Source organism: Micromonospora sp. CPCC 205539, from assembly GCF_036906815.1.
Lineage (GTDB): Bacteria > Actinomycetota > Actinomycetes > Mycobacteriales > Micromonosporaceae > Micromonospora.
This window is the reverse complement of sequence record NZ_JBAKHW010000004.1, coordinates 339,316-396,736: the sequence shown is the minus strand read 5'-3', so window position 1 is coordinate 396,736 and position 57,421 is coordinate 339,316. Positions and strand designations below refer to the sequence as shown.

50 protein-coding genes and 1 pseudogene (2 of these 51 running past the window's edge) are annotated in these 57,421 nt (G+C 71.0%); 29 read left to right on the top strand and 22 right to left on the bottom strand.

All coding sequences use genetic code 11. The features are described from left to right. Positions 1–237, top strand: partial view of a metallophosphoesterase gene (locus V6V47_RS06180; protein WP_334626998.1) — the 3' portion only. Its footprint begins 1,008 nt before the window's first position; 237 of the gene's 1,245 nt are visible here — the last part of the coding sequence; the start codon falls outside the window, past its left edge; its stop codon occupies positions 235–237. A 61-nt stretch (positions 238–298) separates the two neighbouring features. Then, positions 299–3,487: a UvrD-helicase domain-containing protein gene (locus tag V6V47_RS06175; protein ID WP_334626997.1), complete on the top strand. Its 3,189-nt coding sequence runs from the start codon at positions 299–301 to the stop codon at positions 3,485–3,487. A gap of 39 nt (positions 3,488–3,526) precedes the next feature. Here the strand turns inward: V6V47_RS06175 and V6V47_RS06170 are convergent, their stop codons facing one another. Both V6V47_RS06170 and V6V47_RS06165 read right to left on the bottom strand, forming a co-directional pair. Next, positions 3,527–4,180 carry a prepilin peptidase gene (locus V6V47_RS06170; protein ID WP_334626995.1) on the bottom strand — a complete coding sequence of 218 codons (654 nt, stop codon included), beginning with the start codon at positions 4,178–4,180 and terminating at the stop codon, positions 3,527–3,529. 10 nt (positions 4,181–4,190) lie between these two features. After that, positions 4,191–5,195, bottom strand: a complete 1,005-nt coding sequence (locus V6V47_RS06165) for an EamA family transporter (protein WP_334626994.1) — start codon at positions 5,193–5,195, stop codon at positions 4,191–4,193. A gap of 370 nt (positions 5,196–5,565) precedes the next feature. Here V6V47_RS06165 and V6V47_RS06160 point away from each other — a divergent pair. The 3 genes and pseudogenes from V6V47_RS06160 to V6V47_RS06150 all read left to right on the top strand — a co-directional run. Continuing rightward, positions 5,566–6,051: pseudogene (locus V6V47_RS06160) on the top strand (LppU/SCO3897 family protein); the annotation flags it as partial. Between the two features lie 503 nt (positions 6,052–6,554). Further along, positions 6,555–6,971 carry an LppU/SCO3897 family protein gene (locus V6V47_RS06155; RefSeq protein ID WP_334627080.1) on the top strand — a complete coding sequence of 139 codons (417 nt, stop codon included), beginning with the start codon at positions 6,555–6,557 and terminating at the stop codon, positions 6,969–6,971. A gap of 141 nt (positions 6,972–7,112) precedes the next feature. Further along, positions 7,113–8,354, top strand: coding sequence for an ATP-binding protein (locus V6V47_RS06150; RefSeq protein ID WP_334626992.1), 1,242 nt, complete (start codon positions 7,113–7,115; stop codon positions 8,352–8,354). A 33-nt stretch (positions 8,355–8,387) separates the two neighbouring features. On the opposite strand, the gene V6V47_RS06145 is transcribed toward V6V47_RS06150, so the two are convergent. Further along, positions 8,388–8,936 carry a GNAT family N-acetyltransferase gene (locus V6V47_RS06145; protein WP_334626991.1) on the bottom strand — a complete coding sequence of 183 codons (549 nt, stop codon included), beginning with the start codon at positions 8,934–8,936 and terminating at the stop codon, positions 8,388–8,390. Between the two features lie 134 nt (positions 8,937–9,070). Here V6V47_RS06145 and V6V47_RS06140 point away from each other — a divergent pair, with 134 nt between their 5' ends. Both V6V47_RS06140 and V6V47_RS06135 read left to right on the top strand, forming a co-directional pair. Further along, complete coding sequence (locus V6V47_RS06140) at positions 9,071–9,616, top strand: DoxX family protein (RefSeq protein WP_334626989.1); 546 nt, start codon at positions 9,071–9,073, stop codon at positions 9,614–9,616. 215 nt (positions 9,617–9,831) lie between these two features. Further along, positions 9,832–11,277: a glycosyltransferase 87 family protein gene (locus V6V47_RS06135; RefSeq protein WP_334626988.1), complete on the top strand. Its 1,446-nt coding sequence runs from the start codon at positions 9,832–9,834 to the stop codon at positions 11,275–11,277. Positions 11,278–11,282: 5 nt separating this feature from the next. Here the strand turns inward: V6V47_RS06135 and V6V47_RS06130 are convergent, their stop codons facing one another. Genes V6V47_RS06130 through moaC form a run of 4 tightly spaced genes read right to left on the bottom strand, consistent with a single transcriptional unit; the run spans position 11,283 to position 13,975 of the window. After that, complete coding sequence (locus V6V47_RS06130) at positions 11,283–11,711, bottom strand: molybdenum cofactor biosynthesis protein MoaE (protein WP_334626987.1); 429 nt, start codon at positions 11,709–11,711, stop codon at positions 11,283–11,285. Then, on the bottom strand, positions 11,708–12,964 hold the full coding sequence (locus tag V6V47_RS06125) for a molybdopterin molybdotransferase MoeA (protein ID WP_334626986.1): 1,257 nt from the start codon (positions 12,962–12,964) through the stop codon (positions 11,708–11,710). Before V6V47_RS06125 ends, V6V47_RS06130 begins: the two co-directional genes overlap by 4 nt. 52 nt (positions 12,965–13,016) lie before the next feature. Then, entirely contained in the window at positions 13,017–13,487 is a 471-nt protein-coding gene (locus V6V47_RS06120) for a MogA/MoaB family molybdenum cofactor biosynthesis protein (RefSeq protein WP_334626985.1), read from the bottom strand. Then, positions 13,484–13,975, bottom strand: coding sequence for a cyclic pyranopterin monophosphate synthase MoaC (moaC, locus tag V6V47_RS06115; RefSeq protein ID WP_334626984.1), 492 nt, complete (start codon positions 13,973–13,975; stop codon positions 13,484–13,486). The genes V6V47_RS06120 and moaC overlap by 4 nt, the downstream gene beginning before the upstream one ends. Before the next feature lie 852 nt (positions 13,976–14,827). On the opposite strand from moaC, the gene V6V47_RS06110 reads away from it, so the two are divergent. The 5 genes from V6V47_RS06110 (at position 14,828) to V6V47_RS06090 (ending at position 20,570) form a co-directional block, all read left to right on the top strand. Then, positions 14,828–17,356 carry a putative bifunctional diguanylate cyclase/phosphodiesterase gene (locus tag V6V47_RS06110; RefSeq protein ID WP_334626983.1) on the top strand — a complete coding sequence of 843 codons (2,529 nt, stop codon included), beginning with the start codon at positions 14,828–14,830 and terminating at the stop codon, positions 17,354–17,356. Between the two features lie 36 nt (positions 17,357–17,392). Continuing rightward, entirely contained in the window at positions 17,393–18,715 is a 1,323-nt protein-coding gene (locus V6V47_RS06105; RefSeq protein ID WP_334626982.1) for a glycosyltransferase family 87 protein, read from the top strand. Between the two features lie 41 nt (positions 18,716–18,756). Continuing rightward, on the top strand, positions 18,757–19,389 hold the full coding sequence (locus V6V47_RS06100) for a phosphoribosyltransferase (RefSeq protein WP_334626981.1): 633 nt from the start codon (positions 18,757–18,759) through the stop codon (positions 19,387–19,389). Between the two features lie 22 nt (positions 19,390–19,411). Continuing rightward, the gene (locus V6V47_RS06095; protein WP_334626979.1) at positions 19,412–19,777 is read left to right on the top strand and encodes a TFIIB-type zinc ribbon-containing protein; all 366 of its coding nucleotides are present in this window, start codon (positions 19,412–19,414) and stop codon (positions 19,775–19,777) included. 115 nt (positions 19,778–19,892) lie between these two features. Beyond that, positions 19,893–20,570 carry a maleylpyruvate isomerase N-terminal domain-containing protein gene (locus tag V6V47_RS06090; RefSeq protein ID WP_334626978.1) on the top strand — a complete coding sequence of 226 codons (678 nt, stop codon included), beginning with the start codon at positions 19,893–19,895 and terminating at the stop codon, positions 20,568–20,570. A gap of 24 nt (positions 20,571–20,594) precedes the next feature. Here V6V47_RS06090 and dnaB read toward each other — a convergent pair whose 3' ends face one another. Further along, positions 20,595–21,995: a replicative DNA helicase gene (gene dnaB / locus V6V47_RS06085; protein ID WP_334626977.1), complete on the bottom strand. Its 1,401-nt coding sequence runs from the start codon at positions 21,993–21,995 to the stop codon at positions 20,595–20,597. A 397-nt stretch (positions 21,996–22,392) separates the two neighbouring features. Between dnaB and V6V47_RS06080 the strand changes: the two genes are divergently transcribed. Next, entirely contained in the window at positions 22,393–23,937 is a 1,545-nt protein-coding gene (locus tag V6V47_RS06080) for a hypothetical protein (RefSeq protein WP_334626975.1), read from the top strand. 75 nt (positions 23,938–24,012) lie between these two features. Here V6V47_RS06080 and rplI read toward each other — a convergent pair whose 3' ends face one another. The 4 genes from rplI to rpsF all read right to left on the bottom strand — a co-directional run bounded on the left by rplI (position 24,013) and on the right by rpsF (position 25,667). After that, a complete protein-coding gene (gene rplI, locus V6V47_RS06075) occupies positions 24,013–24,459 on the bottom strand; it encodes a 50S ribosomal protein L9 (RefSeq protein WP_334626973.1) in 447 nt (148 codons plus the stop codon). Positions 24,460–24,473: 14 nt separating this feature from the next. After that, complete coding sequence (rpsR, locus tag V6V47_RS06070) at positions 24,474–24,755, bottom strand: 30S ribosomal protein S18 (protein WP_051723758.1); 282 nt, start codon at positions 24,753–24,755, stop codon at positions 24,474–24,476. Next, positions 24,755–25,294 (bottom strand): single-stranded DNA-binding protein, encoded by a 540-nt coding sequence (locus V6V47_RS06065; RefSeq protein ID WP_334626971.1) that lies wholly within the window; start codon positions 25,292–25,294, stop codon positions 24,755–24,757. The genes rpsR and V6V47_RS06065 overlap by 1 nt, the downstream gene beginning before the upstream one ends. 82 nt (positions 25,295–25,376) lie before the next feature. Next, a complete protein-coding gene (rpsF, locus tag V6V47_RS06060; RefSeq protein ID WP_117668160.1) occupies positions 25,377–25,667 on the bottom strand; it encodes a 30S ribosomal protein S6 in 291 nt (96 codons plus the stop codon). A gap of 638 nt (positions 25,668–26,305) precedes the next feature. On the opposite strand from rpsF, the gene V6V47_RS06055 reads away from it, so the two are divergent. Then, on the top strand, positions 26,306–27,097 hold the full coding sequence (locus V6V47_RS06055; protein ID WP_334626970.1) for a deoxyribonuclease IV: 792 nt from the start codon (positions 26,306–26,308) through the stop codon (positions 27,095–27,097). Then, a complete protein-coding gene (locus V6V47_RS06050) occupies positions 27,094–29,421 on the top strand; it encodes a pentapeptide MXKDX repeat protein (RefSeq protein ID WP_334626968.1) in 2,328 nt (775 codons plus the stop codon). Before V6V47_RS06055 ends, V6V47_RS06050 begins: the two co-directional genes overlap by 4 nt. Before the next feature lie 23 nt (positions 29,422–29,444). Here V6V47_RS06050 and V6V47_RS06045 read toward each other — a convergent pair whose 3' ends face one another. From V6V47_RS06045 to V6V47_RS06035, 3 genes are all read right to left on the bottom strand, one after another. Further along, on the bottom strand, positions 29,445–30,947 hold the full coding sequence (locus tag V6V47_RS06045) for a glycosyltransferase family 87 protein (protein WP_334626966.1): 1,503 nt from the start codon (positions 30,945–30,947) through the stop codon (positions 29,445–29,447). 120 nt (positions 30,948–31,067) lie between these two features. Continuing rightward, a complete protein-coding gene (locus V6V47_RS06040; RefSeq protein WP_334626964.1) occupies positions 31,068–33,908 on the bottom strand; it encodes a transglycosylase domain-containing protein in 2,841 nt (946 codons plus the stop codon). A 197-nt stretch (positions 33,909–34,105) separates the two neighbouring features. Continuing rightward, complete coding sequence (locus V6V47_RS06035) at positions 34,106–34,558, bottom strand: DUF5318 domain-containing protein (protein WP_334626962.1); 453 nt, start codon at positions 34,556–34,558, stop codon at positions 34,106–34,108. Positions 34,559–34,731: 173 nt separating this feature from the next. On the opposite strand from V6V47_RS06035, the gene V6V47_RS06030 reads away from it, so the two are divergent. Both V6V47_RS06030 and V6V47_RS06025 read left to right on the top strand, forming a co-directional pair. Next, positions 34,732–35,370 (top strand): PadR family transcriptional regulator, encoded by a 639-nt coding sequence (locus V6V47_RS06030; RefSeq protein ID WP_334626961.1) that lies wholly within the window; start codon positions 34,732–34,734, stop codon positions 35,368–35,370. Positions 35,371–35,393: 23 nt separating this feature from the next. Next, positions 35,394–36,473: an inositol-3-phosphate synthase gene (locus tag V6V47_RS06025; protein ID WP_334626959.1), complete on the top strand. Its 1,080-nt coding sequence runs from the start codon at positions 35,394–35,396 to the stop codon at positions 36,471–36,473. A 95-nt stretch (positions 36,474–36,568) separates the two neighbouring features. On the opposite strand, the gene V6V47_RS06020 is transcribed toward V6V47_RS06025, so the two are convergent. Both V6V47_RS06020 and V6V47_RS06015 read right to left on the bottom strand, forming a co-directional pair. Next, entirely contained in the window at positions 36,569–37,507 is a 939-nt protein-coding gene (locus V6V47_RS06020) for a hypothetical protein (protein ID WP_334626958.1), read from the bottom strand. A 112-nt stretch (positions 37,508–37,619) separates the two neighbouring features. Then, the gene (locus V6V47_RS06015; protein WP_334626957.1) at positions 37,620–38,099 is read right to left on the bottom strand and encodes a methylated-DNA--[protein]-cysteine S-methyltransferase; all 480 of its coding nucleotides are present in this window, start codon (positions 38,097–38,099) and stop codon (positions 37,620–37,622) included. 76 nt (positions 38,100–38,175) lie between these two features. Here V6V47_RS06015 and V6V47_RS06010 point away from each other — a divergent pair, with 76 nt between their 5' ends. Further along, positions 38,176–38,697, top strand: a complete 522-nt coding sequence (locus V6V47_RS06010; protein ID WP_334627079.1) for a hypothetical protein — start codon at positions 38,176–38,178, stop codon at positions 38,695–38,697. A gap of 26 nt (positions 38,698–38,723) precedes the next feature. After that, positions 38,724–40,241 carry a flotillin family protein gene (locus V6V47_RS06005; RefSeq protein ID WP_334626956.1) on the top strand — a complete coding sequence of 506 codons (1,518 nt, stop codon included), beginning with the start codon at positions 38,724–38,726 and terminating at the stop codon, positions 40,239–40,241. A 73-nt stretch (positions 40,242–40,314) separates the two neighbouring features. Here the strand turns inward: V6V47_RS06005 and V6V47_RS06000 are convergent, their stop codons facing one another. Next, on the bottom strand, positions 40,315–40,578 hold the full coding sequence (locus tag V6V47_RS06000) for a hypothetical protein (protein ID WP_334626955.1): 264 nt from the start codon (positions 40,576–40,578) through the stop codon (positions 40,315–40,317). A 240-nt stretch (positions 40,579–40,818) separates the two neighbouring features. On the opposite strand from V6V47_RS06000, the gene V6V47_RS05995 reads away from it, so the two are divergent. Beyond that, positions 40,819–41,040, top strand: a complete 222-nt coding sequence (locus V6V47_RS05995; protein WP_334626954.1) for a winged helix-turn-helix domain-containing protein — start codon at positions 40,819–40,821, stop codon at positions 41,038–41,040. A 62-nt stretch (positions 41,041–41,102) separates the two neighbouring features. On the opposite strand, the gene V6V47_RS05990 is transcribed toward V6V47_RS05995, so the two are convergent. Then, on the bottom strand, positions 41,103–42,563 hold the full coding sequence (locus V6V47_RS05990; protein ID WP_334626952.1) for a CCA tRNA nucleotidyltransferase: 1,461 nt from the start codon (positions 42,561–42,563) through the stop codon (positions 41,103–41,105). 126 nt (positions 42,564–42,689) lie between these two features. Between V6V47_RS05990 and murJ the strand changes: the two genes are divergently transcribed. The 7 genes from murJ to V6V47_RS05955 all read left to right on the top strand — a co-directional run bounded on the left by murJ (position 42,690) and on the right by V6V47_RS05955 (position 50,897). Further along, positions 42,690–44,441 (top strand): murein biosynthesis integral membrane protein MurJ, encoded by a 1,752-nt coding sequence (gene murJ, locus V6V47_RS05985; protein WP_334626951.1) that lies wholly within the window; start codon positions 42,690–42,692, stop codon positions 44,439–44,441. A 443-nt stretch (positions 44,442–44,884) separates the two neighbouring features. Continuing rightward, complete coding sequence (locus V6V47_RS05980; protein WP_334626950.1) at positions 44,885–46,489, top strand: protein kinase family protein; 1,605 nt, start codon at positions 44,885–44,887, stop codon at positions 46,487–46,489. Between the two features lie 21 nt (positions 46,490–46,510). Continuing rightward, on the top strand, positions 46,511–47,182 hold the full coding sequence (sigM, locus tag V6V47_RS05975; RefSeq protein ID WP_334626949.1) for an RNA polymerase sigma factor SigM: 672 nt from the start codon (positions 46,511–46,513) through the stop codon (positions 47,180–47,182). Next, entirely contained in the window at positions 47,179–48,108 is a 930-nt protein-coding gene (locus V6V47_RS05970) for a hypothetical protein (RefSeq protein ID WP_334626948.1), read from the top strand. Before sigM ends, V6V47_RS05970 begins: the two co-directional genes overlap by 4 nt. Before the next feature lie 179 nt (positions 48,109–48,287). Next, a complete protein-coding gene (gene trxB / locus V6V47_RS05965) occupies positions 48,288–49,238 on the top strand; it encodes a thioredoxin-disulfide reductase (RefSeq protein ID WP_334626947.1) in 951 nt (316 codons plus the stop codon). Between the two features lie 30 nt (positions 49,239–49,268). Further along, positions 49,269–49,592 (top strand): thioredoxin, encoded by a 324-nt coding sequence (trxA, locus tag V6V47_RS05960; RefSeq protein ID WP_334626946.1) that lies wholly within the window; start codon positions 49,269–49,271, stop codon positions 49,590–49,592. 138 nt (positions 49,593–49,730) lie between these two features. Further along, positions 49,731–50,897 (top strand): N-acetylmuramoyl-L-alanine amidase, encoded by a 1,167-nt coding sequence (locus V6V47_RS05955; protein ID WP_334626945.1) that lies wholly within the window; start codon positions 49,731–49,733, stop codon positions 50,895–50,897. A 5-nt stretch (positions 50,898–50,902) separates the two neighbouring features. On the opposite strand, the gene V6V47_RS05950 is transcribed toward V6V47_RS05955, so the two are convergent. Next, positions 50,903–51,568 (bottom strand): GNAT family N-acetyltransferase, encoded by a 666-nt coding sequence (locus V6V47_RS05950; RefSeq protein ID WP_334626944.1) that lies wholly within the window; start codon positions 51,566–51,568, stop codon positions 50,903–50,905. Positions 51,569–51,864: 296 nt separating this feature from the next. On the opposite strand from V6V47_RS05950, the gene V6V47_RS05945 reads away from it, so the two are divergent. Further along, complete coding sequence (locus V6V47_RS05945) at positions 51,865–53,178, top strand: aminotransferase-like domain-containing protein (protein ID WP_334626943.1); 1,314 nt, start codon at positions 51,865–51,867, stop codon at positions 53,176–53,178. Between the two features lie 7 nt (positions 53,179–53,185). Continuing rightward, the gene (locus tag V6V47_RS05940) at positions 53,186–54,190 is read left to right on the top strand and encodes a D-alanine--D-alanine ligase family protein (protein WP_334626942.1); all 1,005 of its coding nucleotides are present in this window, start codon (positions 53,186–53,188) and stop codon (positions 54,188–54,190) included. A gap of 85 nt (positions 54,191–54,275) precedes the next feature. Here V6V47_RS05940 and V6V47_RS32675 read toward each other — a convergent pair whose 3' ends face one another. Both V6V47_RS32675 and V6V47_RS05930 read right to left on the bottom strand, forming a co-directional pair. Then, on the bottom strand, positions 54,276–55,289 hold the full coding sequence (locus V6V47_RS32675) for a hypothetical protein (RefSeq protein WP_442934193.1): 1,014 nt from the start codon (positions 55,287–55,289) through the stop codon (positions 54,276–54,278). A gap of 1,243 nt (positions 55,290–56,532) precedes the next feature. Next, a protein-coding gene (locus tag V6V47_RS05930; protein ID WP_334626941.1) for a ParB/RepB/Spo0J family partition protein crosses the window boundary here: on the bottom strand, positions 56,533–57,421 show its 3' portion. The gene runs 119 nt beyond the window's last position; the window shows 889 of its 1,008 coding nt (coding positions 120–1,008); its start codon lies beyond the right edge, outside the window; its stop codon occupies positions 56,533–56,535.

Below are 57,421 nucleotides of genomic sequence, written 5' to 3'. Positions count from 1 at the left end.
GTGGCGGCGAAGGAGGCGGCCAGGTACGGCGTCGACCTGCAACTGTCCGGGCACACTCACGGCGGGCAGATGGTGCCGTTCAACCTCGCTGTCCGGCTGGAACAGCCGGTGGTCAGTGGCCTCGGCGAGGTGGACGGCACCAAGGTGTACGTGACCAACGGCGCCGGTTTCTGGGGCCCACCGGTCCGGGTCGGAGCCGAGCCGCAGATCACCCTGGTCGAGCTGCGCTCGGCATAGCGGAGGTCACGTCCGCGCGTGGCGGCGGGTCGCCCGCGCGGCAGCCGTGACAGGATGCGGCGTGCCCCCGTTCAGCGCCGTACCCCCCGGTGGCCTCCCGCCATTCGTCGCGGACCTGCACATCCACTCGAAATACTCGCGCGCGTGCAGTCGCGATCTCACCCTGCCGAACCTCGCGTGGGGCGCCCGGCGCAAGGGCATCGCCCTGCTCGGTACCGGAGACTTCACCCATCCCGCCTGGTACGACCACCTGCGGGAGACGCTGCGTCCGGCCGAACCGGGGCTCTACCGGCTCGACCCGGAACTGGAGCGGGACGTCGCCCGCCGGCTGCCGCCCCGGCTGGTCAGCACCGCCGAGGCGGACCCGGTCCGGTTCATGCTGAGCGTCGAGATCTCCACCATCTACAAGCGGGACGACCGCACCCGCAAGGTGCATCACCTGATCTACCTACCCGACCTGGACGCGGTGGCCCGGTTCAACGCCGCGCTCGGTCGAATCGGCAACCTCGGCTCCGACGGCCGACCGATCCTCGGCCTGGACTCCCGGGACCTGCTGGAGATCACCCTGGAGGCGAGCCCGGACGGCTACCTGGTCCCGGCGCACATCTGGACGCCGTGGTTCTCCGCGCTGGGCTCGAAGTCGGGCTTCGACGCGATCGCCGACTGCTACGCCGATCTGGCGGAGCACATCTTCGCCGTGGAGACCGGTCTCTCCTCCGATCCGGCGATGAACTGGCGGGTCGGCAGCCTCGACCGCTACCAGTTGGTCTCCAACTCGGACGCGCACTCGCCGCCGGCGCTCGGCCGGGAGGCGACCGTGCTGGCCACCGAACGGGACTACTTCGCCGTCCGGGAGGCGCTACGGACCGGCGACGGCCTGGCCGGCACCCTCGAATTCTTTCCGGAAGAGGGCAAGTACCACGCGGACGGGCACCGTCTGTGCGGTGTCAACTGGTCGCCCGAACGGACGCGAGCCGCTGGTGGGCAGTGCCCCGAGTGCGGCAAGCCGCTCACCGTGGGCGTCCTCAGTCGCATCGAGGAGTTGGCCGACCGCCCGGAGGGCCACCGCCCGGCGCAGGCCCGGGAGGTCACCCACCTGGTGCAGTTGGCCGAGATCCTCGGCGAGATCAACAAGGTGGGTGCCCGGTCGAAGAAGGTCGAGGGCCGCCTCAACGAGTTGCTCGCCGCTCTCGGCCCCGAGCTGGAGATCCTGACCACGACGCCGTTGGCCGACGTGGCGCAGGCCGGGGGTGAGCTGCTCGCCGAGGGCATCGGGCGGCTGCGGCGCGGCGAGGTACGCCGGGTGCCGGGCTACGACGGCGAGTACGGGGTGATCACCCTCTTCGAGCCGTCCGAGCTGAGCAGCTCCGGCGCTGCGCAGGAGACGCTCTTCGACGTACCGGTGCCCGCGCAGCGGCGACCCACGGAGTCGGCGGCCCGGGCGACGGCCCGGCGCCCGGCGGTCACGAAGGCGGAGCCGAAGCGCAGGACGGCACCGGCACCGGCCCCACCGATCGCACCGCCACCGTCACCGCACGAGCCGTTCGAGCCGATGCTCGCCGGCATGGAGGAGGTCGGCACCGGCCTGCTCGACCGGTTGGACGCGATGCAGCGGGTGGCCGCCTCCGCACCCGGCGGGCCGTTGCTCATCGTGGCCGGCCCGGGCACCGGCAAGACGCGGACGCTGACCCATCGGATCGCGTACCTCTGCGCGGAGCTGAACGTCTTTCCCGAGCACTGCCTGGCCATCACCTTCACCCGCCGGGCAGCCGAGGAGCTGCGACACCGCCTCGACGGTCTGCTCGGCCCGGTCGCCGAGGACGTCACCGTGGGCACCTTCCACGCGCTGGGGCTGACCATCCTGCGGGAGAACGCCGAGGCGGCGGGTCTGCCGGCCGCCTTCCGGATCGCCGACGACACCGAGCGGGCGGCGGCCCGGTCGGAGGCGGGCGACGACCAGGCGAGCTACGTCGCGCTGCTGCGCAAGCAGGACCTGGTCGACCTGGACGAGCTGGTGAGCCTGCCGGTGGAGCTGCTACGCGCCGACCGGCAGTTGGTCGAGCGGTACCGGGACCGCTGGCGGTGGATCTTCGTTGACGAGTACCAGGACGTCGACGCGGTGCAGTACGAGCTGCTGCGGCTGCTCAGCCCCGCCGATGGCAACCTCTGCGCAATCGGCGACCCGGACCAGGCGATCTACTCGTTCCGGGGTGCCGACGTCGGTTACTTCCTGCGATTCTCCGCGGACTTCACCGACGCCCGGCTGGTCCGGCTCAACCGCAACTACCGCTCCTCGGCGCCCATCCTGGCCGCCGCCGTGCAGGCCATCGCGCCGTCCTCGCTGGTCCGTGGCCGGCGGCTGGATCCGGCCCGGCTCGACCCGGAGGCGCCGCTGGTCGGCCGCTATCCGGCGGCGTCCGTGGCCGAGGAGGCCGACTTCGTGGTCCGTACCGTCGACGAGCTGGTCGGCGGGCTGTCCCACCGGTCCCTGGACTCGGGTCGGATCGACGGCCGGTCCACGTCGCTGTCGTTCTCCGACATCGCCGTGCTGTACCGCACCGACGCACAGGCCGCGCCGATCGTGGACGCCCTGACCCGGGCCAACATCCCGGTGCAGAAGCGCTCACACGACCGGCTGCGGGACCGGCCCGGGGTGGCGGCCATCGCCCGCGAGCTGCGGCACGCCGACGGGCTGGCCGGCTCGCTCGCCGCCCGGGTGCGGCTGGCCGGCCAGGTGGTCGCCGAACGCTTCGCCGTGCCCACCCTGGACGGCGCCGGCGCAGGGCGTCCCGAGGACGTCCGCTCGGCCGTTGATCTGCTGACCCCGCTGGCCCGGCGCTGCGGCGACGACATGGAGGCGTTCCTGTCGCAGTTGGCCACCGGCGCGGAGGTCGACGCGCTCGACCCGCGGGCGGAGGCGGTCACCCTGCTCACCCTGCACGCGGCGAAGGGCCTGGAGTTTCCGGTCGTCTTCCTGGTCGGTGCCGAGGACGGGCTGCTGCCGCTGCGCTGGCCGGGCTCGACGCCCGACGAGGACGCGGTCGCGGAGGAACGGCGGCTCTTCTTCGTCGGCCTGACCCGCGCTCAGGACCGGCTGTACGTCAGCCACGCCGCCCGCCGCACCCGCCATGGCGCGGAACGCGAGTGCACGCCGTCGCCGTTCCTCGGCTCGATCGACCCGGGCCTCTTCGAGCGGTTCGGCGAGGCCGAGCCGCGCCGCCCAAAGGACCGCCAGCTCCGGTTGATCTGAGGCTGCCTGCGGGGATGCCTCGGGCGTGGCGCGGCCGGATCAGCCGAGAAAGACGCCGAGCCAGGCGCCGGCGAGCAGGGCCGGCCCGAGAGGCAGCAGGGTGTCGCGGCGCACCCGCCGGGTGACGAGCAGCCCGAGCACCAGACCGCCGTGCAGCAGGTGCGGCAGGAGCAGCCCGGCCAGCAGGGCGTCCAGGCCCAACCAGCCGAGCGGCAGACCGAGGACGGCGGCCAGCTTCACGTCCCCGAAGCCCAACCGCGAGCCGGGCAGCAGGGCCAGCAGCACGTGCGCCGCGCCCGCCACTGCCGCACCAACCAGTGCGCCGAGCAGCCGCCCGGGGGTGCCCGCCAGCAACGCCGCACCGGCCAGACCGCCGAGCGCCAGCAGCCCCGCGGCCAGGACCAGCGGGTCGGGCAGCCGCAGGCAGGCGAGGTCGACCCCGGCCAGCACCAGGCCCACCGCCGCCACCGCGAGGAAGACCGGCAGCGCCGGGTCGTCACCCAGCGCGACGGCAAGACCGGCGAAGACCACGGCAGCCACCACCGGACTGGCCCACGCCGACCCGCCGCGCGGTGCCCCCGCTGTCGCCCGTACCTCGGGCTGCGAGGAGCTGAAGCGCCGCGACACCGGGGGTACGACGAGACCGACCAACGCCCCGAGCAGCGCGACCGGCACCAGCGCTGCGGCCGACATGGGCCGGACGCTACCGGCGGTCGCCCGCCCGCACCGTCCCTGATCGCGAGGTCGCGCCTGCGCGGCGAGGACGTTCCGTGCTCACCACCACGGCCACTCCGGCGACGATGACGGCCCCGCCGAGCAGCACCTGCGGGGTGATCGGCTCGGCCACCAACAGCGCTCCGAGGCCCACCGCGACCGCCGGGTTGACGTAGGCGTACGTCGAGACCAGGGAGATCGGCGCGTTCTGCAGCAGCCAGACGTACGCGGTGAAGGCCACCAACGAGCCGGCCACCATGAGGTAGCCCAGCGCGAGCCAGGACCGGGTGCTGACCTCGGCCGGGTGGAAGTCGCGCAGCTCGCCCCGGCCGACGGCGACGCCGGCGAGCACCAACCCGCCGGCCAGCATCTCGTACACCGTGGCGACGAACGGGTCGGCGGGCATCCGGATCCGGCCGGACAGGAACGACCCGACCGACCAGGAGGTGGCCGCCGCGACCACGGTCAACGCCCCGACCAACGGCACCGCGTCCGAGCTGCCGGCGGGCAACACCAGTAGGACCAGGCCGGCGAAGCCCAGGGTGACGCCCACGAACGTCCAGACCGGGGGCCGGTCCCCCGTGCTGGAGCGCAGCAGCACGACGAGCAGCGGCACGGTCGCCACGAGCAGCGCGGCGATCCCGGACGGCACCGCCACGCCGGGCGGACCGGACTCGGCGAGCACCACGAGACCGTTGCCGCCGGCGAGCAGGAGCACACCGACCAGCGCCGCGGAGCCGAGTTGCCGACGGTCCACCCGCAACGCGCCGGGCCCCCGACGCAGTCGCAGCACCGCCGCCAGCACCAGGCCGGCGGCGGCGAACCGGAGAGCGGCCGACGTCAGCGGGGGCAGCGACTCCACGGCGATCCGGATGCCCAGATAGGTGGAGCCCCACAGCAGGTAGACCACGATCAACGCGGTCCAGATCAGAGTTGGCGCGGTGTCGGCGCGACGGCTGGCCGGGCCGACCGCGCTCCGTGGAGATGAGCTCATCGGTGGTCCACGCTACGGTGGCCTCGGAGTCGGCGTCGCGCATTGGTGGCCGGCCTCTCACCACTCGTGCAGGAGGGCGTGCATGACGAACTACGGACCACCGGGTGGCGGCGTCCCGGGACCGTGGCATGGGCAGCGACCCGACGAGACCCGTGGGCCGGCCCAGCAGTCCTACCCGCCTGCGGTCCCGCAGTACCCGCCGACGCCACAGGGACGACCCGGGCCGTACGGTGGCGCGCCCTACGGCGAGGGGCCGTACGGCGGCGAGTCGTACGGACAGCCCGAGGTCGGCCCGGCGTACGGCGGTGAGCCCTACCGGCCCGACCGCGGCCCGTACGGGAGTGAGCCGTACCGACCCGACCAGGGCCCGTACGGCGCTGCTCCCACTCCGGCCCGGGGTGGCCGCGGCCGAGGGCCGCTCATCGCGGTGCTGGCCGTCATCGTGCTGTTGGCGGTGGCCGGTGGCGGCGCGCTCTGGTTCCTGAAGGGGCAGGGCGACCCGGCTCCGACGAGCGCGCCGACCCGATCCGCAGCAGCCGGACAGCCCAACCCGGACGCCACCGGGTCGCCCGACCCGGCACCGAGCGCCGCGGCGCCGGAGTCGTCGGCCGACCCGCGGTTCGTCAAGGTCGGCCAGTGCGTCCGCAACGAGGGCACCGCCGGCGGCAAGCCGAAGCTGCTGATCACCGGCTGCGCCCCGAAGACGTACGAGGTGTTGAACCGGGTCGACGGCGCGACCAGCGGCGAGAAGGACGCCGAGGCGAAATGCGCCAAGGTCGAGGGCTACACCAACTGGTATTTCTTCGACAGCGAGCTGGACACCCTCGACTTCGTCCTCTGCCTCAAGCAGCGCTGACACCCTTCACCCCTGGGGATGACATGACGACCTACGGACCATCGGGCTCCGGGCAGCCGGACGACCCGTACCAGCGTCCGCCGACCGGGCCCGGCGGCCCGCCACCGGTCGACCCGACCCTGCCCCAGTGGGGTCCACCGCCCGCCGGCAACGATCCGACTCAACCCCAGTGGGGCCCACCGCCGACCTCGGGAGCGGCTTACCCGCCGCCCGGCGGTTCCGGCTGGGCGCCACCGCCGCCGTCCAACGCGGGATACCCGCCGCCCGGCGGTTCGGGCTGGGCGCCACCGCCGCCGTCCGACGCGGGCTACCCGCCGCCCGGCGGTTCCGGCTGGGCGCCACCGCCGCCGCCGTACGGGGCCGCCCAGCCACCGCCGCCCGGCCCGTTCCCGCCCGCCGGGCCGATGCCGGGCCAGCCGGCAGCGCCGTGGGGCCCGCCGGCGCCCGGTGGGTACGCGATGCCGCCCGCTCCGCCGGGGAAGAAGACCGGCCGGAAGGTCGCGCTGATCATCGCGCTGGTGGTGGTGCTCCTGCTCTGCCCGTGCCTCGGCCTGGTGGGATGGGCCGTGTGGAAGGCCGCCGACGCCGACAACGAGGCCACACCGCTGCCGTCGGTGAGCGCGCCGGTCCTTCCACCCGTCCTGCCCAGTGACGCCCCGAGCTCGGCCGCACCGAGTCCGAGCGAGGAGGACGAGGAGGAGTTCGCCAAGGGTGACTGCGTGGTCAACGACGGCACCGAGGACAACGCGGCGCTGCGCAAGGTGCCGTGTGCCGCGAACACGTACCAGGTGCTGCTGCGGATCCCGGCGACCACCGACGGCACCCGGTGCAAGACGCTCGCGCCACAGGCCACTGCCAACTACGTGCACGACAACTCGATCGACCTGTTCGACTACGTGCTCTGCCTCAAGAAGCGGTAGCCGGTAGCCGGTAGCCAAAACTAGGGCTGTCTAGCGTGGACGCTAGACAGCCCTAGTTTGTTGTCGACGGTCTCGACACGCCGGTAGCCCCATCTATCCATGTCTAGCCCCGTCGCTAGAGGGCCCGATATTGTTCGATGCGTGGATCCGGTCCGCAACCCGTACGCACCGGGCGCCGGTCAGCGCCCGCCCGAGCTCGCCGGGCGGGGGCGGGAGCTGGACGTCTTCGACATCGTGCTGGAACGCATCGCCCGGGGCCGACCCGAACGCAGCCTGATGCTCACCGGGCTGCGCGGCGTCGGAAAGACCGTCCTGCTCAACACCCTGCGATCACAGGCGATCAACCGGCTCTGGGGCAGCGGCAAGATCGAGGCTCGGCCGGACCAGTCGCTGCGCCGGCCGGTCGCCGCCGCACTGCACATGGCGGTCCGGGAGCTCGCCCCCCGGCACCGGGCGCCCGACCGGATCGACGCGTTCCTCGGCGTCCTCAAGGCCTTCGCCCAGCGTTCCGTTCCGACCGGCCGCGGCGGAGCCGCCCCGAAGCTGCGCGACCGGTGGCAGCCCGGCATCGACGTGCCGGCGGCCAGCGGTCGGGCCGACTCGGGCGACATCGAGATCGACCTGGTCGAGCTGCTCACCGACGCCGCCGCCGTGGCCAGTGACGTGGGCACCGGAATCGCCGTCTTCATCGACGAGATGCAGGACGTCAACCCGGAGGACGTGTCGGCGCTCTGCGCCGCCTGTCACGAGCTCTCCCAGCTCGGCGCACCACTGATCGTCGTCGGCGCGGGCCTGCCGCACCTCCCGGCGGTGCTCAGCGCCGCGAAGTCGTACTCCGAACGGCTGTTCCGCTACCAGCGCATCGACCGGCTCGACCGGATCGCGGCCGACCAGGCACTCTGCGCGCCAGCCGAGCGGGAGGAGGTGGAGTACGAGCAGAAGGCGCTCGACCTGCTCTACGAGAAGTCCGGCGGCTATCCCTACTTCGTCCAGGCGTACGGGAAGGCGACCTGGGATCACGCGCCGCGCTCGCCGATCACCGCCGCCGACGTCCGGGTCGCCGCGCCGGAGGCCGAGGCCGAGCTGGCGGTCGGCTTCTTCGGCTCCCGGTTCGAGCGGGCCACCCCTGCCGAGCGCGAATACATGCGGGCGATGGCCACGCTCTCCCTGGTGGAAGGCGAATCCGGTGGCGTGGTCCGCGACGACATGGACGCGGCGGTGCCGACCGCGGAGATCGCCCGCTCCCTCGCCCGCAAGCCGGCCAGCCTCTCCCCGGCCCGCGACGCTCTGATCAAGAAGGGGCTCATCTACTCCGGTGAGCGCGGCACGGTGGCCTTCACCGTCCCGCACTTCGGCCGGTACCTGCGCACCCAGCCGGCCTGACCGGCACCCGGGGCCCGCGGTGAGTCGGCGCGGTCAGACCCGGGACCAGGGCGGCGGGAAGAGCACCTCGCCGCGCGGCGGCGGCCCCTCCTCGCTGGTGTCGGGTGGCAGGACCAACGCCTGCCAGGGCTCACCGAGGCCGGCCCAAGGGCTGGTCAGGCCCAACTCGCCGGCCGGGCCGAAGCTGAACCGGCGGTAGAAGGCCGGATCGCCGAGGACCACGACGAGCCGTTCGCCCAGCTCGGTGGCGCCGTCCAGGGCGGCCTGCACCACCGCCGTGCCGTGCCCGACCCGCTGTCGGTGTGGCGCGACCGCCACCGGGCCGAGAGCCAGGGCCGGCGCGTCGTCCCCCCGCTCCGGCCGCACCCGCACCCGGGTGAGCAGCGCGTAGCCGACCACCTCGCCGCCGTACTCGGCGACCATGGCCAGCTCCGGCAGCCAGGCGGGGGTGCTGCGCAGGTCGTCGACCAGGCTCACCTCCGGCGGCGTCGCCACGTCCGGCCGGGCGAACGCGGAGGCCAGCACCCGACGCACGGGGCCGGCGTCCGCCGGATCCTCGGGTCGTAGCCGCAGCGTCGTCACCCGCGCGACGTTACCCGTCAGGGCAGGTCCATCAGTGACGGTCGCTCGATTCGGCGTGGCGCGACGTACACGTTCACCGATCCGGATCGGCGGTTGCGGGGGTAGCGGGCGCCGCGAAGGGGTATTACTGATCCATGACGCCCGTACGCTCCCTCGCCCGAGCCATGCTGAGCGGCATCTTCGTGGTCAGCGGGTACCGCAACCTCCGCAACCCCCAGCGGCTGGCCACGGCAGCCAAGCCGGTGACCGACCGGGTCGCGCCGATGCTGCAGCAGGTGCACCCCCGCTTCCCCACCGAGCCCGAATCCATGGTCCGCCTCAACGCCGCGGTCCAGCTGGGCGCCGGCCTGATGTTGGCGACCGGGCGGCTGAGCCGGCCCGCTGCGCTGGTTCTCGCCGGCACACTGGTGCCGGTGACCATCGCCGGGCATCCCTTCTGGAATAACGACGACCCGGCCGCCCGGAACAACAACCAGATCCACGCGCTGAAGAACCTGGGCCTCCTCGGCGGTCTGCTGCTCGCCGCGGCGGACACCGAAGGCAAGCCGGGTCTGCGCTGGCGGACCGGTCATCGCATCGGTCACTCTCGACGTTCCATGCAGCGAGCCGTCCGGACCGCCCGTCGGGAGGCCCGCATCGCGGTCCGCTCGGCCTCCACCGCCCGGCGACTCCCGGGCTGACCTGCATCAATACGCCCTCGCGACACCCCCACCCCCCGCTAAGGCCGCGAATTACCTGAACCACCCGGTAGGCGTTAACGCGGTGGAAATGTCAAAAACATGTGTGGGATCGGACACGGTCCCATAACGCGGGAGGCACTGACGTGAGGCGCCGTTCTAGGCTCCGTGCAGGACCTGGACGGGTAGGACGAATCTGGTATGGGGGTGGCCACGCCATGCCGACGACTGTCGGTAGACGGGCGGACCGCCTCGCCCAAATCGAACGCGTGACGCGTGGAATCGATCGCAGGAAAGTCGTACGGGGTGCCATCGTGGCCGCCGTCGCCTACGCCGCATGGCTAGCGATCGGCGCGTTCGGGCGGCCGTACAACTTCTTCGACATGAAGATCTACCACGGCGCGGTGGTGTGGTGGGCGAGCGGTCACGAGCTCTATGAGTTCATCGCGCCCGGCACCACGCTCGGCTTCACCTACCCACCGTTCGCCGGCCTGGTCATGCTGCCGATGGCGCAGCTGCCGATCGAGTCGGCCGGGATGGTGAACGCCGCCGCCAGCATCGCCGCGCTCGCCCTGGTGCTGGCCGGGCTGCTCCGCCCCATCGTGGACCGGCTGGCCTGGCCGCTGTGGTTCACCGTGGCCGTGGCGGTGCCACTCGCGGTCGCCATCGAGCCCAGCCGGGAGACCCTCGGCTACGGCCAGGTCAATCTCCTGCTGTTCGCGCTGATCATGGCCGATCTGATCGGGCTGCGCTGGCGCTCGCGCCGGGGCACCCACTACGCCGCGACCGACGGCCCCCTGCTGCGCTTCGTCTACGGGGGAGCCTGGGCCGGCGCCGGCATCGGCCTGGCCACCGCGGTCAAGCTCACCCCCGCGCTGTTCATCGCCTACCTGCTGATCACCCGTCAGTGGCGCGTGGCGGGCACCGCCATCGGCACCGCCATCGGCGTGACGGTGGGGACCTTCGCGATCGTGGGCGACGAGTCACGGACCTACTTCGGCAGCGTGCTCTGGCAGACCGAGCGGGTCGGCGCAGCGGACATGACGCCGAACCAGTCGCTCGCCGGCCTGCTGGCCCGGCTGTACGACTCGATCGAGAGCCCCGGCCTGCTCTGGCTCGCCTTCTCGGTGCTCATCCTGGCGCTGGGCCTGTCCCGGGCGGCCAACTCCCGCGCCGACGGTGACGAGCTGACCGCGTTCACGTTGGTCGGTCTGACCGCCAACGTCATCAGCCCGATCTCGTGGACGCACCACCTGGTGTGGGTCATCCCGGCGATCATCGTGCTGGCCGACGCCGCGGTACGCCGACGGGAAGCCAGCCGAGGGCTGCCGCAGCGCACCGGAGCGGGGGCCACGTTCGGGGGACTGCCCGGGCTCAACGGGCTTCGCCCGCCGATCTGGTACCCCACGCTGACCGGGCTCCGGCACGGCGCCGCCGCGATCGGGCTCTACCTGTTGTTCCTGATCTCCCCGATCTGGCCGTACGAGCACCAGCTGCCGGAGATGTCGCACTATCAGGACGGTCTCTTCGGCGCGCTGATGGAAAACTCGCTCGCGCTCGCGCTCATCGTGCTGGTCGCAGCGCTGCCCTGGCGTCCCGGCGCGGAGCCGGCGTTCTACGGCGACCGGCTGGCCCGGGCCGTGGTGGTCAACGGCCGCCGCTGACCCGCTCAGGGGCAGTTGACCCATTCCTCGGTGCCGTCGGCGAACACCTGCCGTTTCCAGATGGGCAGCCGAGCCTTGACCTCGTCCACCAGTCGGGCGCAGGCCGCGAAGGCCGCTCCACGGTGTGCGGTGCTCACCGCGGCGATCAGCGCCACGTCACCGATCGCCAGCGGGCCGATCCGGTGCGAGACCGCGACCGCGAACACCTCGGGCTCGGCGGCGATCTCAGTGGCCACCTCGCGCAGCACCTGCTCGGCGCTCGGGTGCCCCTCGTACTCCAGGCTCACCACCGGACGACCGTGGTCGTGGTCGCGGACCACGCCCTGGAAGGTGACCACCGCGCCGGCCCGCCGGTCGGCGACCGCCGCCTCGTGCGCGGCGAGGTCGAGCCGCCGGGTCGTGATCTCGAAGTAGCTGATCGCCGGCGCGGTCATGACGCCCGCTCCCCGGGCAGCAGCGGCAGCGGAACGATCGGCACCCGGTCGCCCTGCTCGCCGTTGGTGCCCGGTCGGATCACCGCGAACCCGTCCGCACCGGCCAGGCCGCGCAGCATCGCCGAGCCGACGTGTCGGACCGGGAAGGCGGTGCCGGCGGCCCGGTCCAACCGGACCAGTGCCAGGTGCGTGTGGTCGCCGCGACCGGGCACCGCCTCGGCCAACGTGGCCTGCGGCAGCACCGGCATCGGGCGGCCCTGCAGCCCGGCGAGCAGCGGGGCGACCAGCGACACCAGTGCGACGATCGCGGACTGCGGGTTGCCCGGCAGCCCGGCGACGAAGCGGACCCGCCCGTCGGGATCGGCCAGCCGAGCCAGCAGCATCGGGAAACCCGGTCGGACGGCCACCGTGTTGACCACGTAGTCGGCGCCGAGCGCCTCGAGCGTCGGGTGCAGGTGGTCGACGGGGCCGTTCATCGTGCCGCCGGTGGTGCAGACCAGGTCGGCGTTCGCCAACGCCGCGCGCAGGGCCGCCACGTGCGCGGGCAGCGTGTCGGCCACCGGGCCGACCACGTCGGACGGGCGGACCTCGCAGCCGTAGCGGCGTAGCCAGGCGGGCACGGCCGGGCCCAGCGCGTCCCGGATTCGACCGGCCGCGGGCGGCCCCGCGGTGAGCAACTCGTCGCCGAAGACCAGCAGCGCCGCGCGCGGCGCCCGCCGGACCCGCAGCGTGTCGTGCCCGCAGGCGGCGGCCAGGCCGATCACCGCCGGGTCGACCGGCGTGCCGACGGGCAGCAACTCCTCATCCGCGTACGCCTCCTCGCCCGGCTGCCGCCACTCGGGCGTGTCGCGGGGGGTGCCGCTGACCAGGCCGTCGGTGGTCGTCGACTCCTCGATGCGGAGCACGGCGGTGGTGCCCTCGGGCACCATCGCGCCGGTGGCGATCTCGGCGGTCGTGCCGTCCTCGGTGAGCGGCGCCGGGGTGCTGCCGGCCAGCACCCGACCGATGACACGCCACGGCCCGACGCCCCGCACCGCCCAGCCGTCCACGCTGGAGGTGGGGAAGGCCGGCAGATCGGTGCGGGTGGCCAGCGGCTCGGCCAGGGTCAGCCCGTCGGCGTTGACCAGCGGCCGGGCGACGGCGGGAAGCGCGGCGGCCAGGCCGACCGCATAGACCCGGGAGCGCGCCTCCTCCCAGCCGGCTGGCGGGGGCGCGGCGGCCCGCTCGGCGGTGGCTGCGGTTTCCGTGCTCACCGGCCGAGCCTATCCGGGTGGACGGACACACGTCGGGTCTGGGCGCGGACCGTCAGTGGTCTCCGCCGCGAAGTTGATCCACGGTGTGCGCGAGGATCGGCCCGAGCACGGCCAGCCCGTCCCGGGCACCGCCGGTCGAGCCGGGCAGGTTGACCACCAGCATCCGGCCGGCCACCCCGGCCAGACCCCGGGACAGCACCGAGGTGGGCACCCGGTCGCGACTGTGCGCGCGGATCGTCTCGGCGATGCCGGGGATCTCGTAATCCAGCAGTGGGCGGGTCACGTCCGGCGTCCGGTCCGACGGGGTGACCCCGGTGCCACCGCTGGTCAGCACCACGTCGACGCCGTCCGCGAGGGCCATCGTGAGGGCCTCGCCGACCGGCTCACCGTCGGGCACCACCACCGGCTCGTCGACCTGGCAACCCAACTCGCGCAGGCCGGCGACGAGCAGCGGGCCGCTGGTGTCGGCGTAGACGCCGGCCGCAGCCCGGTTGGAGGCGACGATCACCCGAGCCCGGATCATGGCCGGTCCGCCGGTCGGACCCACTCGCCGGTCTTGCCGCCCTCTTTGCGCAGCACCCGGACCGCCTCGACCGAGGCCGCCGGGTCGACCGCCTTGACCATGTCGATCAGGGCGAGACCGGCGACCGCGACCGCGGTGAGCGCCTCCATCTCCACCCCCGTCCGGTCCGCCGTACGGGCGGTGGCGGTGATCTCCACGGTGTCGGCGGTCAGTCGCAGGTCGACGGTGACGCCATGCAGGGCGATCGGGTGGCAGAGCGGGATCAGATCGGGGGTGCGCTTGGCGCCCATGATCCCGGCCAGTCGACCGACCGCCAGCGCGTCACCCTTGGGCAGACCGTCGCGGTGCAGCAGGTCGACGACCTCGGGCGTGGTCCGCATGCGGCCCGCCGCGACGGCGAGCCGGCCACTCACCGGCTTGGCGGAGACATCGACCATGCGGGCCGCGCCAGTGCGGTCGACGTGGCTGAGCTGCGGGGTTTCGGTCACGGCCGTGAGCCTATCGGTGTGGTACGACGGGGGCCGGAAAGGCTCGAAGGTCCGGCGCAGATTGGCGGCCACGCCGCACATTCTTCGACGCCGATCGCGCTGGGCAATCGGGTCGAAACTCATCGACGAGCGTCCACCGCCCCCACTCGACCCGGCGGAAACAACGGGGCATCACGATGACCGCCTGCTTCTTCGGCGTAACGCAGATGCAAAGTGCGCCTGGGCAGTTGCACCGAAAGGCCGCCAAGAACACGTGTCTCCACCGCTCTGCGCGGCAACGGTGCCGATGCATTCGGTCGATCACCGAACGAAGCTTACGAACACCGACCTCGATGGCCCATCACTCCACCTGACCTGGAATGATGGGCCCGGAAGGGACGCACGCCGATCGCCCGATCCGGCCCCGCACTCGGCCGAAGTACGGATGAATCTGCGTGACGCCTTCGTGACACTGAATGCCTCGGCACAGCCGAGGACTCCGGTAGGAGCAATGTGCTCCTACCGCGGGAGATCAGCGCTCCGCTCAGGACTGCGGACAGAAAGTGACAAATCAGTTGTAGCTTGGCTGATGTTGCGCATACCGACATAAATTATTCCTGATCGCCCACGACCTCTCCTACTGTCTGCCTTACCCAAGGAATGGCGCCGGGACGGCGCCCGGGAGCGGAGAGGTGGGGTAGCGATGCGTAGCACCGAGTGGGGCTGAGTCACGCCACGACGGACAGCGGACCATCGATCACTAAGGGGTGTCAGATGCGTAGCACCGAGTGGGGCTGAGTCCTTATCTCCCGAGCGCCACCGAGGTACGCTCCCGGTCAGCGGACACTGACGGTGGGCAACGGGTGAGGTTGAGTGGACCGGACGACGCGTCGTCACAGGCGCACCGACCCACGCCTACTGCCCCTCGTGGGGGCTCTCGTCCTGGCGGCCGCAATCGTCGCCGTCAGCGCCGCAGTCGCCACGGGAAGCGACCTGCCGGACGGGGCGGGGGATGTCTCTACGATCTTCGCACTCGTCCTGATGATCACGCTGGGAGCGGTCGTCAAAGTTCCGCTCCGAATCAGGTCGACCATCTTCTCCTTTGCCTGGGTGGAGACCGCAATCGTCATCGGCCTCGCCCTGGCGCCGGCCCCCTGGGTCATTCTCTGCACGGGCGCGGGTATCGCCTGCGCATCACTGCTGTCCCGACTGACCGCCATCCAGACGGCCTTCGGCATCGCCAAGCACACCCTCGTCGCCGCGGGTGCCACCGGAGTGATCCTGCTCCTCGACAGGCGTTGGCCCCCAGACGGCTTCTGGGATCTCTTCCTCCTACTCGGCGCGGTCTACCTGGTCGCCGCCGTGCTCGACGACCTGCTGGCCATTCCGGTCATCGCCCTCGCCTCCGGCACCCGGATCACCCGACAATTCCGTAACCACCTCGACCTCCGGCTGGCCGGGTTCGCCGTCCGGTTCGTGGTGGCCGTCTTCACCCTGCTCATCCTGCGCGCGGATCCTCGACTGCTGCTCGCCGTCCCGCCCCTGGTCCTGAGCCTGCACCTCGCCTACTCCGCGCGCATCAGGGGCCGCACCGAGCAGCAGGCGTGGCAGCGACTCGCCCGGACCACCGACGCGCTCAACGTGGTGGACCTCGACAACGTCCTCACCACCGCCGTCACCCAGGCCACCGAGTTGTTCTCCGCCGACGAGGTCGAGATCGAGCTCCGCGACGGCGGCCGCACCGTCCGCGGCGGCACCGGCGGCATCACCTTCGACGGCCCGACCGGCACGCCCACCGACGTGGACGGCACCATCGTCCCCACACCGCTCGAAGGGCACGACCGTTCGGTCGACGTCGGCGTGCTGCGGCTGCGCTTCCGCGGCCCGGTGCAGCTGTCCGAGCGCGAGCAGTACACCCTGCGCACCTTCGCCTCCGCCCTCTGCACCGCCGTACGCAACGCCCAGGCGTACGCCGAACTGGCCCGGGTGGCCGACGAGCACGCGTACGCCGCCGCACACGACGCGCTGACCGACCTGGCCAACCGGCGACACCTCCTCGACCAGGGCACCGAGCAGCTCAGCGCCCGACACGCGGACGGCGTCACCGCCCTGGTCCTCATCGACCTCAACCACTTCAAGGAAGTCAACGACACACTCGGCCACGCCGCCGGTGACCAGGTGCTGGTGCAGGTCGCCGGCCGACTGCGCGGCGCCGCACAGGAGGGCGACCTGGTGGCCCGCCTCGGCGGCGACGAGTTCGCCGTACTCCTGCGCGGGCTGCCGGCCCCGGCGGTGGCCGCGCACCGGGCGGAGACGCTGCTCGCCGCACTGCACGAGCCCTTCGAGCTGGACGGCATGCGGATCAGCGTCGAGGCCAGCGGCGGGATCTCCGCCGCACCCGCCACCGGCGGCATGGCCGAGCTGCTGCGCCGCGCCGACGTGGCGATGTACCAGGCCAAGCGGGCCGGTCAACGGATCTCCACGTACGCGCCGTCCCGCGACACCGCGGACCTCGGCCGCCTCACCCTCGGCGGTGAGCTGCCGCGAGCCGTCGCCGACCACGAGTTCATCGTCAACTTCCAACCGATCGTCGACCTGGGCAGCGGTGCCGTGACCAGCGTGGAAGCGCTGGCCCGCTGGCACCACCCCATCCACGGCATGATCGATCCGCTGCGCTTCCTTGAGGCGGTGGAACGCTCGGGGCTGCTACCCGCCTTCGCCGAGGCGATCCTCGACCAGGCGCTGATCGCGGCGGCCGGCTGGCGCGACGCCGGCTTCGACGTCCCGGTCGCGGTCAACGTGTCCCCGCGCAGCCTGCTCGACGCGCGGTTCCCGGGTTCGGTGCTGGCCCGCCTACGCGCTCACGACCTACCCCCGGACCGGCTCGTCCTCGAGCTGACCGAGACGCTGACGCTCAGCCAACTCGACGTGGTCGACCGGGTGCTGAGCCGGCTGCGCGACGAAGGCATCCGGCTCGCACTCGACGACTTCGGCACCGGCTACTCCTCGCTCTCGCTGCTCTCCCGGATCCCGGTCCACGAGCTGAAGATCGATCGCAGCTTCGTGACGACCATGGAGAGTTCCGCGGAAGCCGCCGCCGTCATCCGCTCCACCCTCGACCTGGGCCGCAGCCTCGAGCTGGACGTGGTGGCCGAGGGAGTGGAGAGCGAACCGCAGCGGCGGGCCCTCTGGGAGCTGGGCTGCACCGCCGGCCAGGGGCACCTGTTCGCCCGGCCCATGCCCGCCGGCACCCTCCTCGCCGCGCTGCACCGCGGCGCGGGCGGCCACCCGGGCACCCTCGCACCGCCGCTGCACGACGCCGGCGCGGTGATCCGGCTGACCCAGAGCCGCCGCCAGACCGGCCGGGCCCGCCCCGACCGCCTCCCACACCTCCCCGCCTGACCGGTCGGGCACCACCGGTCTGCCAGACTGGCCCGCGTGATCGCCGACCACCCGACCGCCCGCCGTCGAAGCTGGCGGACGCTCGACACCGCCGCCGGCGGACTCGCCCTCGACCTCGGCCTCTACGCCGTCTCGGCCGCCTTCGCCGCGATCACCGCGCTCACCTCCACACTGCTGCCGCACCGGGCCTGGGGCGCCATCGCCGCCGTCGGCTACCTGATCGCGGCGCTGGCGGTGATCGTCCAACTCCTCCTCCGCCGCCGCACCGCAACCTCCCGGCTGGTCGGCCTACCGGCACGCTGGGCGGTCACCGGCCTCGCCTGGGCGAGCACCACACTGCTGCCCCTGCTCTGGCAGAGCATCGAACGGGCCAACGGCCGCACCGACCGGGCGCAGGAGGAGGTGCTGGTCGTGGAGCGAGCCGGCATCCGCCTGCTGGAGCACGGCACGCCATACCTCGGGCACGACGCGATCGCCGCCCTGCCACCCGGCGAACAACTGCTCGGCTACACCCCGTACCAACCGGGCATGGCGATCTTCGGCCTGCCCAGGGCGCTCGTCGACACCTGGTGGACCGACGCCCGGGTCTGGTTCGCGGTGGGCACCGCGTTGGCGCTCGCCCTCGCCGTGGCCGCACTCCGCACCGCGCCCGCCACCGTCCGCCGAGCACCCGACTCCGCGCTGCTGCGGGGCGTACAGGCCGCCACCGTCCTGCCGATCTGCGCGCTCACCCTCGCCACCGGCGGCGACGACCTGCCCGTACTCGCGCTCTGCCTGCTGGCCCTGGCACTCGCCGCAGCCGACCGACCCGGCCGCGCCGGCCTCGCGGTCGGGCTTGCCGGCGCGTTGAAGCTGTTCGCCTGGCCGGTCGCCCTGGTCCTGATCGTCTGGGGGCTGACCCAGCGGGCCGGCACCCGCGTCGCCGCCGGCGCGATCGGGCTGCCCATCGCGGCGCTGCTCCCGGCCCTGCTGGTCGACCGCGACGCGCTGACCGAGAACGTGCTGCGCTTCCCACTCGGCCACGGCCTCGTCACCAGCCCCGCACAGTCCCCGTTCCCCGGCCACCTGATCGCCACCGCGCTGCCCGCCGGCCGACTGATCGCCGCCGCGCTGCTGATCGCCGCCGGCGTGGCCATCGCCGTCCGACTCGCCCGCCGCCCGCCTCGCACCGCCGTCGCCACCGCGCTGATCAGCGGGTACGGGCTGCTCGTCGCGATCGCCCTGATGCCCTCGACCCGGTTCGGCTACCTGCTCTACCCGGTGGCGCTGCTCGCCTGGGCACCCGCCCTGCATCGCGCCGCCGACACGCCGACCGTCGGAGTGCCCGAGCAGCTGTCCGGTCGGGCCACTTCGGCCTAACTACCGGGCGGAACGACGCGGCAGGGCGTAGACCTGAGGGCATGACCACGTACCGCGACCGTGCCGAGGCGGGCCAGGCGCTCGCCGAGCGACTCACCGCCCTCATCGGCGAACCGGACGTCGTCGTCCTCGGCCTGGTCCGCGGCGGCGTGCCGGTGGCCCGGGTGGTCGCCGACCGTCTCGGCGTACCGCTGGACGTGCTGGTGGTCCGCAAGCTCGGCATGCCCTGGGCCCGGGAGGTCGCCTTCGGCGCGCTCGGCCCGGGTGGCGTGCAGGTCCTCAACGACATGGTGGCCGGCCGACTCAGCAGCGACGACATTGCCGAGGTCAGCCGCCGGGAACAAGCCGAGCTGGAACGCCGCGAGCAGCTCTACCGACGTGACCGGCCGCCACTGGACCTCACCGGACGGACCGCCGTGATCGTCGACGACGGCCTGGCGACCGGTGCGACCGCGCGCGCCGCGGTGGAGGTCGCCCGCAGGCTCGGCGCCCGGCGGGTCGTGGTCGCGGTCCCGGTCGGCGCACAGGAGGCGTACGAGCTGCTGGCCGCCGAGGCCGACCAGGTCATCTGCGCCCAACGACCGCCGGAGTTCGGTGCGGTGAGCGCCTACTACGACGACTTCCACGAGGTGTCCGACGAAGAAGTTACCGAGGTGCTCACAGCAAGTGCGTAGCTTGACCGGGTACCGTCGGGCGATGAGTCTCACCTGTCCCAAGTGTCACGGAGAAATGCGTCAGTACGAGCGCAGCGGCGTCGTCATCGACCAGTGCGGTGAGTGCCGGGGCATCTTCCTCGACCGCGGCGAGTTGGAGAAGCTGTTCGAGGCCGAGGCCAACTGGAGCCGCCAGCAGGCCGGCGGCCCGCCACCGCAGCCCACCCAGCAGCCAGGCGGCTACCCGCCACCGCAGCAGCCCGGTTACGGCGCTGTCCCCCCGCCGCCGCCCCCGCCCGCGCACGGCTACCCGCCGGCTCCGGCCTACGGTCAGCCGCAACACCACGGCTACCACGGCCACTACCGGCAGAAGAAGCGCAAGGGATTCCTCGACGAGATGTTCGGCTGAGCCGAGACCGACATCCCGCCCGGGCCGATCCACGCGTCGGCCCGGGCGCTCCGCGACGCAGCGGCACCCTCGCCAGCGGTTGGTGGCCAGGAAAGTTCATGCGAGGCTGCACCGCATGACCGCGATCCGGCAGGACGAGGCGCTGGCCCAGGCGTACGACGCGATCACCGCGGTGGTCACCGACCGGACCGACGCGGACCTGCAACGACCCACCCGCTGTCTGGGCTGGCTCGTCGCTGACCTGCTCTTCCACCTGATCGGCGACGCCCAGCGGGCCCTGGTCGCGCTGGCGAATCCGGCTGAGGGCCCCGCTGACGTGGACGACGTGAGCTACTGGCGCGGCTTCCCCTCTGGCGACGGTGACGACGCCCGGCACGCCTGGTGGGTCCGCCGATCGGCAGCCGCCTTCGACCGGCCGACCGGGATCGTCCGGCTCTGGGAGGACACGGCCCCGGCGGCGGTCCGGGCCGCAGCCGCAGCCGACCCGGCGGGGTACGTGAGCACGCAGGGCCACGTGCTGCGCGTACCGGATTTCCTCGCGACCCTGACCACCGAAGCCGTCGTGCACCACCTGGACCTGACACCGGAGCTGCCCGACGCCCCGCCACCCGGCCCACTGGCGGTACGGGTCGCGGTGGCCACGATGGACGGCCTGCTGAGCGACGAGGCGGTCCGCCCCGGCGCCTGGGACGACCAGGAGTTCCTGCTGAAGGCCACCGGACGCGTCCCGCTCACCGACCGGGACCGGCTGGAACTGGGCGAGTCGGCAGGTTGGTTTCCGCTGCTCGGCTGAGCGGCGGCCCCGGCGCCGCGACGGTCAGACGATGGCCATGTCGACAAAGCGGGACAGGTGCAGCTGGGCGGCGACCGTCACCGTGTCGGTGGGGCCATTTCGGTGCTTGGCAATGATGAAATCCGCTTCCCCCGCACGCGGCGACTCCTTGTCGTAGTAGTCGTCGCGGTGCAGCAGGATGACAACGTCCGCATCCTGCTCAATTGAGCCAGATTCCCGCAAATCAGACAACTGTGGGCGCTTGTCGGTGCGCTGCTCCGGGCCACGGTTGAGCTGACTGACCGCGATGACCGGGCACTCGACCTCCTTGGCCAGCAACTTCAGACCACGGGAGAGGTCCGCGACCTCCTGCTGCCGACTCTCGGTGCGCTTCGGCGAGGTCATCAGCTGGAGGTAGTCGACCACGATCATCTTGAGATCGTGCCGCTGCTTGAGCCGGCGCGCCTTGGCCCGAATCTCCATGAGGTTCATGCTCGGCGTGTCGTCGACGAAGAGCGGCGCCTCACTGATCTCACCCATGCACCGGGCCAGCTTGGTCCAGTCGTCGTCGGAGAGCTGCCCGCTGCGCAGCACGTGCAACGGCACGCGTGCCTCGGCGGAGAGCAGTCGCATGACGATCTCGACCTTGCTCATTTCCAGCGAGAAGATCGCGGCAGCCTGGTTGGCGCGAATAGCAGCATTTCGGGCAAAATCCATACTTGCGGTCGATTTGCCCAGACCAGGCCTGCCGGCCACGATGATGAGCTGCCCGGCGTGCAGGCCGTTGAGCAGTCGATCCAGGTCGGTGAAGCCGGTCGGGACGCCGGTCATCATCCCGCCCGACGCGCCCACCGCCTCGATCTCGTCGAGCGTCGGCTGCAACATGTCGGCCAGGACTGCGAAGTCCTCGCTGACCCGGCGTTCGGTGACGTCGTAGACCGCCTGCTGGGCGAGGTCCACGACGTCGTCGACGTCGCGGCTGCCGCCGTTCGCGGTGCCGTACCCGAGCTGCACGATCTTGGTGCCGGCCTCGACCAGGCGACGCAGCACCGCTCGCTCGCTGACGATTCGCGCGTAGTAGGCGGCGTTCGCGGCGGTCGGCACACTGGCGATGAGGGTGTGCAGATAGGGCGCGCCACCGACACGGACCAGGTCACCCGAGTCGGCGAGCGCGGCCGCCACGGTGATCGAGTCGGCTGGCTCACCCCGGCCGTAGATGTCCAGGATGATGTCGAAGATCGTGGCGTGGATCGGCCGGTAGAAGTCGTTGGTCTTGAGGATCTCGACGACGTCGGCGATGGCGTCCTTGGAGAGCAGCATGCCGCCGAGGACGCACTGCTCGGCAGCCACATCCTGAGGTGGGGTCTTGTCGAACTGGCCGTCCCGCTGCGCAGGCGGCTGCCCGCCGGAGCGTGGCTCCGCCCGCATGTCGTCGGTGACCGACACGGGTCCCCCCTCCACTGCGCCGGATCCGGTCCCAGCTCTACCGCTGGGGTACGACACTTCCGTCCGACCAGGCCGGTCGATCGGGGGCCATCGCGCCGGCGGTCGGGGGCCAACCTTACGGATCCCGAGGTCAGCGACCAACAAGCCCGGTGGACGAGCCTCGGGACAACCTGTGGATGTCGGTGGACGAGCATGTGCGCAGTGTGTGCACAGGCTGTGGACAACCGTTGGGGAATTCTCGGCTGCACGCCTCTGACCTGCGGATACGTGATCCCCAGCCTGTGGAGGAGAAATTTCCGGTCGGGTCTTTGGCACAATCGTCCCGTACTATCTCCAGCGAACGGCTTCACCTGGACAGCGGATTACGCTTTCGGTTCAGAAGGGTCACACTCCGGCCGTGAGTTACCGGGACTGGGAGCGCGGGGAGGGCAGCCCGCGCAAGCGCCAGCCGACCGTCTCGTGGGCTGCGCCCGCTCCGTCACTTCCGGTCGATCCGTACGACGAGGACGGGCGTTACCGCACCACCAGCCGACGGCGCGCGTTGGATCGTGGGCAGGACGAGCCGGTTGACGCCTACCTGCCCCGGTGGGCCCTGGAGTCGGGGGTTCGGCACGCTGACGGCGGCGGCCGGCACGCTGCGCCCGACGACGACGAGGATGAGCCGGGTCCACCGAGTTCGGGGTCCGGTTGGCGGGCCGTCGAGGCGACGACCACCCGGCGCCGAGCCAGCGGTACGAGCTGGCGGGAGCAGCCGGCGATCAGGGCGGCGCCCGATTCGGATCACACCCAGGAGTGGACGCTCGACCGTCCGCAGGAGCAGGGGTACGTCGGCAGTCGGCGAGCTGACGCCGTCGAGGAGGGGCCGGTCTCCGGCGCGGTTCCGGACCGTCGCCCCCGTCGTGCGCCCGCTGGTCGTCCTCAGGTGATCTGGTCCGGCGGCGACCTGGAGGCCGCCCCGGTTGAGCCGGCGCCTCGGCAGGAGGCGGAGCGGCCCACGCGGCGCAGCCGCCGTGCGGCGGAGGAGTCGTGGTCCCGTCCAGCTGTCGATCCGTGGGAGCGCGGGTCCGAGCGGGCGGCCGAGCCCGACCTGTCGTACGCGCCAGCGGTGGACCCGTGGGACGCGTCGGGCCTGCATGCGTGGCCGCCCGTGTCCGGTGCGGACCGGTCGGACGGCACGGACCTCAGCGGGCAGTGGTCGGCGCCGGAGAGCGTCGGCGGCTGGGAGCGGTCCGACCGCACCGGCCAGTGGGAGCGGTCCGCGGTCGAGGACGACCGGTGGGACCAGACGCTGCCACCGCGCTCCGACCGGTTCACGGCGGAGGAGGGTTGGGGGACCCGGGCCGACGGTTTCTGGTCCGGCACCCGGTTGGCCGATGACGATCCGCGATGGACGGATCCGCCGACGTCGGCACCTCGATCGCCGGTGGTCGGTTACACCGCTCCGCGTCCGCGCAGCGCCCCCGCACCACGTGGTGGGCCCCGGCGGCGGGCGGATGGGCCGCCGGTCGGTACGGCGTCGACGCGTCGGCGGGTCGAGTCGGCGGGCACCGGCGCGTGGGCGCGGCGTATCGAGGACGACCTGCTCGATCCGGATCCTGGTGGGCCGTTCCGGCCGCTGCTGTACACCGCGGCCTGTTACCTGGTGCCGGCGCTGCTGGTCTTCGTGTGGCTGTTGACGCTGGACAGCCAGGCGCCGGCGGGTTGTGTCACCGACATCAGCGGGGGTGGCTGCGACTCGCCCCGGTCGCGCGCATTGGAGTCGCTGATCGCCGGTGCGCCGCGGTTCGGGTTGGCGCTGGTGAGCAGTTTGGTGGTGGCGGCGCTGCTGCGTCGGGTGGGCACGACGTGGCGCTCGGCGACCGTGGCGCTCGCCGCCGCGGTGGTGGGCGGTGGGCTCTCCACGGTGCTGATCAGCGCGGTGACCGGTCAACCGATCGGCTGACCGGGCGCGACGACGAGATGCGCGAGGGCCCGCACCGATCGCTCGGTGCGGGCCCTCGTCGTGGTGTTGCTGGCGTCAGCCCTGAACGACGTTCAGGTTGAACGCGGCGGTCACCTCGGGGTGCAGCTTGATCTTCACCGGGTAGCTGCCGATCGACTTGATGTGACCGGGCACCTCCAGCCGGCGCCGGTCGAGGACCGGGCCGCCGGCGGTCTTGACGGCGTCGACGATCTCGGCCGGGGTGACCGAGCCGAAGAGCCGACCGCCGTCGCCGGCGCGGGCCTTCAGGTTGACCTTGAGACCCTCGAGCTGACCCTTGACCTCGTTGGCGTGGTCGAGGTCGCGGATCTCGCGGGCCGAGCGGGCCCGCTTGATGACCGTGACCTGCTTCTCCGCACCCTTGGTCCAGACGATCGCGAAGCCCTGCGGCAGCAGGTAGTTACGGCCGAAGCCGTCCTTGACCTCGACGATGTCGCCCGGGGCACCGAGGCCGGACACTTCCTGAGTCAGGATGATCTTCATATCGGTGCCTCCTCTCAGCGGGTGGTGGCCGTGTACGGCAGGAGCGCCATCTCACGGGCGTTCTTGACCGCACGGGCGATCTGCCGCTGCTGCTGCGAGGTCACGCCGGTCACCCGCCGAGCGCGGATCTTGCCGCGGTCGGAGATGAACTTGCGCAGCAGCGCGGTGTCCTTGTAGTCGATGTAGGCGATCCCGTCCTTGTCGAGCGGGTTCACCTTCTTCTTGGGCTTGCGCAGTGCCGCAGCCTTGGCCGTTGCACGTGCTCCTGGTTTGCGATCGCGGGCGCTCGGCGCCATTAGAACGGTGGCTCCTCGTCAAAATTGGCGCCCGAACCGGCACGCGCGGGGGAAGGTGCGGCCGAAGCCCAGGGGTCGTCGAAGTTGCCTCCGCCGCCACCCTGGCCACCACCGCCACCGCTGCCGCCACCGAAGCCACCGCCACTGCCGCCGGAGCGGGCCATCTTCTGCACCTTCGCCGTGGCGTAGCGCAGGGACGGGCCGATCTCGTCGACCTCAAGCTCAATGACGGTGCGCTTCTCGCCCTCGCGGGTCTCGTAGGACCGCTGACGCAACCGGCCCGACACGATCACCCGAGCGCCACGCTGCAGCGACTCGGCGACGTGCTCGGCGGCCTGACGCCACACGGTGCAAGCGAGGAACAGCGGCTCGCCGTCCTTCCATTCGTTCGACGCCTTGTCCATGAAACGGGGCGTCGAAGCGACTCGGAACTTGGCGACCGCAGCCCCGGAGGGGGTGAACCGCAACTCGGGGTCATCGGTCAAATTACCGATGACCGTGATGGTGGTGTCTCCTGCCATGACCATCTCCTCGCGCACTCAACGTCTCGTCGTACAGACTCGCAGAGCCGTACGACAGAGCCGTGGAGGCTGATCCGGACGAACCGGGGGGTTTGAATGCTTAGCGCATCTCTGGCCGGATGACCTTGGTGCGCAGCACGGACTCGTTGAGCCGCAGCTGACGGTCCAGCTCGGCCACCGCAGCAGGCGTGGCCTGCAGGTCGATGACGGCGTAGATGCCCTCGGCCTTTTTGTTGATCTCGTACGCGAGGCGCCGGCGGCCCCACACGTCGGTCTTCTCAACAGAGCCACCCGCGGTCCGGATCACGTTCAGGTACGTGTCGAGCGACGGGGCGACGGTGCGCTCCTCGAGGCTGGAATCGAGGATCACCATTACTTCGTAATGACGCAAGACGTGCTCACCTCCTGTGGGCTAAGCGGCCACGGTCCTTCCGTGGCAGGAGGTCTGGCGTCGCTGCCCGCACGTGCCGGGGAGACCCGGCCGGACGCGGACAACCTGACCAGGATACCCGGTCGGGACGATCATGCCCGGGGTGGTCTGGCCAGTTGCCCCGGACGTGCCGACGGGGGCCCGCCGCCCGACCGTCACCGGTCAGTGGTGGACCCCCGTCAACGAGGCCGCGAGGCGTCCCGTCCGCATTCCTTGGGTGGGACCTGGGGAGGAACGACCACACCGATGAGGTTGGACCGAAGACGCCCCGCGGAGCTTTATCGTGTTGTTACCTGACGATACAACGGGTCTTGTACCTTGTCGGGGGAAAAAGCACAAATTTCCGAGATTCTTCATCGGTCGAACGAGGGTCCCGAGGGGTCGCCCCTGCCACGCCGGGCCGCGTGGCAGGGACAACCTCGCTATCGGTCCGTCGACCGCCGGTTGCCGTACGCGGCGATCACGCCGCCAGCGGTACCGGGCACTGGCCATCGGTTCCAATCCATCAACGACCATCGGTCCGTCGGGTGACGCGTCCGTCCGCGACTCTGCACCGGCCCTCACCCCACCCGTCGGGGTCGCGACGTAGGCTCGCTCGCATGCGTATCGGAGCCCACGTCGATTCGACCGACCCGCTGGCGGAGGCGGCCGCCCGGTCCGCCGACACCGTGCAGTTCTTCCTCTCCGATCCGCAGGGGTGGAAGGCCCCCAAGCCGCGGGAGGACGCCGAGCGCCTACGCGCCGCCGAGGTCGACCTCTACGTGCACGCGCCGTACGTCATCAACGTGGCGACCCTCAACAACCGGATCCGGATCCCCAGCCGCAAGCTGCTCCTCGGGCACGCCAACGCGGCCTCCGCGATCGGCGCCAAGGGCCTCATCGTCCATGGGGGGCACGTCAATGCTGGTGACGATCTGGCCGTCGGCTTCGACAACTGGCGTAAGACATTCGCGTACGCGGCCGATTCCGGCGGCTTCGGCGTCCCGGTCCTGATCGAGAACACTGCCGGCGGCGACAACGCGTGCGCCCGGCGGCTGGACGCGCTGGCCCGACTCTGGGACGCCATCGGTGACCACGAGGTCGGCTTCTGCCTCGACACCTGTCACGCGTACGCCGGCGGCGAGGAGCTGCTCGGCCTGGTCGACCGGGTGAAGGCGATCACCGGGCGGATCGACCTGGTGCACGCCAACAATTCCAAGGGCGCGTTCAACTCCGGCCAGGACCGACACGACAACCTCGGCGGCGGGACGATCGATCCGGAGCTGGTGGTGGCGGTGATCCGGGCCGCGGGCGCGCCGGTCGTCGTGGAGACCCCGGGAGGCGTGGTCGGCCAGGCCGCCGACATCGACTTCCTCCGTGAGCAGCTTGGGACGGAGAGCCCGGGAGCATGACGACCGGACAGCCCGGGACCGGGAACGCCCGGCCCACCCCCTCCGGGGCCACCAACATCCGACCGACCACCCCGCCCGCAGCAGGCACGCCCACCCCGACGACGCGCACCGTCACCTCGGCGCCCGACCCCCGGACCGTTGAGGACCGCCCGTTGGAGACCGTCGACACGGCGGCCACGGCCGACCACCCGACGAAGGACGCCGCACAGCGCGACCCGGCCAGGGACGACGCCGCCAAGGACGGACCAGACCGGGCCACCACCCTTGCCGACGATCCGAAGGGCGGAACGGCCAAGGAGTACGCCCCGAAGCCCGTCCCCGCGAAGGACACCAGCGCCGAGGACGGCGCGACCAAGGACGGCGCGGCCAAGGACGGCGCGGCCAAGGACGGCGCGGCCAAGGACGGCGCGGCCAAGGACGGCGCGGCCAAGGACGGCGCGACCAAGGACGGTGCGACCAAGGACGGCGCTGCCAAGGACGGCGCGACCGAGGTGAAGGCGGCCAAGGGAGAGACCGCGGACGACGCCGACGGTGCGGGAAAGCCGGTGGGCACCGAGCGTTGGGAGGCGTTCGCTTCCGCGCCGGAGCCGGCACCAACCCGACGCAGCCGGGCGGCCCGTGCGGTCGGCCGGTTCCTGGTGCACGAGTGGACCCTGGCGACGCTGGGCGCGCTGGCACTGGCCGTGTTGATGACCTGGCCGACCCTGCGCTACCCGCTCTACACGCTCCCGCAGGACTACTGGGACCCGAGCCTGCAGGCCTGGCAGATGGCGTGGTCCGGGCACATCCTGCTGGCCGACCCGGCGCACCTGTGGCAATCCAACACGTTCTTCCCCGAGCTGTGGAGCTTCGCGTTCTCCGACACGCTGCTCGGTTATGCCCCCGCTGGAATGCTCGGCAGCGGCCCCGAGGACGCGGTGCTGCGCTACAACATCATGTTCGTGTTGGCGCACGCGCTCGCCACGCTCGGGGCGTACGCGCTGGCCCGGCAGCTCGGCGCGGGCCGCATCGGCGCGGCGGTGGCCGGAGTCGGCTACACGTACGCGCCGTGGCTGCTGGCCCAGGCCGGGCACCTGCACGTGCTCTCCAACGGCGGCATCCCGCTGGCGCTGGCCATGTTGGCGCGCGGGCACGGCTGGTCGCTGCGGCACGGCTACCGACCCGAGCGCCGGCACGACGGGTGGGTCTACTCCGGTTGGCTGGTGGCCGCCTGGCAGCTCAGCCTCGGCTTCGGCATCGGCCTGCCGTTCGCGTACTTCCTGGCCGGCGCGGTGCTGGTCGCCGCCGTCCTCTTCGTCGTGCGGCGACTCCGGACCGGCCAGGCGCCGCCGTTCGGTCGCCGGCTGCTCGTCGCCGATCTGGTCGGCGGGGCGCTCTTCGCCGGGGTCGGCCTGCTGATGGCGATCCCGTTCTTCAAGGTGACCGAGCTGCACCCGTACGCCGAGCGCACGATCGGCGACATCAGCCTCTTCTCTCCTCCGGCGACCGGCTTCGTGACCGCGCCCGCGGAGTCCCGGATCTGGGGTGGGCTGCACGAAGGTGCGCGCGCGGCGCTGCCATGGCACCCGGAGATGACCCTGTTGCCGGGGTTCGTGCTCTACGCGCTGGCCGCGGGCGGGCTGTTCTTCTCGGTGTGGCGGCTGCGACACCGGCTGCTGCTGCTCGCCGGGGTGCTGGTGACCATGGCCTTCGCGATGGGCACCCGTTTCTTCGACGGCAGCTTCACCTACGTGCCGCTCTTCGAGCACGCGCCGGGTTGGAGCGCGCTGCGTACCCCCGGTCGGTTGATGCTCTGGACCACGCTGCTGCTCGGCCTGCTCGCGGCGGGCGCGGTCACCGCACTCACCGACCGGGTCCGTGAGCTGGCCGCGCAGCGCATCCCCTCGTGGCCGGGTCCGTGGCTGCGGCTGGCAACCCTCCTGCCGCTGCTGCTGGTCACCGTGGAGGGCCTGAACATCACCCCGCACCCGGTGGTGCCGACCCAGCCGGCCGCGCTCCGCACGGTGGAGGGGCCGATGCTGGTGCTGCCCAGCAACCAGAGCCTGGACCAGCACGTGATGCTCTGGTCGACCAGCCGTTTCCAGGACGTGGTCAACGGCGGCAGCGGGTTCACTCCGCATCAGCTCGACGACGTCCGCCGGGTTACCCAGTCGTTCCCCGACCAGACCAGCGTCGACTACCTGCGCACCCTGGGCGTACGCAATGTGGTGCTGCTGCGCGGGCAGGTCGCCGGGACGCCGTGGGAGTTCACCATCGACGCACCGGTCGAATCGCTCGGCATCGCGCGTCAGGAGATCGACGGGGCGGTGGTCTACCGGCTCTGACCCGACGGGGCCGTCCGCGCGGGTCAGGCGGTGGCTGGTTCGGCTGCTGCTTTGTTTGTCGGGTGGCGCCATCGGTCCAGCCAACCCGCGTCGGCAGCGCCGTCGAGCACGCCGCCGTCCGGGTCGTCCGGATAGGTGGCCCGCACCGCATCCCGCTCGGGGTGCAGGATCTCCCGGATGACCAGCACGCAGAGCACCACCACGGTGGTCAGGCGCAACGAGGCCGCCAGCACGAACACCCCCTCCGGGAAGACCGGACGGCTGGTCGCAGCGCCGAGCAGCTCGCCGTAGAAGGCGACGAAGTAGCAGACCTCGGCGAACTGCCAGGCCAGGAAGGCACCCCACTTCGGCCGGGCCAGCACCGCCAGCGGCAGCAGCCAGAGCACGAACTGCTGGGACCAGACCTTGCTGAAGATGAGGAACGCGGCGACGACCAGGAAGGCGAGTTGGGCCAGCCGTGGTCGGCGCGGTGCCCGCAGCGCCAGCACGGCCACGCCGAGGCAGGCCAGCGCGAACAGGGCGTACGAGAGGGTGTTGAGGGTGGGGATGTGGACGTTCAACCACTCGAACGGGCCGAGTCGGCCAGACTCGCTGCCGACCTTGCCGTCCAGGTAGCGCCCGATGTACCAGAGCGTGCCCCAGTCGATGGGCCGGGTGGTGTTGAGCTCGAAGAAGCGGCCCCAGTTCTCCGGGTTCGCCCACACAGCGGGCAGGTTCACCAACACCACGGCGACGATCGCCGCGCCGACCGCGGTGAGCGCGGCGCGTACCCGGGCGGCGCGCAGCGCGAGGATGAGCACCGGCCCGAGCAGGAACAGCGGCCAGAGCTTCGCTGCGCCGGCAAGGCCGAGCAGTACGCCGGCCAGCGCCGGTCGTCGTCGGGCCCAGGCCAGTAGGCCGAAGGCGGCCAGCCCGACGGCGAGCAAATCCCAGTTGACGGTGGCGGTGAGCAGTAACGCCGGGGCGAGTGCGAACAGCGCCGCGTCCCAGGGTCGTCTGCGCCGCAGCGCGAGGATCACCGCCACGGTCGCCACCGCGAGAGCGCCCAGCACCAGCGCGTTGAGGTTGTAGAACCACTGACCCTGGTTGATGCTCGGGTCGCCGTCGCCGATGGCGTGCACCGGCAGACCCAGCGCCCCCATGAAGTAGCCGGTCAGCACCGGATACTCGACCGGGTGGTCGCGGTAGGGCACCTTGCCCTCGTTGAGCCCTTCGGCGTAGTAGAGGGCGAGCACGTCGCTGTAGCAGAACCGGGTGTACTGGACGTTGTTCTGCCAGGCGCCGTCCTGGCACGGCGACTTCTGCACCCAGTGCAGGGCGAGCGTGAGGCAGGCCAGTGCCAGCACGATCCGGACGGCGGTCCAGAATCGGCGCTCCGGCCGACCGGCCGGTCGGTCCAGTGCCGTGGCGTGGTCGCCCAGCGGCCCGCCGATCACGCTGGAGATGCCGCGGACGAACCCGTCGGAGCGGGACGGGTGGTCGGTGGTTCCGGCGTCGTCGATGCCGGGCGTCGACTGGGTGCTCATGAAGAGGCATCCTGCCGTACGACCCGGGTGCGCGCCCCTTCCCGACGCGGCCCCGGGGTACAAAAACGCCGTCGCCGCCCGGACACAGGTGCCCGCCCGGCGACGGCGAGCGGTGCTGCGTCAGTCCCGATTGGGTGGCAGGCCGGGCAGCAGTCCGCCGCCGTTCCCGCCGTTGCCGTTGCCGTTGCCACCGTTCCCGGGGCCGCCGGGCCCGCCCGGAAGGTTCGGGTTGGTCGGGTTGGTGGGGCCGTTGGGATTCGGGCAGAAGGGATCCGTTGCTGGGTCACAGCCCGGCTGGCCACCCGGAGGCGGCGGGGGCGGCGCGGCCGCCTCGCCGTTGCCGGAGTTCACATCACCCTTGTTGGCCGCCGGCGGGAAGTCCATCTTGTCCTCACCCTTCAGCGCCTGGTTCATGAACCGCTCCCAGATGTCACCGGGCAGGTTGCCGCCGCTGACCTTGCGCTTGTCCTTGAGGATGAGGGGCAGCCGGTTCTGCACGTTGCCCACCCAGACCGCGGTCGCCAACTGCGGGGTGTAGCCGATCATCCAGGCGTCACCATTGTCGGAACTGTCGCCCTTGAGCTCCCACGTGCCGGTCTTGGAGGCAGCCTTGCGGCCGTCGTCGAGCGTGTGGTGGACCGCGGCCGGGTAGTCCTCCAGCACCGACGTCACGTCGGCGACGACATCCTTGTCGACTGTCCGCCGTGACTTGAGTTGCTCGTCGAGCACCTTGTCCCACTTGCCGGTGGTCGGGTTCTGCTTCTGGACCGAGTAGAGGAAGTGCGCCTTGTTGTAGACGCCGCCGTTGGCGAAGGTGGCCACCCCGTTGGCGTGGTCCAGCACGGTGATCGGGTACTGGCCGTAGCCGACGACGTTGAAGAATGGCGACGGGGCGAGCTTCTTCGGGTCACCGTTGACCAGGTCGTACGGCTTGGGCGGGGTGGTGTCGGTACGCCACATGGTGGTGACGCCCGCCTGCTTGGCCATGTCGAGCACCTTGTCCGCGCCGATCTCCTCGGTGACGTGGTAGAACGGCACGTTCAGCGACTTGAGCGTGGAAACCCGGAGCGTGCAGGAGTTGTGGCAGGACGGGTCATCGACACCGGCGTTGCTGACCTTGAACTTGGTGCCCGTCGGCGTGAACGCCTTGCCCTTCCAGCGCGACTCCAGCGCCTTGCCCTCCTTGAGCGCGGCGGCCAAGGTGTAGATCTTGAAGCTGGAGCCCGGCGAGTGGCCGCCGCTGACCGCCCCGGTGGAGTCGGTGTTCTTGCCGGCGTAATCGGTGCCGGTGCCGTTGTCACCGCCGTAGTAGGCGACCACCCGGCCGTTCTTCGGGTCGATGGCGACCACCGCCGCCATCAGGTTCTTTGGCTGGCCGTCCAACTCGGAGCCCTTGGACTTGCGCTGGGCGGTCGCGACCGCGGCCTTCTGGGTGTCGACGTCGATCGTGGTGCGGATTCGGTAGCCACCGGCCATCAACGCCTGCGAACAGAGCGGCTTCTTGTCGGTCACCTCCGCCTCCTTGTCGACGCAGACGCCTCTGTCCCGCATCTCCTCGCGGACGTAGTTGATGACGTTGCCGTACGGCGTGTCGACGCCGTAGTCGACGCCGATGCCGCCATTTTTCGGGGCCTTGATGGTCTTCGGGTACTCGGTGGGGCGGGGCTCCTTACCGGGCACGCCCAGCCAGCCCTCCTTGACCATGCCGTCGATCACGTAGGTCCAGCGGTCCTGGGCGGCGGTCGGGTTGATCGCCGGGTCGTACCCCTGGTGGGTCGCGCTCGGCTCGGGTTGCTTGATCAACGCGGCGAGCACCGCGCCCTCGCCCGGCTGGAGCTGGCTCACCGACTTGCCGAAGTAGGTCTGCGCCGCCGCCTCGATGCCGTAGGCACCCCGGCCGAAATAGATCACGTTGAGGTAGTGCTGCATGATCTGCGGCTTGTCGAACTTGTCGTTCAACTTGGAGGCGAAGATCGCCTCCTTGACCTTCCGGGCGTAACTGTCGTCCTTGAGGTTCTCGTAGGCGTTACGCGCGTACTGCTGCGTGATGGTGGAGGCACCCTGCTTGTCGCCGCCGGAGACGTTGTTCCATGCGGCGCGGGCGATGCCCCGGTAGTCCACGCCGGAGTGCCGGTAGAAGTTCCGGTCCTCGGCGGCGGCCACCGCGTCCTGCACGAACTTCGGGATCTGGTCGATGGTGACCAGGGTCCGGTTCTGGTCACCGACCTTGGCGATGATCGTCTTGTTGTTGGAGGCGTAGAGCGTGGTCGCCTGCGGTGGCGTGATCTCTTCCGGCAGCACCACGCTGGTCGAGTAGTAGGTGAAGGTCACCACCCCGATGCCAGCGAGCATGATGAAGACCGCGACCCCGGCGATCATCAGGTTCATCCGCTTGCGCTTCTTGGCCCGGGCCGGGCCGGCCGGACCACCCGCACCGCGACCGCCGCGACCGGGACCGTTGGGCCCGCCGGGGCCACCCGGCCCACCGGAGACCGGAGAGACGCTCGCCCGGGCCACCACGGCCCGACCGCCCACCGATGGGGAGCCGACGCTGGCCCGCCCGGCCGAGGCGGCGCCGACGGACGCGGAGCCGACCGTGGCCCGTCCCGCCGGTGCGCCCGGAGACACGGGGACCGAGGCACGGCCCGCGCCCGCCCGACCGGCCGCCACGCCGGGTGCCGGCGACACCGGCACCGAGGCGCGGCCCGGACTGGCCGAACCCACCGAGGCGGAGCCGCTCGCCGCACCTCCGCGCGGCGGTACCGCGGCCGAACCACCGACCGAGGCACGTCCGCCGGCAGCCCGGGGGGGCACCGCGGCGCGGCCGGGAGACGCCGCGCTGCCACGGGAGTCGCCCTCGGGGCGGCGGTACGCGTCACCCGCGCCCGGTCCGGGGTCGCCGCCCGGGCCCGAATACTGGGCCCGCCCGCGCTCAGAACTGGGATCGCCGTACGAATTCATTCCTCACACCCTGCCGGTCGCGGTGGGGCGCGACTGCGCCGCCACCGGGTTGCCGTGAGTTGCTTCACCTGCGTCGCCGGCACGGGGGTGCCGGTTCGCTGGGGTCATTGCCGGATCATTCGGGCCAATCAGACCAACGAGCGGTCGGCCGTCCCGGGGTATGTCTGCGGCCCCGGGGCCGGTCGGACCAGCGTGGATCACCGTTGCGCCTCTCGCCTCCGTCGACCGGCACCGGCGGTGCCCGTCGCGTCCTGCTGCTCGGCGGCGCCGTCGCCGTCGCCGGTGAGACCGTCCCGGCCGAGCAGGTACTGCTCGACGAGATGGTTCCAGTCACAGCCGAGACACACCTCCACCACGAAGACCTGAAACTCACGCAGCGTCATTGCCAGCACGGGCAACTCGGCCAGTGTCCGGGCCTGGCCGGCCGACTGCTTGAGTTCGTCCCCGTAAATGTAGTGGACGAGGGTCAGGTTCTCACTACGGCAAATGGGGCAACGACGATCGGTTGGCTCACCGTGGAACCGAGCGGCGTTCTTCAGGTAGGGCGATGCGTCGCAGACGTCGTACGTGCCGACGTGGCCGGCCACCAGCTCACGCAGCACTGCTCGCTTCTGAAGCGAGTAGTCGACGACCTGGCGCTGCGTACGCATGCCGAGAAGGGTACGCGGTCCGGCTCGACCAGGCGACCACGGTCACAATCAGTGACGAAGACATGCCGGAACGAGGGTTTGCCCTGATCCTCGCGAGCCGCTAACGTGCGATGTATCGGTCCGATACATCGCGGCGGTTACCGCTCCGCGCGGGGGGTAAGAGAGGGTGGCCAGTGCTCGAGTTCGCCATCCTCGGCCTCCTGCAGGAGTCTCCGATGCACGGCTATGAGCTGCGCAAGGAGCTGACCGCCAAACTCGGCGCCATCCGGGCTGCGATCAGCTACGGCTCGCTCTACCCCACCCTGCGCAGGTTGCAGGCGGCCGGGTGGATCACCGAAGCTGCCGAGGCACCGGTCACCGCCGAGGAGGTCCCCGCACTGACCACCCGACGAGGTCGGGTGGTCTACAAAATCACCGCGGACGGCAAGGAACGCTTCGCCCAACTGATCGCTCAGGCGGGGCCCGAGACGTACGACGACACGGGCTTCGGGGTGCACTTCGCGTTCTTCGCCCGGACCGACCAGGCGACCCGCCTGCGCATTTTGGAGGGTCGCCGCCGCAAGATCGAGGAGCGTCGCGAAGGGCTTCGCGACGTGCTGGGCCGGGCGGCCGAGCGCCTCGACGCTTACACCCTGGAACTGCAGCGCCACGGCCTTGACGCCTGTGAGCGCGAGGTCCGCTGGCTGGAGGAGCTCATCGCCAACGAGCGCTCCGGCCGAGCCCCGACGGTCCCGCACATGGGGACGGCCGGCGGCCGACGAGAAGACAACAGCCCGCCTCCGCCTGGAGAGACCAGGAATGAGCGGCCGTGACAGAAAAGAAGGAGGCAGACGCTATGGGCTCCGTCCGCGTCGCCATCGTCGGTGTGGGTAACTGCGCCTCGTCCCTGGTTCAGGGCGTCGAGTACTACCGGAATGCCGACCCGAACGACCGCGTCCCGGGTCTCATGCACGTCACCTTCGGCGAGTACCACGTCTCCGACGTGGAGTTCGTCGCAGCGTTCGACGTGGACGCCAAGAAGGTGGGCATGGACCTCGCGGAGGCGATCGTCGCCAGCGAGAACAACACCATCAAGCTCTGCGACGTGCCGCCGACCGGCGTGTCCGTGCAGCGTGGCCCGACCTTCGATGGTCTGGGTGAGTACTACCGCGAGATCGTCGAGGAGTCCGACGCGACCCCCGTCGACGTGGCGCAGGCGCTGCGCGACGCGCAGGTCGACGTCGTGGTCTCCTACCTGCCGGTCGGTTCCGAGCAGGCCGACAAGTTCTACGCCCAGGCCGCGATCGACGCCGGTTGCGCGTTCGTCAACGCCCTGCCGGTCTTCATCGCCTCGGACCCCGAGTGGGCCAAGAAGTTCGAGGACGCGGGCCTGCCGATCGTCGGTGACGACATCAAGAGCCAGGTCGGTGCCACCATCGTGCACCGCGCGCTCGCGAAGCTCTTCGAGGACCGCGGGGTCGAGCTGCTGCGCACGTACCAGCTCAACTTCGGCGGCAACATGGACTTCATGAACATGCTGGAGCGCAAGCGGCTGGTCTCGAAGAAGATCTCGAAGACCCAGTCGGTCACCTCGCAGATCCCGCACGAGATGAGCAAGAGCGACGTGCACATCGGCCCGTCGGACCACGTGCCGTGGCTGGACGACCGCAAGTGGGCGTACATCCGCCTGGAGGGTCGCTCCTTCGGTGACACCCCGCTGAACGCCGAGCTCAAGCTCGAGGTGTGGGATTCTCCGAACTCGGCCGGCGTCATCATCGACGCGGTCCGCGCCGCGAAGATCGCGCTGGACCGGAAGATCGCCGGCCCGATCCTGTCGGCGTCGTCGTACTTCATGAAGTCCCCGCCGGTGCAGTACGCCGACCACGACGCCCACCAGGCCGTGGAGGAGTTCATCGCCGGTGAGGTCGAGCGCTGACCCGCTGAACAACAGCACGTACGGCCGAGGGCCGGGTCCGAATGGACCCGGCCCTCGCCGCGTTCAGCCCTGCATCGCCGGGTACGGCGACCGGCTTACTGCCACTTCGGCGACTTCGACTTGGCCGCAGCCGTCCGCTTCGCCGCGCGGGCAGCGACCGACTCGGCGCTACGCGCTCCCGCGCCGGCCGCGAACGGCAGGACCTCCGGGTTGACCGAGCCGATGCCGACCACGAACGCCACCACGTCGATGATGACGTGGGTGGCGCGGGCGACGTAGACGGAGATGAAGTCGGCGTCGTAGCCGATGCCCGACATGAACGAGTTCGAGATCACCTGGTTGGTCAGGTAGTTGATCGTCGAGAATTCCGTCGGACGCGGCACGCCGTAGGGGAAGATCTGCACGAAGCCCGAGGCGACCGCCGTCGTGACGGTGAGGTTGCCGAAGAGCGCGTCACCGTAGAAGACCCAGTCGCGCAGGTCGAGGTGGATGGTCTGACCGTCGCGCACACGACCCGAGCTGTCCAGGGTGGTGGACGAGGGGTTGACGATCAGTCGGCGACCCGCGGCCGAACGAGTGTCGACCAGCCGCTGCGGCAGAATCGGCACGATCCGGTTCGAGTTGCCGGTGGTGTGCACGTAGTCGATGAGGGCCTGGCCCTCGTACTGCGCGGAGACCACCTGGTAGTTGCCGAACTGGTCCACGCCGACCGAGCCGACCGGGGCATCGTTGTTCAGGAAGTCCCCGCTGGGGACCAGCTGCAGCGCCGGGCCGGAGAGCGCGTAGTCGCTCTCGTTGGTGATGCTCGTGTTCGCCAGCCGCAGGGTGGGGCTGGCAGCGGTGCTGGTCAGCGCCGTGGTGGAGTTGCCGGCGGCGTTGGTCGCGCCCTGCACCACCGGGTCACCGGGGGCGGCCTGGGCCGGCGCGGCGACGGCGGCACCCACCACGGTGGTGCCGGCAACGCCAGCGGCGACGGTGCCCGCGCGGCGCAGCAGCCGGCGACGGTCGACAGTCTTGTCCTGCTTCTCGGTCATCGGTCCCCCGTGAAAATCGGTGAAATGACGCCCGATCATGACGGTTGTGGTGCGATCTCCACATCGACCGATCGGCCGATAAGAATGGCCGAGGACCGATCGGGATGGACGGTCAGGACCACTGGCGTTGCAGGGCCACCCGGGCCTCCAGCTCCAGCAGGTGCACCTTGCGCGGCAGACCGCCGCCGAACCCGACCAGCCGGCCACCGGCACCGACGATGCGATGACACGGCACGATGACCGGTATCGGGTTGCGATTGCAGGCCACACCCACCGCCCGCGCCGCTCCGGGGTCGCCCACCCGGCGCGCCACATCGCCGTAGGTCAACATCTCGCCGTACGGGATCCGGGTCATCTCCCGCCACACGGCACGCTCGAACTCCGACCCGAGCGGTATCGACACCGGCACAGTGAATTCGGTCACCTCGCCGGCGAAGTACGCCCGCAGCTCGGCGATGGCCTGCCGGGACAGCGCGTCGTGGGGTTCGTCGGCCGCCGCATCCACCCGGCCGAAGTGTGCGCCGCAGACGCTGTCCTCGTCGGTGGCCACGGAGAACTCGCCGATCGGGGAGTCGAGCACGGTCCAGCGCATTGACCCATTGTCCCCGACCCAGCGGCCGTGGCTGCTGCCAGCAACCTCTCAGAATCCGTTGCGCGCCGCCGATACCGTGCACGTCGTGGCCACGGGGACGCTCATCTTTCTGATCATTGGCGCGGCTGGTGTCGGCGTGCTGGCACTCGCCCTGCTCGGCTCCGAGTTCTTACACTTCGGGCACGCTGACGTGGACGGGCCGATCTCGACCGAGACGGTCGCCGGGTTCGCCGGAGCGTTCGGATTCGGCGCAGCCATCGTCAACGAACTGCTCGGCGCGCGTACACCTGGCTTGGTCGCGGGCGCGGCGGCCGGCGGCCTGCTCGCCGCCGTGCCCACCGCCTGGCTGGCGTCCCGGCTGAGTCGGGCGGCGCGGAACATGCGCACCGACCCGACGCCCACCCGGGACGACCTGGTCGGCGCGCTCGGCCTGGTCGTCACCCCGGTGCCCCTCAACGGCTACGGCGAGGTTCGGGTACGCCTCGCCGGCCACCCGGTCAAACTCAACGCCCGCGCCGACCAGCCGATCCCGGCCGGCGCACAGGTCTTCGTCGTGCAGGCGCTCAGCGAGACCAGCGTGCACGTCGAGACCTACTGACTCCTCTTCGCAGACAGGACTCCTCCATGCCCCTGTTAATCGCCATCGGCGGCGCGGTCCTCCTCGTGCTCGTCCTGGTGTTCTTCGTGCTCTCCCGGATCAAGGTGGCCGGGCCCAACGAGGCGTTCATCGTCACCGGCCGCAAGGGCCGCACCACCCAGAACGCCGACGGTGGTCGGTCGACCGACATGTCCGGGCAGAAGGTCGTGCTGGGCGCCTCGGTCTTCGTGCTGCCGGTGGTGCAGAAGCTCCAGTCACTGGACCTGTCCAGCCGTCGGATCGACGTCGGCATCCGGGGTGCGGTGAGCAAGCAGGGCATCCGCGCCGACCTGCACGGCGTGGCGATCGTCAAGGTCGGCGGCACCGAGGACGCGATCCGGGCGGCCGCCCAACGGTTCCTGCACCAGCAGGACGAGATCGACAACTTCACCCGCGAGGTGCTGGCCGGCGCACTGCGCTCGATCGTCGGCCGGCTCACCGTCGAGGAGGTCATCCGGGACCGGGCGGCGTTCGCCAGCGCGGTGGCGGAGGAGGCCGAGCACTCGATGACCAACCAGGGTCTGGTGCTGGACACCTTCCAGCTCCAGGACATCCTCGCGGAGGGTTCGTACCTCCAGGACCTGGGCCGGCCGGAAGCCGCCCGGGTGCTCAAGGACGCGGCGATCGCCGAGGCGCGGGCCCGGCAGCAGGCCGAGCAGGAGCGACTGCTCGCCGAGGAGGCCATCGCCGAGGCGAACCGGAACCTCTCCCTCAAGCAGGCCGGCATCCAGGCCGAGATCGACGCGGCGAAGGCGAAGTCCGCAGCGGCCGGGCCGCTCGCCCAGGCGGAGCGGGACCAGCTGATCCTCTCCGAGCAGCAGAAGGTGGCCGAGCGCAACGCCGAGCTCAAGCAGCGCCAACTGGACACCGAGGTGCGCAAGCCCGCCGACGCCGCCCGATACAAGGTGGAGCAGGAGGCCGAGGCGGCCCGCAACGCGGCGGTGCTGAACGCGGACGCGCAGCGGCAGTCGGTCATCGCGGCCGCGCAGGCCTCCGCCGAGCAGGCCCGGCTCACCGGTGAGGGCGAGCGCGCCCGCCGTGCCGCGCTCGCCGAGGCGAATGCGATCGAGGGCGCCAAGGAAGGTGAGGCCGAGCAGCGCCGGCGCTCCGCGATCGCCGAGGCGGTGGAGCGCGAGGGTCAGGCCGAGGCCACGGCCATCCTGGCGAAGGGTCAGGCCGAGGCGGACGCGATGGCGCGCAAGGCCGAGGCGTTCGCCGCGTACGGGGAGGCTGCGGTGCTGGACCTGCTGGTCAAGGTGCTGCCGCAGGTGGTCGAGGCGGCCAGCGCCCCGATCGGTGCGATCGACAAGATGACCGTCATCTCCACCGACGGCGCGTCCTCGCTCACCAAGTCGGTGGCCGGCAACGTCGCCCAGGGGCTCCAGTTGGGCAGCGACCTGACCGGGATCGACCTGGCCGGCCTGCTGGCCCGGCTCGGCTCGGCGACCACCTCCGGTGGCAAGGGCAACGGCTCGGTGGACGGAACGGCCGTCGAGACGCGCTGACGTCGTACGCCGAAGGGCGCCGTTCCCGAGGTCGGGGGCGGCGCCCTTCTGGCTCGGAGATCCATCCGGCCCGTCACCGACCGGTTCGACGGGGCAGGCGAGCTGTGCAGGGAGTCTCGTGGTCGGCGCGGAGCACGCAGCGACGGCCACCGTCCAGCCGCCGGTCACAGAAGACCCAATGCCGTACGCACTGGTCGTCCTCGGCGGAGACGGTGATCCCGCCGAGATCGATTCGAGCGAGGAAGGCCAGCGACCGGCCGGCGGTCCGACCCAGCATCTTGGCGCGAGCCAGATCGGGCGCGGATATCGGTAGATGGATGACGTAGCGCCCGGTCATCGCCGAGATACCAAGACGAACATGAGCAGCGATCCTTCCTCCACTGGTGCGGTGCAAGGAACAGAGCCGGGACGAACCACGGGGATGTTCGCCCCGGCCCAGCGAGCGCCCCAGTGCCATCCGGAAGCGTTCCTCTCGGACCTACAATCGGTGGCGGTTGCAGGTCAACGACCTAGCTGCGATTGCTTGAGGTTGGAGGTGGTTGCGTGATCGAATGGGCGTGCCATCCGGGGAGTGTGTATGCCCAAGCAGCAGTACCAGGTGCTCGCAGACGAGCTGCGAGGAAAGATCGAATCAGGCGAGTGGTCGGCCGGCACGAAATTGCCGAGCCGTTCGCAGCTCTGCAAGGAGTACGGCGTCTCGGACACCGTGGTCGGCAAGGCCATGATGATTCTCCGCGCGACCGGGCTGACTGAGACCCTGGAAGGCGTCGGGGTGTTCGTCGCGGAGAAGCCGAAGTGAATCTTGGAGGGATCACGCCCCCGGAGGGGCGCCTCTTCTCCAAGATCTCCCGTAGCTAGCAGCTACTCGATGAGGCCCTCGGCGCGGGCCCAGCGCAGCAGCTCCGCCTCGGCGGCGTCGCGGTCCAGCGGGCCGTGCTCGAGGCGCTGCTCCTTGAGGTGCTTCCAGGCCCGCCCGACCACGGGCCCCGGCGGAACGCCGAGCAACTCCATGATCGCGTTCCCGTCCAGGTCGGGGCGGACCCGGGCCAGGTCCTCCTCGGCCTCGATCCGGGCGATCCGGTCCTCCAGCGCGTCGTAGTCGGCGGCGAGCTGGGCGGCCTTGCGCCGGTTACGGGTGGTGCAGTCCGAGCGGGTCAGTTTGTGCAGTCGGGGCAGCAGGTCACCGGCGTCGGCGACGTAGCGGCGCACCGCTGAGTCGGTCCACTCGCCGCGGCCGTACCCGTAGAAGCGCAGGTGCAGCGCGACCAGCGCGGTCACCTTCGCGGTGATCTCCTTGGGGTAGCGCAGCGCCTTCATCCGCGCCTTGGTCAGCCGGGCGCCCACCACCTCGTGGTGGTGGAAGCTGACCCGGCTGTCCGAGCCGACCGCCTTCGTCGCGGGCTTGCCGACGTCGTGCATGAGGGCGGCCATCCGCAGGATGAAGTCGCAGCCCTCCTCCTCGAAGGAGACCGCGTTCTCGACGACCGTCAGCGTGTGTTCGTAGACGTCCTTGTGCTGGGCGTGCTCGTCGATCTCCAGCTTGAGCCCGGTCAGCTCCGGCAGGAACCGCTCGGCCAGCCCGGTGTCGACCAGCAGCCGCAGCCCGGTGATCGGGTCGGCGCCGCAGAGCAGCTTGGTGAACTCGTCGCGGATCCGCTCGACGGTGATCCGGTCCAGGTCGGCGGACATCCGGCTCATGGCCGCGTGCACGTCCGGGTGGACGGCGAAGCGCAGCTGGGCGGCGAACCGCGCGGCCCGCAACATCCGCAGGGGGTCGTCACCGAACGACTCGCCGGGGGTGCTCGGGGTACGGATGACCTTGGCCGAGAGATCGTCGAGCCCGCCGTGCGGATCGGTGAACCGGTGCTCCGGCAGGCTGACCGCCATCGCGTTGATGGTGAAGTCGCGCCGCTTCAGGTCCTCGGTGAGGTTGGTGCCGTACACCACCACCGGGTTGCGGCTGACCTGGTCGTACGACTCGGCGCGGAAGGTGGTGATCTCCAGCCGGAGGCCGTCGCGCTGGGCACCGATGGTGCCGAACTCCCGGCCGGTCTCCCAGATCGACTCGGCCCAGCCCTTGATGATCCGCAGCGTCTCGTCGGGGTGCGCGTCGGTGCAGAAGTCGAGGTCGTCCCCGAGTCGGCCGAGCAGCGCGTCTCGCACCGAACCGCCCACCAGGTGCAACTCGTGGCCGGCGCGGACGAACCGGCGGCCCAACTCGTCGGCGACCGGGGAGACCCGGAGCAGTTCGGCGACGGCGTTGCGCTGCGCGGCGGTGAGTTCGCGGCGGTCGGCGGCGTGAGGAGCGGAGGCTTCGGACATGGGATCGCCAGCCTATCGGGCCGGAGTGTGATCCGATCCGCCGGGCGTGGGTATCGGGTGGGGGTTGACTATGGTCTGTGGCGTGCGGGCCGGCGCCGGCTCGACGTACCCCCTGGGAGGCTGGAGATGAGCGGCGGGCTCTACCGCAGCGCGAATGCCGCGCACGACGGCGGTGCGGGAGCCGGCGTGCGGCCAGGGGACGGCGCCACGTTCATCTCCGCCGAGCCGCTGAACCAGCCCGGAGTGGAGGCCACGGCACCCCCGCCCGAGGTCGTTGCCGAGACCAGCGCCGCCGCGAACAGCGCGGTCATGGCGGTCGGCAGTCTGGTGAGCCGGGGCACCGGCTTCATCCGGAACCTGATGATCGGGGCCGCACTCGGCAACCTGATCGGCAACGCCTACACGACAGCCATCTTCCTCCCCAACCAGGTGTACGAGTTCCTGCTCGGCGGAGTGCTGACCAGCGTGCTGATCCCGGTGCTGGTCCGTCGGCGCAAGAGCGACGCGGACCGGGGTGAGGCGTACTCCCAACGGCTTCTCAGCCTCGCGGTGCTGGCGCTGGCGGTGGCGGCCCTGATCGCCGTGGCCTCGGCGTCCTGGCTGACCGCCATCTACGCCAGCGGCAAGGACGAGGCCTACACCACCCTGATCACCCGCCTGTCGTGGCTGATCCTGCCGATGCTGTTCTTCACCGGCGTCAGCGCGTTGATCGCCGCGGTGCTGAACACCCGGGGCCACTTCGCCGCGCCGATGTGGGCGCCCATCCTCAACAACCTCGTGGTGATCGGCGTCTTCGGTCTCTACATCCTGGTCTACGGGGCGAAGGGGCTACAGCCGTCGGAGGTGGGCGCCGGCCGGATCCTGCTGGTCGGTGGTGGCACCCTGCTCGGTGTGGCGGTGCAGACCGCCGGCCTACTGCCGGCGCTGCGCAAGGTCGGCTTCCGCTGGCGGTGGCGGTTCGACTTCCGCGAGCTGGGGCTGCGCGAGCTGGCGAAGCTCGGCGCCTGGATGTTCTGCTACGTGGCCGTCAACCAGCTCGGCCTCTTCGTGGTGGTCAACCTCCTCACCCGGGCCGCGGGCGAGGACCAGGCCGGCATCCTCATTTACAACAATGTCTTCCTCCTGCTGATGATGGCGCACGGCATCATCGCCGTCTCGATCATCACCGCGCTGATGCCCCGAATGGCGGCCGCCGCAGCTGACGGCCGTTTCCACGACGTCACCGCAGACCTCTCCCGGGGTGTCCGGATGGTGACGGCGGTGCTCGCGCCGATCGCGGTCTGCTACGCCGTGCTGTCCACCCCCATCTCGGTGGTGGTGTTCAGGTACGGCGCGTTCAGCGCCGAGAACGCGACGGCCACGTCCACCGTGCTGCTGGCCGCCGCACTCGCCCTGGTGCCGTTCGCGATCAGTCAGCTCTTCACCTTCGCCTTCTACGCCCTGCCGGACACCCGTACCCCTGCCCTGATCAACATTCCGGTGGTGGCGCTGCGGGTCGGTGTGCAGATCGTGCTCTTCGCCGCGTTCGCCGCGCACTTCGCCGCAGCCGGGATGATGATCGGGAACGCGGTCTCCTATCTGGCTGCGGCCTTCGCCTCCGCCTGGCTGCTGCGGCCCCGGGTTGGCCGGATCGGAATGGGCGCCATCCTGCGTACCCTCGGCCGGGTGGTGATTGCCGCGTTGGGTGCCGCGCTGGTCGGTCTGCTCGTGGTACACCTGCTGCCCGGCGGCGACACGCCGAACTGGGCACCGGCCGTGGTGCAGCTCGTGGTTGGAGGCGCGGTGATCGGCGGGACCTATCTGGGTCTGGCCATGCTGCTGCGGATCGGCGAGATCACCGAGGTTGTCGGCATGGTCCGCCGTCGGCTCGGTCGCTGACCGTAAGCACTCGCACACGGGTTGTCCGCAGCTCGCACTGTCCGTGACCACGGATCACCAGGCTGGGGACACCTCTGTGGATAACTCCGCGATTCGCCGGTCAACCACCGGATCGGGCTGGATAACCAACCGTAAGGCTGAGCGTGGCGGTCCGATCGGCGGGGACTCTCTGGTTGACGGGAGGGCCTTGCCGGACCGGCCCCGGCGTCGATCACTTGCAGTGAAGCCGTAGATTGGCTAGTACATGTGCCAGCAACGTGGCTGACAACGGTCGTAACCGGACGCTTTCCCCTACTCCCGGCACCCCGCCGGGTACGGCGGGAAGATGACATGTCGGGGAGACGGGCAACCCAGGTAAGGTCGCTCTCGACGGGTACGGCAGGCGCCGACGCTGCGCGTCGACACCGGTTGGCGGTTCCTTCGACGGCAGAGCGGGAAGCCACATGCCCAGCAGTGCGGGTCCATCGATCGACACGATCACCGAGGGAGGACGGGTGACCCAGGTCGGCGAGGGTCAGGAGGCGGACGAGAGCGCTCCGCCGGTCATGACCTTCGGTGCTCCCACAGCCGGCGAAATTCTCGCCGAGCGGTACGAGCTGGTCGAGCACATCAACAACGACAGCGCGGGTCGGCTGGTCTGGCGCGGGGTCGACGTCATCCTGCGCCGCCCGGTGGCCGTGGTGCTGCGTTACCCCGGCGGCGACTCCGCCACCGAGATGCTTCAGGCGGCCGTCGCGGCCAGCCGGGTCATCCACCCCAACCTGGTCGGCGTGTACGACGCGATCGACGAGGCCGAGCGGGCGTACGTGGTGCGCGAGTGGGTCGACGGGCAGTCCCTGCGTGACCTGGCGGCCGAGGGCCCACTGGACCCCGCCCGGGCCACCGCGATCGGCAACGCCGTCGCCAGCGCGCTCGCCGCCGTGCACGCGACCGGGATGGTGCACGGCAACGTCCACCCGGGCACCGTCATGATCAGCGACGAGGGCCGGGTGGTGCTCGCCGACGCGCGTACCGACGGCGCCGACAGCCAGGAGAACGACATCCGGGCGGTCGGTGGAGTCCTCTACTTCGCCCTGACCGGTCACTGGCCACACGCCGAGGCGCCGCTGCGCGGCGCCACCGCCGGCCACGGCCGGGCCGCCATTCCGGACGCCGTCCGGGACGCCGGTGGTGCCATCATCGCGCCCCGCCAGGTTCGGGCCGGAGTGCCCGCGTACCTGGACGACCTGACCATGGACCTGCTCGATGCCGAGATCGCGCCGCCCTCCTCGGACGTGCTCGCCGCCGAGCTGGCCCGCCTGGACGTGCCGGCCGACGAGCACTACCTGGACAACAGCGGGCCACTGCGTTTCGCTGCCGACGTCGAGGACGAGCCCTCGCCGCTGGCGGCTGCCGGCGGCCGAAAGGTGGCCATCGGCATCGCCGGTCTGCTGGCGGTCGCCCTGGTCGGTCTGTTGATCGGAATCAGCGCGCTCGGCGGTGGCGACAAGGACCCCAAGAACAGCGCGGCGGCCACGCCGAGTTCCAGCGCCCCGGCCGGCGGAGCCACCCAGGCTGCCGCCACGGTTCGCAACCTCCCCGTGCAGGGCATTCGGATCATCGACCCGGACAGCACCAAGCGGGACGAGCTCGGCGACTCCAAGAAGATCATCGACAACGACAACGACACCGCTTGGAAGACCGACCGCTACCCCAACGCCACCTACGGAAATCTGAAGGACGGCATGGGGGTCTGGATCGATCTGGGCTCTCCGCATACCGTGAAGTCGGTGATGGCCGTGCTCTCCGGTCGCGGCGCCTCCGCCCGGCTCGTCTCCGGCGACGGCAACTTCCCGTCCAGCTCCGCCGGGGACAAGCAGTTGGTGCAGGCCTACAAGAACGAGATCGGCGTGTTGAACGAGCACGACGGCACCACGATGACCTTCAACAACTTCAACGTCGACACGAAGTACCGCTACCTGCTGCTCTGGTTCACGGAGTTGCCGCCGAACGACGACGACGGCGGCTTCAAGCTCGGGATCCAGGAGATCACGGTCCAGGGGTCGTGATCCGGGCCGCCGGGTGTGGTGATGGACGGGCGCGCCGCCGCAACTGATCTGGAGCTGCTGCGCGCCCACGCTTCCGGCGATCGGGACGCCTTCGCGGTGCTGTTCCATCGGCACCGCGACCGGCTCTGGGCGGTGGCTCTACGGACGCTCGGCGATCGGGAGGAAGCCGCCGACGCCCTGCAGGACGCGCTGCTGTCGGCACATCGGGCCGCCGGCCGGTTCCGGGGCGACTCCGCTGTCACCACCTGGCTGCACCGCATCGTCGTGAACGCCTGCCTGGACCGGATCCGTCGCCGGCAGTCACACCCCACCGTTCCCCTGCCCGACGGCACCTGGGCCGAGGACGGCTCGGGCACCGGCGGCGTGGAGCCGGCCGCACCGACACGGGACCACGACACCGCGCTGGTGGTCCGGGACGCGCTCGCCGCGCTGCCGTTCGAGCAACGTGCCGCCCTGGTGCTGGTGGACCTCCAGGGATACCCGGTGGCCGAGGTCGCCCGGATCCTCGATGTTGCCGAGGGGACGGTGAAGAGCCGGTGCGCCCGAGGTCGGGCCCGGCTGGCCGTACTCCTCGGGCATCTCCGCCCGTACGCGGACGTGCCCGGCGTCACGCAGGGGAACCCCCGCCCAGCGGAGGGCGTCGGATCGGGGTCGGGCCGGTACCGGCAGGACGCCAATCAGGAGGACACGTGACGACCGAGGAGTTCCGGGAGGTCGACGACGACCTGCTCGCTGACTACCTCGGCGGGGCGTTGGACGGCACACCGCAGCACGCGGAGATCGCCCGGCTGGTGGACGTGGACCCAGCCTGGGCCCAGGCGTACGCGCTGCTGGCTCCCGCATTGACGAAGGTCCACGCCGACCTGGCCCGCTGGGCTGATCCGTCCCCCGAGCTGCCTCCCGAGTTCGCCGATCGACTCGCCGCGGCGTTGGCCGGGGTGCCGGCCGACCGGAACGCCACATCCGCCGACGTCGCCTCACCCGTGGTGGTTCCGTCCCAGGGCGGCGGCAGCCGTCGGCCGACCGAACCGGGGCCCGCCACACCGACCGGCCCGGGTCGACGTCGACGCCGTTGGGCCCGGCGCGGCGCACCGGTGGTGGCGGTCGCCGCGGTCGCCGTCGTCGCGGTCGGGCTGGGCCTCAACCGGTCGATGACGAATTCGGACACTGCCGGCACCAGCGCCCTGACCCAGGCGGAAGGCGCCGCGGCGCGCACCACCGGCCCGACGCTGCGCAGCGGCACGAATTACTCACCGGAGACCCTCGGCGAGGCCGCGAAGGCTGGTTCCCCGGACGAGCAACGGGCCAGCGGTTCCCCCGGCGAGCAGCCGAGGGTGGACGCCGAGGGTGGCTCGCGGCCAACGCCGACCGGGCTGGACTCGCTGGCCCGGCTGACCGCTGAGGCCGCGCTGACTGTCTGCCTGACCGACATCGCGGCGGAGCACCGGGTCGGCCCCCTGGTGTTCGAGGTGATCGACTACGCGGCGTTCCAGAGCATGCCGGCGCTGGTCGTCCGGTTCACCGACGCGGCCGGGGCCCGGTGGGCCTGGGTGAGCGGTCCCGAGTGTGGCCTCCCTGGGTCCGGCTCGGACAGCCGGTATTCGGCGCGGGTAGGGTGAATCCGCGGTCACCAGTGCGATGACCATCCACGTGACCTGACCCACCGGATGCCCGGTTCGGGAATCCCCGGTTCGTACGATGACGTTTCGGAAGTAGCTGCCGGCACCCACCAGGCGTCGGCACTTGGATCGGCATCGGTGCGCGCCGACGCCGAATACACACAACTCGGGAGACGGCAGTGGACGAGGTCCGCAACCTGATCATCATTGGCTCCGGGCCGGCCGGCTACACAGCGGCGGTCTATGCCGCGCGCGCCAACCTGAAGCCGCTGATCATCGAGGGCGTGCAGTCGGGCGGCGCGCTGATGACCACGACCGAGGTGGAAAACTTCCCCGGCTTCGCCGACGGCATCCTCGGCCCAGAGCTGATGGACAACATGCGCAAGCAGGCCGAGCGGTTCGGCGCCGAGTTCCTCACCGACGACGTGACCCGGGTCCAGCTTGCCGACACCGGCGATGCCGGCTCCGGTGCGCTGAGCACCGTCTGGGTCGGCGAGACCGCCTACAAGGCCCGCGCCGTCATCCTCTCCACCGGTTCGGCGTGGCGTCCGCTGGGCGTCCCGGGCGAGCAGGAATACCTCGGCCACGGTGTCTCCTCCTGCGCCACCTGTGACGGATTCTTCTTCCGCAACCAGCACATTGTGGTCGTGGGCGGCGGCGACTCAGCCATGGAGGAGGCCAGCTTCCTCACCCGCTTCGCGGAGTCGGTCACCATCATCCACCGGCGCGACTCGTTCCGGGCCAGCAAGATCATGGCCGACCGGGCGATGAACAACGAGAAGATCAAGGTCGAGTGGAACAGCACGGTCGAGGAGGTCCTCGGCGCCGACGGCAAGGTCACCGGCGTACGGGTCCGTGACGTGCACACCGGCGAGACCAAGGTAATGGACGTGACCGGTGTCTTCGTGGCCATCGGCCACGACCCCCGCAGCGAGCTCTTCCGCGACCAGGTCGAGCTGGATGGCGAGGGGTACGTGAAGGTTGAGGCCCCCAGCACCCGGACCAGCCTGCCCGGCGTCTTCGCCGCGGGCGACGTGGTCGACCACACCTACCGCCAGGCGATCACCGCGGCCGGCACCGGCTGTGCCGCCGCGCTCGACGCCGAGCGGTTCATCGCGACGCTCAGCTGACAAACCGAACACTTCCCGGAGGAGGGCATAGTGGGTACAACCAAGGCGGTCACCGACAAGAGCTTCGTCACTGACGTGCTGCAGGCCGACAAGCCGGTGCTGGTGGACTTCTGGGCCGAATGGTGCGGGCCGTGCCGCAAGGTGTCGCCTCTGCTCGAGGAGATCGCCGGCGAGATGGGCGACCAGGTCACCATCGTCAAGCTCAACATCGACGAGAACCCGGAGACCGCCCGGGCCTACCGGGTGATGTCGGTGCCGACGCTCACCGTCTTCAAGAACGGCCAGCCGGTGCAGTCGGTGGCCGGAGCCAGGCCGAAGGGCGAGCTGGTTCGGCTCATCGAATCGGCGCTCTGACCAGCAGTAACCTCACCGAACCCCGTACCCGGTCCGCCGGGTACGGGGTTCGGCGTTTCGCACGGCTCACCGACTCGGAGCGCATAGCCTCAAGCTGGGGCCACCCGGCCAGCCAGCGTCGTGCAGAGGGGGTCGCGCATGCGTCCGATCCGATCTGGTGACCGGGGGCCCGCGGTCACCGAGATCCGTACCGTCCTCGCCGGCCTCGACCTGCTCGCCTCCGCCGCCGGCCCGCACGTCGACGAGTTCGACCTCGACACCGAACGGGCGGTCCGCGCCTTCCAGCAGTCGCGGGGGCTCAGCGTCGACGGCCGGGTCGGTTCGGAGACCTGGCAGGCCCTGGAGTCCGCCCGCTGGCGGCTTGGCGCACGCACCCTCTACCACGCCGTGCCCGAACCGCTCACCGGCGAGGACGTCCGGTCGCTCCAGGAGCGACTGCTGGAGATGGGTTACGACGTGGGCCGGGCGGACGCCATCTACGGCATCCGGACCTCGCGCGCCGTGGCCCAGTTCCAACGCGAGGTCGGCCTCACCCCCGACGGTGCCTGTGGCCCGCACACCATGAACGCGCTGCGCCGGATCGGTCGGAAGGTCGTCGGCGGCCGACCCCAGTGGCTGCGCGAGTCCGACGCGATCCGACAGTCCGGGCCGGCGCTGGTCGGTAAGACCGTGGTCATCGATCCCGGCCACGGGGGCACCGACCCGGGGATGGTGGTGCCCGACGGCTCGCTGCGCTGGACCGAGGCGGACCTGATGCACGACCTGGCCAGCCGGCTGGAGGGCAGACTGGCCGCGTCCGGGGTCCGGGTGCAGCTCACCCGGGGCCCGGCGCCCGACAGCTGCCTGCCGGACACCGACCGCGCGCTGCTGGCCAACTCGCTCGGCGCCGACGTGTTCATCTCGCTGCACCTGGACGGGCATGGCAACCCCGCCGCCGAGGGGGTGGCGACCTACCACTACGGCACCGACAACGGAGTCACCTCGGCGACCGGTGAGCGGCTGGCCGGGCTGGTGCAGCGGGAGATCGTGGCGCGGACCGGACTGCGGGACTGCCGTACCCATGCCAAGACGTGGGACCTGCTGCGGCTCACCCGGATGCCGGCGGTCCGGGTGGAGGTCGGTTACCTCACCTCGCCGACGGACCGCGCCCAGCTGGTCGACCCACGCTTCCGGGACCGGGTGGTGGAGGCCATCGTGGCCGCGGTACAACGGATGTACTACCCGATCGAGCGCGATGTGCCCACCGGCTCGATCGACGTCAGCGCTTTGCGGGCAGTGGTGGCTGCCGGCACCGTGGTCGACTGAGACCGTCAGCCGTTGGTGGAGCGGGTGGCCGGTGCCGGACGGACCGGGCGGAGCAGGGTCTCCGGGCTCATCGAGCCGAGCAGCTTCTCCAGCGCGTACTCGACGTCGGACTTCCAGCTCAGCGCGGTACGCAGCTCAAGCCGTAGTCGCGGGAACCGTGGATGCGGACGTACGGTCTTGAAGCCGACGGAGAGGAAGAAGTCGGCCGGTGCCACGCAACCGCCCGCCGGGTCGTCCGCGTCGCCGAACTTGGCGTCACCGAACGCCTCGATCGCCTTGATCCCTCGCTTGGTGAGGTCTCGGGCGACGCCCTGCACCAGCATCCGCCCCAACCCGCCGCCGGCGAACGAGGCGACCACGTTGGCGGTCATCAACAGCGCCGCGTCGGCGGAGACCGGCGAGGTGGGGAAGGCCATCGAGCGGGGCACGTAGGCGGGCGGGGCGTACATCACGAAGCCGGCCGGCATGCCGTCGACGTACGCGAGCTTGCCGCAGGAACCCCACTCCAGCAGCGTCTGGGAGACCCACGCCTCCTTCTCCAGGCCCGGATCCCCGGCGGCGCAGGCCCGGTCGGCGGAGACCGGATCAAGCTCCCAGTAGACGCACTGCCGGCACGGGCGAGGGAGGTCTTCCAGCGTGTCGAGGGTCAGGCTGACCAGACGTCGCGACATATGGCGCATCCCCACAATAGGCTCGGTGGTGAGGCCGGCACGGAACGACAGCGCCGCCTTCCTGCCCCCGACGAGCGATCGTACGCCGCCGATCGACGGTACGGGAGGGGACGCGCAGATACCTCCCCCCACCGGAGGACATCGAGGATGGTCCGGGATGTGGACGACCTGCTGCGGCAGGCCGAAACCCGGACTCCTGCGGACTAGGATCGACAACCGGTGTCCCCGCCGCCATGGTCGCTGGTGTCCGGGGTACCCGGGGCGGTAACCACCCGAGCAGCGATCGAGGTGAGGTCATGACCGGTACGACGCTCGACGACTACACCGACCGGTACGCCCGGCGGGTACGCGGGATGACCGCCTCCGAGATCCGAGCTTTGTTCGCGGTGGCCAGTCGTCCGGAGGTCGTCTCGCTCGCCGGCGGAGCACCGTACATCGCCGCCCTGCCACTCGACGCGGTCGGCGAGATGCTCGGCCGACTCGGTTCCGAGCACGGCGTCACGACCCTGCAGTACGGCATCGGTCAGGGCACCCTCGAGCTGCGTGAGCGCATCTGCGAGGTGATGGCGCTCTCCGGCATCGACGCCGCCTGCGGCGCGTCCCCGGAGGACGTCGTGGTCACCGTCGGCGGGCAGCAGGCGCTCGACCTGGTCGCCCGCCTCTTCCTCGACCCGGGTGACGTGGTGCTCGCCGAGGGTCCGACGTACGTCGGCGCACTCGGTGTTTTCCAGGCCGCCCAGGCGCAGGTGGTGCACGTCCCGATGGACGCCGACGGGCTGATCCCGGAGGCTCTGGAGACAGCCATCGCCGACCTGGCCAGGGCCGGCCGACGGGTGAAGTTCCTCTACACCATCCCCACGTACCAGAACCCGACCGGCGTGACCCTCAGCGAGGAGCGCCGCGAGCGGGTGCTCGACATCTGCGAGCGCGCCGGCCTGCTCGTGGTCGAGGACGACCCGTACGGCCAGTTGGGTTTCGAGGGCGAGGCGCCGGCGCCGTTACGGGCCCGCCGCCGGGACGGCGTCTTCTACCTCAGCACCTTCTCCAAGACCTTCGCCCCCGGCCTGCGGGTCGGCTGGATCCTGGCGCCGCACGCGGTCCGCGACAAGCTGGTCATCGCCAGCGAGGCGCAGATCCTCTGCCCCAGTGGTTACGCACAGGCCGCCGTGGCCACCTACCTGAGCACGATGCCGTGGCGCCAGCAGCTCAAGGTCTACCGCGAGGTCTACCGGGAACGCCGGGACGCGATGCTCGACGCCCTGGCCGACCTGATGCCTGAGGGCACCACCTGGACCACGCCGGCCGGCGGGCTCTTCGTCTGGGCCACCCTGCCGGCCGGGCTCGACTCGAAGGCCATGATGCCGCGCGCGGTCGCCGCCCGGGTCGCCTACGTGCCCGGCACGGGCTTCTACGCCGACGGCACCGGCACCGGCACCATGCGGCTGAACTTCAGCTTCCCGCCGCCGGAACGGATCCGGGAGGGCGTCCGCCGGCTGGCCGGCGTCATGGAGCAGGAGATCGCGATGCGCCGGGTCTTCGGCGCGGTGGGGGGCGCCGCCGGGCGACGTGGCCAGGCCGGTTCCGACGTGCCGGGTCCCGACTTGGCATGATGCCGGCATGGGTACGACCGCCACCGAGCAATTTCTCGTGACCGATTCCGCCGTCGCGGCCGACCTGCGCGTCGTGGTGCTCGCTGGCGGGCTCTCCTACGAGCGGGACGTGTCGCTGCGCTCGGGCCGGCGGGTCCTCGACGCGCTCCGTGCCGTCGGAGTGGATGCCGAGCTGCGGGACGCCGACGCGGCGCTGCTGCCCGCACTGACCGCCGACCCGCCGGACGCGGTGGTGATCGCACTGCACGGCGCAACCGGCGAGGACGGCTCGCTGCGCGGCGTACTGAACCTCTGCGGCATCCCGTACGTCGGTTGCGACGCCCGCGCCTCCCGGCTCGCCTGGGACAAGCCCTCGGCCAAGGCCGTACTCCGTGAAGCCGGCATCCCCACTCCCGACTGGGTGGCCTTGCCGCATGATCGGTTCTCGGAGCTGGGTGCGGTTGCCGTACTGGACCGCATCGCGGACCGGCTCGGCCTGCCCCTGATGGTCAAGCCCGCGCAGGGCGGGTCGGGGCTGGGCGCCGCGGTGGTCCGGGACGCCGCGTCCCTGCCAGCGGCGATGGTGGGTTGTTTCGCGTACGACTCGACGGCGCTGGTGGAGCGGTACGTGCCCGGCATGGACGTGGCGGTCTCCGTGGTCGACCTCGGTGACGGCCCGCAGGCGCTGCCGGCGGTGGAGATCGTGCCGCGCAACGGGGTCTACGACTACGCCGCCCGCTACACCGCCGGGCGGACCACCTGGCACGCCCCGGCACGGCTGGAGCCGGAGGTGGCCGCCACGGTGGCCGATGTGGCACTCGCCGCGCACACCGCGCTCGGCCTGCGCGACCTCTCGCGGGTCGACGTGATCGTGGACGCCACCGGTCAGCCGCACGTGCTGGAGGTCAACGTCTCGCCCGGCATGACGGAGACCTCGCTGCTACCGCTCGCCGTCCAGGCTGCCGGCTTGGACTTCGGCCGACTCCTCGGCACGCTGGTCACCCGGGCCGCGGCCCGCCGCACGCCTGCCTGATCTCACGCTGCTCTGTCAGCTCTCGGCCACGAGTTGGCGGCAGCGGCGCAGCGCGTGACACCGCCAACTCGTGTCCACATCTGCCTCAGCGGGTGGTGCGGACGTCGTTGGTCGTAGTGCCGCCACCCGGCCCGTCGTCACCGGGCCTGCCCGGGCCATCGGGCCGGCTTTCGTCACCGGGCCTGGTGTCCGCGCCATCAGGTCTGTCCGCGCCAGCGGGCCTGTCGCCACCAGCGGGCCTGTCATCGGAGCCGGGCCTGTCGTCGCCAGCGAGCCGCTTGGCAAAGCCTGGCCTGCCGTCGCCGCCGGGCCTGTCGCCACCAACGGGCCTGTCGCCACCAGCGGGCCTGTCATCGGAGCCGGGACTGGTTTCGGCACTGGGCCTGGTCTCGGCGCCGGGCCCGTTGTCGGCGCCAGTGGGTGGGGCGTCGGCCGTGGCAGCCGTGGAGGCACTGTGGCCCACGGCGGTGAGGTCTGGCTCCGGGCTGGAGCCGGAGGCTGATCGGGCACGGGGCTCGACCGCCGGCTCGATGGCGGTGGACGTATTTGCCGGATCCGCGGCGACGGCGTCGTCGTCCGCGGGGTCTGCTGCGGCACCCGGAGCGGTGTCGCTGTGCGCACGCAGATCGGAGTCGGTCGTCGGCTCCGGGATCTCCTCGGCGGCCTCGATGACCGAGACGGCCTCCTCCTCGGCGGCGGCGGCCGCGTGCGCCGCAGCCGACTGAGCCAGGAGGCTGGACGGCGCCTGCCACTGGATACGAGGCGGCTCGGCGAGCGGCCGGCCACCGAACTCGGCGAGCCAGGCGGCGACGAGCGCCAGATTCTCCCGCCACTGTGCCTCGGAGATCGGCGGCAGGATCGAGTCCCACAGCGACAGGAAGGTGCCCCGCAGTTGCAGTCGGCCGTACGGCCGGGCGAGGAACCACATGTGCAGGTGGGCGGAGCCGTCACCCCACCGGTTGACGTGCACTCGGGCGACGCCGTCCAGTGAGCGGATGGCCCGTTCCAGACGTACGGTCATCACGCCCAGCTCGGCGGCGAGCAGGTTCGGCAGGTCGCCCAGGTCGAGGTGGCTGCGGGATTCCAGGATGAGCACCATGGGCAGACCGGTGGGCCGGTCCATGGCGCGTACCCGCCACCGCTCTCCCACCCAGATGTAGGCGTCGTCGGGTGCGTTGCAGGCGGTGCATTCCCGGAGACCCTCGCCCTTCCGTGGCGGTTCGACCGGGACCGGATCTTCGAGTTGCTTCACGCGGAGGTCACCCTCGAAGGGAAACGAGGGCCACTGGGTGAAGTCCGGGACTGAGGGAGGGGTGTCGTGCACGACGCTGACCCTAACCGAGTCTGGCACCGCTGTCCCTACCTGGTTTACCTCCGTCCACGCCCGCTGGATCAACGTTGACCGTCGATCGATACGCCGATCAGTGATGCGCGATCGAGCGATATCCACAGGCTGCCGAGATCCTGAACACACCCCGTCATCCACAGGCTGGCACCCGCTCTCACGCGGCGTTTCACGTGAAACAGGGGGTGCCTGTGGACAACCGGTGTGGATAACTTTTCGAGCCCTGAGTCGTTCAGCGCAGCCTCGCTCGGACGCGTCGGGCGGTGGTCAGGCCGGCCTTGAGTCTCGGCGGTTGCCCTGGGCTCGAAAACGCGATCAACCATCTAGCCGGACTGCTCCACCGACGCGGTGGAACCCGCCGGATCAGCTCGGCTCGGCGGGACGGTGCAACTTCCACGGCGCTGTTTCCCCGTTGGGGCCGTAGGCAACAACAACCAGGATGGTGCGAGGAGATTTGGCCTGCACCCGGCGAGAAAGTCGGATGGCCGGAGCCCAGTCGGATCGATCGCAAGGAGATCGCGGGCACGGGCGGCCGAGGCGACGGAAAGAGCGTGGGTCACCGAGGCTGCGCGGGCGCGGGTCGCCGGCCGCACGTACTACATCAGGGCCGTACCAGCTTCGTCCGAGTGGCCCGTCAGGCAGAGCGTCGGCTCACACGCTACGGCGACGATCTAGTTCGCAGAATGCTCCTGCCCCACCCGTCAGTACCAGACTCACGTCGCGGGGCGGCAGCGAGCCTCTGAGCGGCGCGCGTGCGCCTGCTCCTCGACCCGGTGGAATGACCCCGCTTCTTGACCACTCGGCCGAGAGGGGGTGCGCTCGTTTCACGTGAAACAGATCCGGCTCGACCTGACCGCCAACCGCAGCTTGCCGGCTGTCGAGCCCGGGGGGCACGGACCCTCTGTTTCACGTGAAACCGGGGCCAGAGAACGCGGCCAGATACAGCTCGGCCGCGCACCCCGAGAGGTGCGCGGCCGCAGAGCGGAGTCGAGGCGGGTCAGCCTTCGGTCCCCTCCTGCTGCACTCCGATGATGCCGACGATCCGCTCCAGGTCGTCCACCGTCGCGAACTCGATCGTGATCTTGCCCTTGCTCCGGCCGATGTCGACCTTCACCCGGGTATCGAACCGGTCCGACAGTCGATCGGCGAGGTCGGTCAGGGCGGGTGCGTGCGGCTTCGGCCGCCGCTTCGCTGCCTGGCCCTTGGCCGGTCCGTCGTTCAGTGCCAGGGCCACGATCTCCTCGGTGGCGCGCACCGACAGACCCTCGGCCACGATCCGCAGTGCCAACTGCTCCTGGGCCTCGGCCTCGTCGAGGCTCAGGAGAGCGCGCGCGTGGCCCGCCGAGAGGATGCCCGCGGCGACTCGCCGCTGCACCTGCGCCGGGAGGTTGAGGAGCCGAATGGTGTTGGAGATCTGTGGCCGGCTACGACCGATCCGGCGAGCCAGCTCCTCATGAGTGGCACCAAACTCCTCCAGCAGCTGCTGGTACGCGGCTGCCTCCTCCAGCGGGTTCAGGTTGGCCCGGTGGATGTTCTCGAGGAGCGCATCACGGAGCATGGCGTCGTCGCGGGTGTCTCGGACGATCGCCGGAATGTTCTCCCGTCCCACCGCCTGAGCGGCCCGCCAGCGCCGCTCGCCCATCACGAGCTCGTACTTCTCGTCGTCGAGCTGTCGCACGACGATCGGCTGGAGGAAGCCGACCTCCTGGATGGAGGTCTTCAGCTCCTCCAGGGCCTCCTCGTCGAAGACCTGGCGGGGCTGCTTCGGATTCGGGATGATCGCGTCGACCGGGATCTCGGCGAACCGGGCCCCCGGCACCGGGCTGAGCGTCGACTCCGGCTCGACCGGTGCGTTGGCGGGCGCTGCCGCCGCCGTCTCGGCCACC

Excerpts from the sequence above, each read along its gene's own strand:
- V6V47_RS05940 (WP_334626942.1), top strand. The coding sequence starts at position 53,186 with ATGGGTACGACCGCCACCGAGCAATTTCTCGTGACCGATTCCGCCGTC.
- V6V47_RS06170 (WP_334626995.1), bottom strand. The coding sequence starts at position 4,180 with ATGTCGGCCGCAGCGCTGGTGCCGGTCGCGCTGCTCGGGGCGTTGGTC.
- V6V47_RS06050 (WP_334626968.1), top strand. The coding sequence starts at position 27,094 with ATGACGACCGGACAGCCCGGGACCGGGAACGCCCGGCCCACCCCCTCC.
- V6V47_RS06040 (WP_334626964.1), bottom strand. The coding sequence starts at position 33,908 with ATGAATTCGTACGGCGATCCCAGTTCTGAGCGCGGGCGGGCCCAGTAT.
- V6V47_RS06005 (WP_334626956.1), top strand. The coding sequence starts at position 38,724 with ATGCCCCTGTTAATCGCCATCGGCGGCGCGGTCCTCCTCGTGCTCGTC.
- sigM (WP_334626949.1), top strand. The coding sequence starts at position 46,511 with ATGGACGGGCGCGCCGCCGCAACTGATCTGGAGCTGCTGCGCGCCCAC.
- V6V47_RS06100 (WP_334626981.1), top strand. The coding sequence starts at position 18,757 with ATGACCACGTACCGCGACCGTGCCGAGGCGGGCCAGGCGCTCGCCGAG.
- V6V47_RS05990 (WP_334626952.1), bottom strand. The coding sequence starts at position 42,563 with ATGTCCGAAGCCTCCGCTCCTCACGCCGCCGACCGCCGCGAACTCACC.
- V6V47_RS05955 (WP_334626945.1), top strand. The coding sequence starts at position 49,731 with ATGCGTCCGATCCGATCTGGTGACCGGGGGCCCGCGGTCACCGAGATC.
- V6V47_RS06025 (WP_334626959.1), top strand. The coding sequence starts at position 35,394 with ATGGGCTCCGTCCGCGTCGCCATCGTCGGTGTGGGTAACTGCGCCTCG.
- V6V47_RS05945 (WP_334626943.1), top strand. The coding sequence starts at position 51,865 with ATGACCGGTACGACGCTCGACGACTACACCGACCGGTACGCCCGGCGG.
- V6V47_RS06135 (WP_334626988.1), top strand. The coding sequence starts at position 9,832 with ATGCCGACGACTGTCGGTAGACGGGCGGACCGCCTCGCCCAAATCGAA.
- V6V47_RS05950 (WP_334626944.1), bottom strand. The coding sequence starts at position 51,568 with ATGTCGCGACGTCTGGTCAGCCTGACCCTCGACACGCTGGAAGACCTC.
- rpsR (WP_051723758.1), bottom strand. The coding sequence starts at position 24,755 with ATGGCGCCGAGCGCCCGCGATCGCAAACCAGGAGCACGTGCAACGGCC.
- V6V47_RS06130 (WP_334626987.1), bottom strand. The coding sequence starts at position 11,711 with ATGACCGCGCCGGCGATCAGCTACTTCGAGATCACGACCCGGCGGCTC.
- V6V47_RS06020 (WP_334626958.1), bottom strand. The coding sequence starts at position 37,507 with ATGACCGAGAAGCAGGACAAGACTGTCGACCGTCGCCGGCTGCTGCGC.
- V6V47_RS06055 (WP_334626970.1), top strand. The coding sequence starts at position 26,306 with ATGCGTATCGGAGCCCACGTCGATTCGACCGACCCGCTGGCGGAGGCG.
- V6V47_RS06090 (WP_334626978.1), top strand. The coding sequence starts at position 19,893 with ATGACCGCGATCCGGCAGGACGAGGCGCTGGCCCAGGCGTACGACGCG.
- V6V47_RS06000 (WP_334626955.1), bottom strand. The coding sequence starts at position 40,578 with ATGACCGGGCGCTACGTCATCCATCTACCGATATCCGCGCCCGATCTG.
- V6V47_RS06095 (WP_334626979.1), top strand. The coding sequence starts at position 19,412 with ATGAGTCTCACCTGTCCCAAGTGTCACGGAGAAATGCGTCAGTACGAG.
- V6V47_RS06035 (WP_334626962.1), bottom strand. The coding sequence starts at position 34,558 with ATGCGTACGCAGCGCCAGGTCGTCGACTACTCGCTTCAGAAGCGAGCA.
- V6V47_RS06045 (WP_334626966.1), bottom strand. The coding sequence starts at position 30,947 with ATGAGCACCCAGTCGACGCCCGGCATCGACGACGCCGGAACCACCGAC.
- V6V47_RS06120 (WP_334626985.1), bottom strand. The coding sequence starts at position 13,487 with ATGATCCGGGCTCGGGTGATCGTCGCCTCCAACCGGGCTGCGGCCGGC.
- V6V47_RS06165 (WP_334626994.1), bottom strand. The coding sequence starts at position 5,195 with ATGAGCTCATCTCCACGGAGCGCGGTCGGCCCGGCCAGCCGTCGCGCC.
- V6V47_RS32675 (WP_442934193.1), bottom strand. The coding sequence starts at position 55,289 with ATGGTGCTCATCCTGGAATCCCGCAGCCACCTCGACCTGGGCGACCTG.
- V6V47_RS05980 (WP_334626950.1), top strand. The coding sequence starts at position 44,885 with ATGCCCAGCAGTGCGGGTCCATCGATCGACACGATCACCGAGGGAGGA.
- V6V47_RS05995 (WP_334626954.1), top strand. The coding sequence starts at position 40,819 with ATGCCCAAGCAGCAGTACCAGGTGCTCGCAGACGAGCTGCGAGGAAAG.
- V6V47_RS06140 (WP_334626989.1), top strand. The coding sequence starts at position 9,071 with ATGACGCCCGTACGCTCCCTCGCCCGAGCCATGCTGAGCGGCATCTTC.
- V6V47_RS06015 (WP_334626957.1), bottom strand. The coding sequence starts at position 38,099 with ATGCGCTGGACCGTGCTCGACTCCCCGATCGGCGAGTTCTCCGTGGCC.
- murJ (WP_334626951.1), top strand. The coding sequence starts at position 42,690 with ATGAGCGGCGGGCTCTACCGCAGCGCGAATGCCGCGCACGACGGCGGT.
- rplI (WP_334626973.1), bottom strand. The coding sequence starts at position 24,459 with ATGAAGATCATCCTGACTCAGGAAGTGTCCGGCCTCGGTGCCCCGGGC.